General features: G+C 47.4%; 53 protein-coding genes (2 of these 53 cut by a window edge). 34 read left to right on the forward strand and 19 right to left on the reverse strand.

The window, feature by feature from the left end; all coding sequences use genetic code 11:
• The 4 genes from BUB37_RS02990 to BUB37_RS03005 form a co-directional block, all read left to right on the forward strand.
• A protein-coding gene (locus BUB37_RS02990; protein ID WP_072988248.1) for a TerB family tellurite resistance protein crosses the window boundary here: on the forward strand, positions 1-378 show its 3' portion. 360 nt of this gene lie to the left of the window's left edge; only the last 378 of its 738 coding nucleotides appear in the window; its start codon lies off the left edge, out of view; it ends in the stop codon at positions 376-378.
• Positions 379-435: 57 nt separating this feature from the next.
• On the forward strand, positions 436-1,020 hold the full coding sequence (locus BUB37_RS02995; RefSeq protein ID WP_072988251.1) for a HupE/UreJ family protein: 585 nt from the start codon (positions 436-438) through the stop codon (positions 1,018-1,020).
• Between the two features lie 83 nt (positions 1,021-1,103).
• The gene (locus BUB37_RS03000; RefSeq protein WP_072988254.1) at positions 1,104-1,541 is read left to right on the forward strand and encodes a deoxycytidylate deaminase; all 438 of its coding nucleotides are present in this window, start codon (positions 1,104-1,106) and stop codon (positions 1,539-1,541) included.
• A gap of 13 nt (positions 1,542-1,554) precedes the next feature.
• Positions 1,555-3,174 (forward strand): S41 family peptidase, encoded by a 1,620-nt coding sequence (locus BUB37_RS03005; protein ID WP_072988258.1) that lies wholly within the window; start codon positions 1,555-1,557, stop codon positions 3,172-3,174.
• On the opposite strand, the gene BUB37_RS03010 is transcribed toward BUB37_RS03005, so the two are convergent.
• Both BUB37_RS03010 and BUB37_RS03015 read right to left on the reverse strand, forming a co-directional pair.
• On the reverse strand, positions 3,175-3,378 hold the full coding sequence (locus BUB37_RS03010) for a hypothetical protein (RefSeq protein WP_072988262.1): 204 nt from the start codon (positions 3,376-3,378) through the stop codon (positions 3,175-3,177).
• Positions 3,379-3,392: 14 nt separating this feature from the next.
• Positions 3,393-3,971: a MarC family protein gene (locus tag BUB37_RS03015; protein ID WP_072988266.1), complete on the reverse strand. Its 579-nt coding sequence runs from the start codon at positions 3,969-3,971 to the stop codon at positions 3,393-3,395.
• A 119-nt stretch (positions 3,972-4,090) separates the two neighbouring features.
• Here BUB37_RS03015 and BUB37_RS03020 point away from each other — a divergent pair, with 119 nt between their 5' ends.
• Entirely contained in the window at positions 4,091-4,663 is a 573-nt protein-coding gene (locus tag BUB37_RS03020; protein ID WP_072988270.1) for a DUF3109 family protein, read from the forward strand.
• On the opposite strand, the gene BUB37_RS03025 is transcribed toward BUB37_RS03020, so the two are convergent.
• Both BUB37_RS03025 and BUB37_RS03030 read right to left on the reverse strand, forming a co-directional pair.
• Complete coding sequence (locus tag BUB37_RS03025; RefSeq protein WP_244526709.1) at positions 4,653-6,530, reverse strand: tetratricopeptide repeat protein; 1,878 nt, start codon at positions 6,528-6,530, stop codon at positions 4,653-4,655. The genes BUB37_RS03020 and BUB37_RS03025 overlap by 11 nt on opposite strands.
• A 72-nt stretch (positions 6,531-6,602) precedes the next feature.
• Entirely contained in the window at positions 6,603-7,337 is a 735-nt protein-coding gene (locus tag BUB37_RS03030) for a LytR/AlgR family response regulator transcription factor (protein WP_072988274.1), read from the reverse strand.
• Positions 7,338-7,742: 405 nt separating this feature from the next.
• Between BUB37_RS03030 and BUB37_RS21565 the strand changes: the two genes are divergently transcribed.
• The 7 genes from BUB37_RS21565 to BUB37_RS03070 all read left to right on the forward strand — a co-directional run bounded on the left by BUB37_RS21565 (position 7,743) and on the right by BUB37_RS03070 (position 18,111).
• Entirely contained in the window at positions 7,743-7,904 is a 162-nt protein-coding gene (locus BUB37_RS21565; protein WP_170863104.1) for a hypothetical protein, read from the forward strand.
• A 19-nt stretch (positions 7,905-7,923) separates the two neighbouring features.
• On the forward strand, positions 7,924-8,478 hold the full coding sequence (locus tag BUB37_RS03040) for a hypothetical protein (protein WP_072988281.1): 555 nt from the start codon (positions 7,924-7,926) through the stop codon (positions 8,476-8,478).
• Between the two features lie 714 nt (positions 8,479-9,192).
• The gene (locus tag BUB37_RS03050; RefSeq protein WP_170863105.1) at positions 9,193-13,074 is read left to right on the forward strand and encodes a two-component regulator propeller domain-containing protein; all 3,882 of its coding nucleotides are present in this window, start codon (positions 9,193-9,195) and stop codon (positions 13,072-13,074) included.
• Between the two features lie 572 nt (positions 13,075-13,646).
• Complete coding sequence (locus tag BUB37_RS03055; protein ID WP_072988292.1) at positions 13,647-13,835, forward strand: hypothetical protein; 189 nt, start codon at positions 13,647-13,649, stop codon at positions 13,833-13,835.
• A gap of 24 nt (positions 13,836-13,859) precedes the next feature.
• A complete protein-coding gene (locus BUB37_RS03060; protein ID WP_139278058.1) occupies positions 13,860-14,282 on the forward strand; it encodes a hypothetical protein in 423 nt (140 codons plus the stop codon).
• A gap of 302 nt (positions 14,283-14,584) precedes the next feature.
• A complete protein-coding gene (locus tag BUB37_RS03065; protein ID WP_072988299.1) occupies positions 14,585-15,214 on the forward strand; it encodes a hypothetical protein in 630 nt (209 codons plus the stop codon).
• Between the two features lie 59 nt (positions 15,215-15,273).
• Positions 15,274-18,111 carry a CHAT domain-containing protein gene (locus BUB37_RS03070; protein ID WP_072988301.1) on the forward strand — a complete coding sequence of 946 codons (2,838 nt, stop codon included), beginning with the start codon at positions 15,274-15,276 and terminating at the stop codon, positions 18,109-18,111.
• 4 nt (positions 18,112-18,115) lie between these two features.
• Here the strand turns inward: BUB37_RS03070 and BUB37_RS03075 are convergent, their stop codons facing one another.
• Complete coding sequence (locus BUB37_RS03075) at positions 18,116-18,844, reverse strand: tetratricopeptide repeat protein (RefSeq protein ID WP_072988303.1); 729 nt, start codon at positions 18,842-18,844, stop codon at positions 18,116-18,118.
• Positions 18,837-19,391: an RNA polymerase sigma factor gene (locus BUB37_RS03080; RefSeq protein ID WP_072988308.1), complete on the reverse strand. Its 555-nt coding sequence runs from the start codon at positions 19,389-19,391 to the stop codon at positions 18,837-18,839. The genes BUB37_RS03075 and BUB37_RS03080 overlap by 8 nt, the downstream gene beginning before the upstream one ends.
• 281 nt (positions 19,392-19,672) lie before the next feature.
• On the opposite strand from BUB37_RS03080, the gene BUB37_RS03085 reads away from it, so the two are divergent.
• The 8 genes from BUB37_RS03085 to BUB37_RS03120 all read left to right on the forward strand — a co-directional run bounded on the left by BUB37_RS03085 (position 19,673) and on the right by BUB37_RS03120 (position 29,706).
• Entirely contained in the window at positions 19,673-20,026 is a 354-nt protein-coding gene (locus tag BUB37_RS03085) for a hypothetical protein (protein WP_139278059.1), read from the forward strand.
• A gap of 49 nt (positions 20,027-20,075) precedes the next feature.
• Positions 20,076-20,696 carry a hypothetical protein gene (locus BUB37_RS03090; RefSeq protein WP_072988316.1) on the forward strand — a complete coding sequence of 207 codons (621 nt, stop codon included), beginning with the start codon at positions 20,076-20,078 and terminating at the stop codon, positions 20,694-20,696.
• Between the two features lie 33 nt (positions 20,697-20,729).
• The gene (locus BUB37_RS03095) at positions 20,730-21,092 is read left to right on the forward strand and encodes a DUF4870 domain-containing protein (protein ID WP_072988319.1); all 363 of its coding nucleotides are present in this window, start codon (positions 20,730-20,732) and stop codon (positions 21,090-21,092) included.
• Positions 21,093-21,289: 197 nt separating this feature from the next.
• Entirely contained in the window at positions 21,290-21,769 is a 480-nt protein-coding gene (locus BUB37_RS03100) for a T9SS type A sorting domain-containing protein (RefSeq protein ID WP_072988322.1), read from the forward strand.
• 5 nt (positions 21,770-21,774) lie between these two features.
• Positions 21,775-23,727: a C1q-like domain-containing protein gene (locus BUB37_RS03105; RefSeq protein WP_072988325.1), complete on the forward strand. Its 1,953-nt coding sequence runs from the start codon at positions 21,775-21,777 to the stop codon at positions 23,725-23,727.
• A 290-nt stretch (positions 23,728-24,017) separates the two neighbouring features.
• Positions 24,018-25,004, forward strand: coding sequence for a ribonucleotide-diphosphate reductase subunit beta (locus BUB37_RS03110; RefSeq protein ID WP_072988328.1), 987 nt, complete (start codon positions 24,018-24,020; stop codon positions 25,002-25,004).
• 125 nt (positions 25,005-25,129) lie between these two features.
• Positions 25,130-27,622, forward strand: a complete 2,493-nt coding sequence (locus tag BUB37_RS03115) for a ribonucleoside-diphosphate reductase subunit alpha (protein WP_072988332.1) — start codon at positions 25,130-25,132, stop codon at positions 27,620-27,622.
• Between the two features lie 716 nt (positions 27,623-28,338).
• Positions 28,339-29,706 carry a TrpB-like pyridoxal phosphate-dependent enzyme gene (locus BUB37_RS03120; protein WP_072988335.1) on the forward strand — a complete coding sequence of 456 codons (1,368 nt, stop codon included), beginning with the start codon at positions 28,339-28,341 and terminating at the stop codon, positions 29,704-29,706.
• Positions 29,707-29,774: 68 nt separating this feature from the next.
• Here BUB37_RS03120 and BUB37_RS03125 read toward each other — a convergent pair whose 3' ends face one another.
• From BUB37_RS03125 to BUB37_RS03135, 3 genes are all read right to left on the reverse strand, one after another.
• On the reverse strand, positions 29,775-30,692 hold the full coding sequence (locus BUB37_RS03125; RefSeq protein ID WP_072989729.1) for a hydroxypyruvate isomerase family protein: 918 nt from the start codon (positions 30,690-30,692) through the stop codon (positions 29,775-29,777).
• 109 nt (positions 30,693-30,801) lie between these two features.
• Positions 30,802-31,449: a gluconate 2-dehydrogenase subunit 3 family protein gene (locus BUB37_RS03130; protein ID WP_072988338.1), complete on the reverse strand. Its 648-nt coding sequence runs from the start codon at positions 31,447-31,449 to the stop codon at positions 30,802-30,804.
• A complete protein-coding gene (locus tag BUB37_RS03135) occupies positions 31,449-33,161 on the reverse strand; it encodes a GMC oxidoreductase (RefSeq protein ID WP_072988341.1) in 1,713 nt (570 codons plus the stop codon). Before BUB37_RS03135 ends, BUB37_RS03130 begins: the two co-directional genes overlap by 1 nt.
• A 140-nt stretch (positions 33,162-33,301) precedes the next feature.
• On the opposite strand from BUB37_RS03135, the gene BUB37_RS03140 reads away from it, so the two are divergent.
• From BUB37_RS03140 to BUB37_RS03155, 4 genes are all read left to right on the forward strand, one after another.
• Entirely contained in the window at positions 33,302-34,297 is a 996-nt protein-coding gene (locus BUB37_RS03140) for a sugar phosphate isomerase/epimerase family protein (protein ID WP_072988344.1), read from the forward strand.
• A gap of 36 nt (positions 34,298-34,333) precedes the next feature.
• A complete protein-coding gene (locus BUB37_RS03145; protein ID WP_072988348.1) occupies positions 34,334-34,777 on the forward strand; it encodes a DinB family protein in 444 nt (147 codons plus the stop codon).
• 5 nt (positions 34,778-34,782) lie between these two features.
• A complete protein-coding gene (locus tag BUB37_RS03150) occupies positions 34,783-36,009 on the forward strand; it encodes an MFS transporter (RefSeq protein WP_072988351.1) in 1,227 nt (408 codons plus the stop codon).
• A gap of 68 nt (positions 36,010-36,077) precedes the next feature.
• Complete coding sequence (locus BUB37_RS03155; protein WP_072988354.1) at positions 36,078-37,217, forward strand: Gfo/Idh/MocA family protein; 1,140 nt, start codon at positions 36,078-36,080, stop codon at positions 37,215-37,217.
• A gap of 99 nt (positions 37,218-37,316) precedes the next feature.
• Here BUB37_RS03155 and BUB37_RS03160 read toward each other — a convergent pair whose 3' ends face one another.
• Positions 37,317-37,781, reverse strand: coding sequence for an ASCH domain-containing protein (locus tag BUB37_RS03160; protein ID WP_072988357.1), 465 nt, complete (start codon positions 37,779-37,781; stop codon positions 37,317-37,319).
• An 80-nt stretch (positions 37,782-37,861) separates the two neighbouring features.
• Positions 37,862-39,565, reverse strand: coding sequence for a GMC oxidoreductase (locus BUB37_RS03165; RefSeq protein WP_072988360.1), 1,704 nt, complete (start codon positions 39,563-39,565; stop codon positions 37,862-37,864).
• A 170-nt stretch (positions 39,566-39,735) separates the two neighbouring features.
• On the opposite strand from BUB37_RS03165, the gene BUB37_RS03170 reads away from it, so the two are divergent.
• The 5 genes from BUB37_RS03170 (at position 39,736) to nadD (ending at position 43,883) form a co-directional block, all read left to right on the forward strand.
• Entirely contained in the window at positions 39,736-40,788 is a 1,053-nt protein-coding gene (locus tag BUB37_RS03170; RefSeq protein WP_072988364.1) for a sugar phosphate isomerase/epimerase family protein, read from the forward strand.
• 68 nt (positions 40,789-40,856) lie between these two features.
• A complete protein-coding gene (locus tag BUB37_RS03175) occupies positions 40,857-41,612 on the forward strand; it encodes a 3-keto-disaccharide hydrolase (protein ID WP_072988367.1) in 756 nt (251 codons plus the stop codon).
• Positions 41,613-41,778: 166 nt separating this feature from the next.
• On the forward strand, positions 41,779-42,636 hold the full coding sequence (locus tag BUB37_RS03180; RefSeq protein WP_072988371.1) for a YicC/YloC family endoribonuclease: 858 nt from the start codon (positions 41,779-41,781) through the stop codon (positions 42,634-42,636).
• A 67-nt stretch (positions 42,637-42,703) separates the two neighbouring features.
• A complete protein-coding gene (gene gmk / locus BUB37_RS03185; RefSeq protein WP_072988374.1) occupies positions 42,704-43,297 on the forward strand; it encodes a guanylate kinase in 594 nt (197 codons plus the stop codon).
• A complete protein-coding gene (gene nadD / locus BUB37_RS03190) occupies positions 43,284-43,883 on the forward strand; it encodes a nicotinate (nicotinamide) nucleotide adenylyltransferase (protein ID WP_072988377.1) in 600 nt (199 codons plus the stop codon). Before gmk ends, nadD begins: the two co-directional genes overlap by 14 nt.
• A gap of 23 nt (positions 43,884-43,906) precedes the next feature.
• Here the strand turns inward: nadD and BUB37_RS03195 are convergent, their stop codons facing one another.
• Entirely contained in the window at positions 43,907-44,863 is a 957-nt protein-coding gene (locus BUB37_RS03195; protein ID WP_094766507.1) for a CAP domain-containing protein, read from the reverse strand.
• A 119-nt stretch (positions 44,864-44,982) separates the two neighbouring features.
• The gene (locus BUB37_RS03200; protein ID WP_072988385.1) at positions 44,983-47,232 is read right to left on the reverse strand and encodes an inorganic phosphate transporter; all 2,250 of its coding nucleotides are present in this window, start codon (positions 47,230-47,232) and stop codon (positions 44,983-44,985) included.
• Between the two features lie 371 nt (positions 47,233-47,603).
• On the opposite strand from BUB37_RS03200, the gene BUB37_RS03205 reads away from it, so the two are divergent.
• The gene (locus BUB37_RS03205; RefSeq protein ID WP_072988389.1) at positions 47,604-47,963 is read left to right on the forward strand and encodes a toxin-antitoxin system YwqK family antitoxin; all 360 of its coding nucleotides are present in this window, start codon (positions 47,604-47,606) and stop codon (positions 47,961-47,963) included.
• A 67-nt stretch (positions 47,964-48,030) separates the two neighbouring features.
• Here the strand turns inward: BUB37_RS03205 and BUB37_RS03210 are convergent, their stop codons facing one another.
• On the reverse strand, positions 48,031-48,420 hold the full coding sequence (locus tag BUB37_RS03210; RefSeq protein WP_072988392.1) for a carboxypeptidase-like regulatory domain-containing protein: 390 nt from the start codon (positions 48,418-48,420) through the stop codon (positions 48,031-48,033).
• Positions 48,421-48,579: 159 nt separating this feature from the next.
• Here BUB37_RS03210 and dgt point away from each other — a divergent pair, with 159 nt between their 5' ends.
• The gene (gene dgt / locus BUB37_RS03215) at positions 48,580-49,923 is read left to right on the forward strand and encodes a dGTP triphosphohydrolase (protein WP_072989732.1); all 1,344 of its coding nucleotides are present in this window, start codon (positions 48,580-48,582) and stop codon (positions 49,921-49,923) included.
• Between the two features lie 27 nt (positions 49,924-49,950).
• Here the strand turns inward: dgt and BUB37_RS03220 are convergent, their stop codons facing one another.
• Together BUB37_RS03220 and BUB37_RS03225 are read right to left on the reverse strand one after the other, a co-directional pair.
• The gene (locus BUB37_RS03220; protein WP_094766508.1) at positions 49,951-51,117 is read right to left on the reverse strand and encodes a DUF3078 domain-containing protein; all 1,167 of its coding nucleotides are present in this window, start codon (positions 51,115-51,117) and stop codon (positions 49,951-49,953) included.
• Positions 51,098-52,879 (reverse strand): 1-deoxy-D-xylulose-5-phosphate synthase, encoded by a 1,782-nt coding sequence (locus BUB37_RS03225; protein WP_072988396.1) that lies wholly within the window; start codon positions 52,877-52,879, stop codon positions 51,098-51,100. The genes BUB37_RS03220 and BUB37_RS03225 overlap by 20 nt, the downstream gene beginning before the upstream one ends.
• 48 nt (positions 52,880-52,927) lie before the next feature.
• Here BUB37_RS03225 and BUB37_RS03230 point away from each other — a divergent pair, with 48 nt between their 5' ends.
• Positions 52,928-54,160, forward strand: coding sequence for a P-loop NTPase family protein (locus BUB37_RS03230; RefSeq protein ID WP_094766509.1), 1,233 nt, complete (start codon positions 52,928-52,930; stop codon positions 54,158-54,160).
• Positions 54,161-54,170: 10 nt separating this feature from the next.
• Here the strand turns inward: BUB37_RS03230 and BUB37_RS03235 are convergent, their stop codons facing one another.
• Entirely contained in the window at positions 54,171-54,902 is a 732-nt protein-coding gene (locus tag BUB37_RS03235; protein ID WP_072988398.1) for a LuxR C-terminal-related transcriptional regulator, read from the reverse strand.
• Between the two features lie 409 nt (positions 54,903-55,311).
• Here BUB37_RS03235 and BUB37_RS03240 point away from each other — a divergent pair, with 409 nt between their 5' ends.
• On the forward strand, positions 55,312-56,508 hold the full coding sequence (locus tag BUB37_RS03240; RefSeq protein ID WP_139278060.1) for a hypothetical protein: 1,197 nt from the start codon (positions 55,312-55,314) through the stop codon (positions 56,506-56,508).
• A 204-nt stretch (positions 56,509-56,712) separates the two neighbouring features.
• On the forward strand, positions 56,713-57,162 hold the full coding sequence (locus BUB37_RS03245) for a nucleoside deaminase (RefSeq protein ID WP_072988405.1): 450 nt from the start codon (positions 56,713-56,715) through the stop codon (positions 57,160-57,162).
• A 49-nt stretch (positions 57,163-57,211) separates the two neighbouring features.
• Here BUB37_RS03245 and BUB37_RS03250 read toward each other — a convergent pair whose 3' ends face one another.
• Together BUB37_RS03250 and BUB37_RS03255 are read right to left on the reverse strand one after the other, a co-directional pair.
• Positions 57,212-57,406, reverse strand: coding sequence for a cold-shock protein (locus tag BUB37_RS03250; RefSeq protein ID WP_072988408.1), 195 nt, complete (start codon positions 57,404-57,406; stop codon positions 57,212-57,214).
• 92 nt (positions 57,407-57,498) lie between these two features.
• On the reverse strand, positions 57,499-57,671 hold the 3' portion of the coding sequence (locus tag BUB37_RS03255; RefSeq protein ID WP_072988411.1) for a hypothetical protein. It continues 85 nt past the right edge of the window; only the last 173 of its 258 coding nucleotides appear in the window; its start codon lies off the right edge, out of view — the gene reads right to left on this strand; its stop codon occupies positions 57,499-57,501.

The raw sequence follows: 57,671 nt of genomic DNA on the forward strand, positions 1-57,671 counted from the left end.
AACCAGCGTACCCGGTACGAATTGCGTTTGCAGTTGTTGCATTTTCTTTTTGGCATTGCACAGGCCGACGGCTCGGTTAGCGCCCCCGAGGAGAACAAGTTAAGCGATATAGCAGGTTATCTGGGTGTAGGCCGGCAAGATTTTGAGAGTATCAAGGCCATGTTCATCAAATCGGTCGACAATGCTTACAAAATTCTCGAAATCGAAAAGACGGCTACCGACGGAGAGGTTAAAAAGGCCTATCGTGCCATGGCCAAAAAGTACCATCCGGATCGGGTGAATACGCAAGACGAGGCCATTAAAAAAGGAGCCGAGGAAAAATTCAAACAGGTGCAAAAGGCCTACGAGGAAATCCAAAAGGAGCGCGGTATCGGGTAGGCCGGTGGTATGTCCCACTTTTGGTATCTTTGATAAGTAATCCTTATTTCAAACACGATGCAAGACTTTTGGTTCTATTTAAATTTGGGAGTGGGGCACGTGCTCGACATCAATGCCTACGACCACATCCTCTTTTTGGCGGCCCTGGCCCTGCCCTTCACGTTCAAAAGCTGGAAAAGCGTAGTGTTGCTCGCAACGGTGTTTACCGTTACGCACTGCCTTTCATTGGCCTTGAGCACGTACGGCGTGGTCGAAATGGATGTGGAGCTTATAGAATTTTTGATTCCGGTGACCATTGCATTGACCGCTATTTTCAACTTGGTGTTTGTCAATAGGCCATCGGCAACCAAAAGCCTGTGGCTTCACACCTTGGCCACGGCATTTTTCGGACTTATACACGGTTTTGGCTTCAGCAATTACTTTAAAATGCTGATGGCCGAGATCGACAACAAGGTGGTGCCCTTGCTGGGCTTTGCCTCGGGCATCGAGGTATCGCAGGTGGTAATCGTGCTCTCGGTTTTGACGATTTCCTACTTTGTGATATCGGGGACCAAGCTTTCACAAAAATGGTTCGTCGTCATTTTTTCAAGTTTAATTCTGCTTCTTACAATACCTATGTTGGTTCGTACGTTTCCCGTATAGGCCTTTTTTGCTTTCACTTAAAATTAACCCCAAATAATTGCCGAACTTTTTGAAAGCAGGTATCTTAGTGGTTTTCCAAGGTGATGAAAGACAGTAAACAAGAGAAATACGATAAGGCCTATCTAAGGATGGCCCAAGAATGGGGCAAACTTTCGTATTGCGAACGAAAACAGGTGGGGGCCATTATCGTTAAGGACAGAATGATCATTTCCGATGGGTACAACGGTACACCAACCGGTTTTGAGAATATTTGTGAGGACGAAGAAGGATATACCAAATGGTATGTGCTGCATGCCGAGGCCAACGCCATCAGTAAGGTGGCCTCGTCGACCCAATCTTGCGAAGGGGCAACGCTGTACATTACGCTATCGCCTTGTAGGGAATGTAGCAAGCTGATCCACCAGTCCGGCATTAAACGTGTAGTGTACCAAACGGCGTATAAAGACGATTCGGGCCTGCGGTTTTTGGAGCGGGCCGGCGTTGAACTGGTCCACATGCCCGAAATAGAAACCTTGGTCTAGCGGCCGTTGATTTATGAAAGAAAAACTCAGTTACATATGGCCGACTATCGTTGCCGCCGCTCTGGCCGTGGGTATTTTTGTCGGGGGCAAATTACATTTTAGCGATACGCCCGAAAAACTTTTCACCACCAACTCAAAGAAAGACAAGCTGAACAGGCTTATCGATTATATCGATTACGAATATGTCGATGACATCAATACCGACAGCATCGTCGACATGACGGTAAACCAAATCCTGGAAAAACTCGACCCGCATTCGGTGTACATCCCCAAACAGGATATGAAACGGGTTTCGGAAAACATGAAGGGCGATTTCGTTGGGATCGGAATTAATTTTTATACCTATAAGGATACCATAGCCGTAATACGGACGGTGCCTAATGGCCCCAGTGAGGTAAAGGGCATTAAAGGGGGCGACCGGATATTGATGGCCGATTCGGATACCCTTTATGGAAAAAACCTCCAAAGCGATGACATTGTAAAAAAGCTAAAGGGAGAGAAAGGCAGTACGGTTACCTTAAAAATATACCGCAAAGAAGAGGATCGGATTTTTGATGTAAAGGTCAAGCGGGGCATCGTTCCGATAAAGAGCGTAGAATCGTATTACATGCTCACCGACGACATAGGCTACATCAAGGTCAACCGCTTTGCGGAGTCTACCTATAAGGAGTTTAAGGAAGCCCTTGCCAAACTAAGAAAAAAGGGGGCCAACAAGTTGGCCTTGGATCTTCGCGATAACCCCGGGGGGTATTTGGGCGTGGCCGAACAAATGGCCGATGAGTTTTTACAAAAGGGAAAACTGATTCTTTTTACCAAGAATAAAAAGGGGAAAATTGATAAAATTTACGCCACCGATAAGGGCGGTTTTGAAGACAGGCCCGTATACGTATTGATAAACGAAAGGTCGGCGTCGGCAAGCGAGATCATCGCGGGTGCACTGCAAGACAACGACATCGGTACGATCGTCGGGCGTCGCTCCTTCGGCAAGGGACTGGTGCAACGCGAGATGGAATTGGGGGACGGCTCGGCCGTTCGCCTAACGGTTTCGCGATACTATACCCCAACCGGAAGAAGTATTCAGAAGACCTATAAGAACGGCACCAAGGACTATTATAAAAAATTTACCGAACGCTACCACAACGGTGAATTGGTTTCGGTCGACAGCATCAAGGTCGCCGATTCCCTGAAGTTTACCACGCCCAAGGGAAAAGTGGTCTATGGCGGGGGAGGCATAATCCCCGATGTATTCGTGCCCATAGGAACCAACGAGGAAGAGGCCGTACAGAGCATGGACAGCTACGGCTGGCTGTCTTACTTTATTTTCGAACATTTGGACGGCGACCGTCAAAAATATGCCGATTATAGCGAGCAGGAGTTTATAGACAACTTTAAGGTCGACGACATTCTTTTTCAAGAGTTTGTCGATTACTTGCTCTCGAGAAACCTTAAAATGGATTTCTATACCTACGAAAAGAGCATTAAGGTATATCTTAAGGCCGCCTTGGCCGAACAGCTCTTCGGGCCTAATGTCTATGCCAAGATAAAGAGTAGCGAAGATGCCATGTTACAGCAGGTAATTAAGCTCGACAGCCCTTCTTACGCAGCCCGTACCACACCAGGGGCGGAACAGTGATCAGTGTCGCTCTACCTTGTCCTGTATTTTTTTACTTGTCCTATAGATCAGCACCAAGAGAATGGCGCAAAGGGGGGCCAATATACCGATAACGGCAACACTGCTGTCTCCCTTGAGCGGGGCGTCAAAATCTATCATGGTGGCGTTATAGGCCATCAATGCAATGGCGATGGCAAGTAAGACGATGGTGAGTACCTTGTTCATGAATGGTCCTGTTTTTAAAAGAGTTCGTTGATGTTGGCGGCGAAAAGTTTTACGGCGATGGCCAATAAAATCACCCCGAAAACCTTTCTGATGATGTTAAGTCCGTTTTTGCCCAGCACTCTTTCTATCCGTTTGGACGATTTAAGAACGATATAAACAAAAATGGTGTTTACAAAGATAGCGATTATGATGTTTTCCACGTGGTATTCAGCCCTCAACGACAATAATGCGGTAAGTGTCCCGGCACCGGCGATTAGCGGAAAGGCAATGGGTACTATCGAGGCGCTTTCGGGTTCGTCTTCCTTGTACAGGGTAACGCCCAAGATCATTTCTATGGCCAAAAAGAAAATAATAAAGGCGCCCGCTACCGCAAATGAATAGACATCTATGCCTATAAGGTTCAGGATTTCGTCGCCGACAAACAGAAAGGAGACCATGATTATCGACGAAACAATGGAAGCCTTCTCCGATTGGATGTGTCCGACTTTTTTACGCAGGCCGATAATGATAGGGACGCTTCCCAGAATGTCGATGACGGCAAAAAGAACCATAGTGGCGGTTGCTACTTCGCGAAGGTCAAAATGAAGTTCCATGGCTTATAATTTTCGGCAAAAGTACATTTATTCGAAAAGGTTTTGGGCATAGATCTTACGATAAATTACTGTTAAATAATCGGGTTTTAAAAGTATCTTTGCCTCTGTAAAACACGATCATGTTCCAGTTAGGAAAAACCATAGTATCTGAAGAAATCATCGAAAACGATTTTGTCTGTAACCTGAATGCCTGCAAGGGCGCCTGCTGTGTTGACGGCAATGCCGGGGCCCCGGTCGAAGACGACGAAACCACCATTTTGGCCGATATTTACGAAACGGTGAAGCCCTTTCTTAGGCCCGAGGGCATAGCGGCCATCGAGGAACAGGGAACATACATTAAAGGGGAGGACGGCGAGTGGGAAACCCCTTTGGTCAACGGCAGTGAGTGTGCCTACGTGACCTTCTCCAAAAACGGGACCGCCAAGTGCGCCATAGAGGAGGCCTATAACCAAGGGGCCATTAATTGGAAAAAACCGGTCTCTTGCCACCTGTATCCGGTCAGGGTACGCGAGTATACGCAACTTACGGCCGTAAACTACCATAGGTGGGAAATTTGCGATGCAGCCTGTTCGCTGGGGCAAGAATTGCAGGTGCCTATCTACAAATTTGTAAAGGAGGCCCTGATCCGAAAATTTGGATTGGACTGGTACGAACAGCTGGAACAGGTGGCGAAGGAGCACCTTAGGCAGTAGGGATGTGCAAAATTACCTGGGTGCCCGCAGGCCGGTTTGCGGCATCGTATAGATCGACGATCTCGACGTCAAAGGAGTTTAAGTAATCCTTTGAGAAGTTGGCCAAGCGTTCCTTGGTAATCTCTATACCGACCGATTTGCGTTTTAAAACCTTGTTCTGCTTTATCTTTTCGGCGGCCTTTCGACCAATACCGTTATCGGTGATGGAAATGTCGATAAAGTCTTTGACCTTCTTCGTTATGTGAACCTCTATTTTTTTATCCCCGATTTTTGACGAGAGTCCGTGCCACAGGGCATTTTCGAGAAACGGTTGCAGGATCAACGACGGTATCCTGACGGTATGGGGGTCGATGTTCTTGTCGACATGTACCTTAAATTCTATTTCGTTGGAAAACCGGATGTTCTCGATATTCATGTAAAGTTCCACGGTTTCCAGTTCTTCGGCCAAGGGAATTTCGCGTATGGACGAGGATTCGAGTATTTTTCGGACCAATTTTGAAAATTTGTTCAGGTAGTGTACCGCGTTCTTTTGTTCGTTGTTGATGATATACAGCTTGATGGAGTTTAAGGAATTGAACAGAAAGTGCGGGTTCATCTGGCTGCGCAGCATGCTTTGTTCAAGGGTCAGCAACTTCTTGTCGTTCTTCAATTGGTATTGGCGGTAGAGAATGTAAAAAATACCGGCCAATAGGGCTATGGCAATACCGGAAACCAGCAGCCGGGTATTGTTCTTTCGCAGTTGCTGGTTGATGCTCGATACCCTGGCCTCGTTATCCTTTTCGATAATCGAATTATAGACATAGCGCACGTTTTGGTCGTTCTTGATCTGTGATTCAACGTCGAGGGAGGTTTTGTGGTATTTTAGGGCCTGTTCGTAATTTCCTTCGGCGGCCGCAAGGTCCGATAAGAAGGAATAGGCTTCTGCCCTGGTTCGCATCAGGCCGTATTTGCGGGCCAATTCAAGTCCGCTCAACAGGCTCTCTTCGGCTTCGTCGTACCTTTTCAGGTCGGTCAGGGCCCATCCCAAGGTCAGATGCACCGAGGCGATAAGGGCGTGTTCCCCCAATTTCTTGGCCCGGGCCAATGCATCGCCCAACATAAAGACGGCCATCTTGGCTTTTCCGAGGTGCACATAAACATGGGCAATACCGTTTTGACAGAGAATTTCGCCCCGCTCGTTCTTGAGTTCTTGGTTGTAGCGCAGGGCACAATTGTAACTCTCAAGGGCTTCTTCCAATCTTCCTTGGGCCTCCAGGCACTCGCCAATGTACTGGTTGTTCTCGGCCAAACCCAGTTTGTTGTTCAGGACCTCTTCCAATTTTATGGCCTTGTTGAACTGCTCGATGGCCAGGTCGTATTGCCCCAAGACCCTATAGATGTGCCCGATGTTGCTTACCGATGCGTTGATGGCCCTTTTGATGCCCATGTCGGGATGGCTCACGGTTTGGGCCCGTTCAAGGGCCTCATAGGTATGGTCGAGCGCCGCTGTTATGGCATTTATCCTTCTGTAAAGTATGCCGAGCATGTTAAGGGTATAGATTTCGAGCTCGATATTGTCGGTGTTCCTGGCTATTGCCAAGGCTTCCTTGTGCTTTTCCAACGATTCGTTGAACTGCGATAAAAAGCGAAAACGCCTGCCCAGTTCGTTCAAGGCGTATATTTGGCCGCTGTGGTAATTGTTCAGTTGGGCTATTTTGGCAAAATAGGCCATTTTGATGGTGTCTGAACTGTGTTTGGCCAGGGCCGTATGTATTTGGTCGTACGATTTAGGCGCCGACTCGATAAGGCTGTCGACCGATTTTCGGAACTGTTCTTGTTCCCCTTGGGCGAAGGAAAGCTGAAGGAGCAGGAAAAAAAAAATGGGCACAAGGTATACGTGGCGTGATATACGCGTAGGGAAACAAGGGAAAGGATATGTAATTTGGGACTGCATTAACTGTTAGAGCATATCCAAAAAATCGGATTTCTTTTGACGGGATACGGGTATTTTGTGGTTCGACTCCAAAATTACGTATCCGTCCGTTTTTAAAAATTCCTTTATTTTGTTCAAATTGATAATATACGAATTGTGAATTCTGAAGAACGAACTATCGGGCAAGAGTTCGTTGACTTCCTTTAGTTTTTTGGTAAGAACGATTTTGTGTCCGTCGCTTAAGAACACCGTACTGTAATTGCCATCGGATTCGGCATAGAGGATATCGTCACTATTGAGAAAGACCAATTTTCCGTCGGTGTTCAAGGTGATTTTTTTGTGCTTGGGGTTGGCATTAAAGCTCAGCAAAATTTTCTCCAGACGTTCGGCGGTATAGTTTCGGGCGTTGAATTTCCTGATTTTTACAATGGTTTCCCGCAAGTCGTCAGTGTCTATCGGCTTGAGCAGGTAATCGATGGCCTCGTTCTTTAAAGCCTTGATGGCGTACTGGTTATAGGCCGTGGTGATTACCACGGGAAAGTTTTTGTTCGTCAATTTCTGGATGAACTGAAACCCGTCCATGGTCGGCATCTCGATATCCAAAAAAAGACAATCGGGCGTGTTCTTCTCCAAATAGTCGAGCGCTTCGAACGGGTCCGTAAAGGAGGCGTTTACATTTATCTCATCGCTGAAGTTAGTCAGCTCCCAAGTAAGGCTCTGCAAGGCCTTGATTTCGTCGTCTACGATTACTGCATCTAACATAACATTAAGCTTTACGGTAAATTAATCAAATTTAATCGTATACCCCACAAAAGAAAAAAAATATGTACCGATGGTGATATTTACCGTATGAATGGTAATAAATGCCCCAGATTTTGATTTTGGAAGGCAATTCTTTATTAATTACTAAGAATAAACCTACAAATAAAAAGCATGTATATGGGCTGTCTCCCGCTTTGAATTTTGATGGGGCCGATTATACAAAAAAAGATACCATTTATACAAAACGGCCTGATGTTTAAGGCTCCCGACACTACTTTAGACGTGTTGTTTGGCATAGGCCTGACAAAATGTTTCCCATAATTGATAGTTGAATTTTGAGTGTATCGAGGTATAACTAAAGATGATGTTGAATTAATAATTATGGCGATGAAAAAATGTGTGATTATGTTCGGGTTACTGGTTTTGACCTTGGTCGTGGCGGCCGTTACGGATCGAAATGATAGGGAGGTGGCAGAAGAGTTGGCAACGAACCAGGAAGAGGAAGCGAACATCGCGTTCGGACAACCGAAGAAGGAATCGGGGAGGGTCGAAAGCCTCAACCCCTAACGTTTGAAATGCTGAAAACATGGATTTTTTGATAAAAACCGGTAAAATGGGCTTTTGGCTGCTCTTGCCCATAGTGCTCATTTCCAATACGCGGACCAGTGACAATAGACTGTTGGACGACCCCTTTGTCGAAGACGGTAGTTATGTCGTAAAGGCCAAGGAAATTTCAGACCTTACAATTTCGGGAAAAGCCGTTTTTAAAAAATCGGCCCTATTGAAGGGGCAAAAGAAAAAATTTTCGAGGATCGAGATCAACTTGGGGCCTTCCAAGAACGGGATCCAGCACACGATGGGCCTGGTCCTTTTTAAACAGGCCGACGGGTCGAATAACCCGGTAGGCCATTACAATGTCAGCCAAAAAACCTTGGGTTTTTCTCCTGTGGGAGAAGGCGTATTTGGTTTTGCCGACGTGGGTACCCTGGGCGAATTGCCCTTTTATACGGAACACGGAACGGTGTATGTGTCCAAAGAGGAAAACGGTTTGTTGTCCGGGACATTGAACCTGGTCATGAGAAACTTTAGGGGGAAGGCCATAAAAATAACCGGGAGTTTTCGGGCTAGAAATGAGAATTGACGTCGGTTTGCCATGTGTTTTTAGCGCATAACTGACCATAAATACGCTAACCTTCTAAAATGTATTGGGTTAAGTTGTATTATTATGGGTTTAGATGGTGGGGTTTTCAGGAAAATATTTACTTTTACATTCCCCCGATTGGTCTAACCGAGATCAAAACAGAACAGATTACTGAAATTTTTGTCAAGATAAACGTAATACAAATACGAAAGTCACAGATGGGGAATAAGCAAATAATTTAATGAAACTGCCAAACCATAAGGTACGGCTCTACGGCAAGCAAGCTATGAAAATAGCTGTTTTGTTCACTTGATGCAACCTTGAGGACACCAGCCCAAATCATCGGAATTGGTGACATGCTCGATTATAGGTTTCGGGGGAACTACCTGAATCAGCACCCTTGGTAAAATCGATTTTGATAATCAACGGAGGCGTACGGTTTGGCGGTATCATAAATAAAATAACCTTGTTTGCCGCAAATTTTTACTTGCGGCTTTTTTTTTGCATTTATTCGAGCTTCTATGGTCATGTGCAAGTGGATATGGTTGAACCTAAATAGGTTTTGAGGTGATTCGAGCTTTTATACCCCTACGAATAGAACAGATGATCAGGGCGATATGCTTGACAATTCCTTGTTTTCTATATTCCCAATCACAAATAACCTTTAGGCAATTGTCGGGCCACCAAGGCCTTTCTCAAAACAGTGCTGTTTCTGTGACGCAAGACAGCATAGGCTATCTGTGGATTGCCACACAGGACGGGCTCAACAAATATGACGGTCGGCAGTTCACGGTATTTCCCTTCACATTTGAAGACAACACCAAACCCAATTATAGCAAGTTGGGCAAGGTTTATAAAGACAGGGAAGGGGGGTTGTGGATAATACCTTCCGACAGAATACTTCGCAAGTTCGACTATGCCGAACAAACCTTCGGGCCCGTCGGGGAATTGAAGGATGCCAGTGTCGTATTTCAAGACCGTTCCCTGGATATATGGGCCGGAACTTTTTCGCATGGCCTGTTCAAATTGGAGCCTCGGACCGGAAAATTTGTTCAAGTGGCCCCATTCGATGGGGGCCAGACCCCGATCTACAGTATTTCACAGCAAGACCCGGAACATATTCTACTGGCTACGAACGGCCGTTTGATAGCCTTCGATAAAAGGAGCGGCCGTTCCGAAGCGCTGGTTTTCAAAGACCGCTACGGCAAGGAAATTCGTGCCAATTTCAGCGATATTGAAACGGACCCGTCGGGCCGCCAATGGATAGGTAGTTTTGGCGATGGCCTTTTTTTTAGGAAAAAAAACGACCCGACCTTGCACCGTATATCGGAGCTGCCCTTCACAGACCCCCTTCCGGTCAATTTGAACATCGAAGACCTCTATCTCGACAGTAGCGATAGATTGTGGGTCGCTACCTATGGTCGCGGTCTGTTCTTGATCGATTTTAGGTCATCGACCATCGATCGTTTTGTTGCCGAAAAACACAACCCCAAGGCCCTTCACTACAACGATATTTTATGCATCTATGAAGACGATTCGGGTATCATTTGGTTCGGTACCGATGGGGCGGGCCTGAGCTATTACGACGAATACCTGGAAAAATTCAACTCCTTCACCAACTATCAGACCCCCGAAAAAATAAGTATAGATGTGGTCCGTTCGATAGCGGTCGATTCCAATGCCACCGTATGGGTGGGTACATCGGGCAAGGGGCTCACCCAATACGAACCGGCATCCAACAGCTGGAGAACCCATACGGTCGACTATTCAAGCGAAAACACACTCAGTTCCAATAGGATCATGAGCCTTTTTGTCGATCGGGAAAACGAACTCTGGATCGGCACCCAAGGCGGAGGCCTCGATATAAGGGAGGGGCAGGGCGGCTTTGTTTCCTACAACAACTTGTCAAAGCCTTCGTTATCGGCAAATACGGTCTGGTGTATATATCAGGATGAACAAGGGCGCATTTGGTTGGGAACCCGGGAAGAAGGACTTATTCAATTCGACAAACAAAAAGGGGAAATAAAAAAATACAAGCACAACCCGTTGGACGAAAACAGCATTTCCAGTAATAATATCCGGGTAATAACTTCCGATGGAAAGGGCAATCTGTGGATCGGTACGGAGACCGATGGCCTTGTTTTTTTCGATACTTCCCAAGAACGCTTCAAATCCTTTAAATCGAGCGGTAGGGAAGGTTTTTTGACGAGCAACCGTATTAAGTCGCTCTACTACGATGGATCGGAAACCTTATGGGTGGGTACCAATGGGGGCGGACTTAATTCCCTTGATATTGAAAAAAACCAATTTAAGTCCTTTACGGTTGAAAACGGTCTTGCGAACAATGTAATTTATGCCATACTGCCAGACAAAAGCGGTAACCTATGGTTGAGCTCCAATAAAGGGATTACCAAATTCGGCCTACCGAAATCCGATTCGTTACCACCACATATTACCAACTATACGAACTACGATGGTCTGGCAACCGAATTTAATACCGGAGCGTATTATCGGGGAATCGACGGCACATTATATTTTGGGGGGCTCGATGGCTTCTATTGGTTCCGGCCCGAAAATTTGGAAGAAAACACCACCCTGCCCAAAACGACGATTACAGGTTTTGAGGTTTATGGCAAGGCCAAGTCGACCGTCGGAACCCTCGACCTGCCCCATGACCAGAATACGGTATCGGTTACTTTTTCAAGCCTTCAATATTCATTGCCCGAAAAAAATGAATACCGATATCGCTTATTGAATTATGACGAGGCTTGGGTCGATGCGGGCAACAAAAATTTTGCACGGTACACGCGCTTGCCCCCCGGCACCTATGAGTTTCAGGTAAAGTCTAGCAACTATGACGGTGTTTGGAACGATGTACCGGCCTCCCTTTCCTTTACCATCAAACCTCCTTGGTACCTGACAACATTTGCCAAATTCGGTTATTTCGTCACCTTTGTTTTCGTGGTCCTGGCTTTGTACAAATACCTCAAATGGAGATGGCGAATTAAAATGAGCCTACAAGTGAAGGAAGAGGAAACGCTGCGTTTAAAAAAACTGAACCAACTCAAATCAAAACTGTACACCGATATATCCCATGAATTCAGAACACCCTTGACCTTGATCGCCGGACCGATCGATGCCAAGTTGGGCGAAGGGCGACTGTCGGATGAGGAGTATTCCAATTTTTCGATGATCAAACGAAACACCAACCGCATGATAGCCTTGGTCGACCAACTCTTGCATTTGGCCAAGCTTGAAAAAGGGGGCTTCGAACTGAAAATGAACAAGGGCAATATCGAACTCTTCTTAAAAATGCTGACCGCTTCCTTCGAATATCACGCCCAGCGGAAACAGATAAAATATGAAGTCGACATTAAGGACATCGGTGAGGCGTTTTACGACGAGGACGCCCTTGACAAAATAGTGGGAAACCTTTTGTCAAATGCCTTCAAACACGGAATTCAGGGGGGGCTTTGTCGTTTTGAGGCTAGCAAGGAGGGCGATCATTTAAAGATCCATGTAAAAAACGAAATAGCCCCCGGCAGCGATATCGATGTAGAAAAACTGTTTACCCGGTTTTATCAAAAGGATGAATTCATGGAGGGTGCAGGGGTCGGACTCTCCCTGGTCCGTGAGACGGTAAAGCTCTATAAGGGGAAACTCGAAGGCGTTCGGGAAGGGGATAATTTCATTTCGTTTAGGGTCTTATTGCCGGTATTCAAGACTACGGACAAACCGGATAAGGCCCGCGGCCTATCGACGGACGAACCGGAAACGGATGAGGTCGGCTATCGGCAAACAAAGGATGGGGCTGATACCAACAACGAAGGAACGGACGACAGGCCTATTCTTTTGATCGTTGAAGACCACCCCGAAATACGGGAGTTTCTTAAATCGGTATGGAAGGAAAAATATGAGGTTTATGAGGCGGCCGATGGGCAGGAAGGCATCGATATGGCCCTGAGGATCGTTCCCGACCTTATTGTCTCTGATGTCCGGATGCCCAAAATTAACGGTATAGAATTGTGCAAACGGCTAAAGGCCGATGAGCGGACCAGCCATATACCCATCATCGTTTTGACCGCGGGCACGGGTGAGGATTACGAGATGAGGGGCTTGCAGTCCGGTGCAGACGACTTCGTGGAGAAGCCCTTTAAGATCCGTGTCCTTAGCAAAAGGGTCGATAACCTTATTGAAGGGAGAAGGGCGTTGCGCACCAAGTACAGCCAAGAACTAAAACTACAGGCCAGCGATATGGCCATTACCTCTACCGACGAACTGTTTCTCAACAAGGTACAGCAGCTTCTCGACGATAAGTTGGGCGACCCGCAATTCAACGCCAAGGTCTTTAGTGCCCATCTGGGCATGAGCCGCATGCAGTTGCACCGCAAACTTCAAGCCTATACGGGACTCAGTACAACGGAGTTTATACGCTCCCAGCGCTTAAAATTGGCGACACATATTTTAAGGACATCGGACATCACCGTTAATGAGGTGGCCTATGCGGTGGGCTTTAACACCCCTTCCTATTTTATCAAGTGTTTTAAGGAAACGTACAAAACGACCCCTGCGGAGTATCTAAAGGCACATTCTTAGCCAAGGGCACAGGACCTTGTAGGGTGCGGCCCCCGGTAAGGGCTTGGCTGCCCTTCTTCCCAAGACAATCCAAAACCACCTTTACCTCTTCCTTCTAAGACCATCAATAAGGCAGCTGCACCGTAAACTTCATGCGACCCAAACCCTTACCACCTCCGATGCGACGAGTAACGAGGTAGCTTATGCTGTAGGCTTCAACGCCTTCCTGGTTCAATTTCCAAAAAAAACATCGACCGATGTTTACCATTTGGTGTAGCGGGTACCAATGTATGTAAACAAAAAGGAAAGTGGTGAAACTAAAGCTTGTGCTCGACAGAATTTCAAATATGTGTTTCGATGCAATCCCGATTTTATTGAAGACCAAAGACGATGTGTTGACAGGACAGGGTTTGATGCCCGCCCTTCAACAAACAACAAGGTCTTGCAAAGTAAAATGAAATCGTTGCTGAATACAGTCTCGAAACCCTATTTATGTTACACCTGTTGTATCTCTTGTTACATATGTGGTATTGTGTTGCGCAGCTAAAAGTTAGTTTTATTCCGCTAAGTATCAACCATTAAAATTTTAAACCATGAAAGTTAAAAGTGTATTGCTCATTGGCGTTTTCGCGACCAGTTTGATGCTAAGCTCATGCTATGAAGACACGACCGAATTAGTGGATTGCCTTTACGGTAATGATTGCGATTACGAGCCCGAAGAGAGTGTAACGGTGCCAACGGCCGATGAAGAGGCCGTTGAAGACCAACAAGACATAAATTGAGGGCCAGGGCCCTAATCCCGGATGGTGTTTCTTGTAAAAACGATAAGCTTTATTCTGCTTCTGGCCGTTCAATGGACAGGGCATGGACAAACCTTGACCACCAAAGAGGTAAAAATACTCTTGGTGGTGGAGTCGACCGGACAAAAGGTGAGCCATTTGCTCATGTTCGAACAGGTAGAGGGGAAAGGGAAGGCCTATTTAGTGGAGAAGTACCGGAACAGCTCGTTCTATGTCGGGCTTCTGAAGGGAACGTATGAAATATATGGCGATGTAGTTACACCTAAAAAGAATACCACGGTAATCATTTATACCGATAGGGAACTCTTTCTGGATAGAAAGACGATGGGGCCGGCATCGCCATGGGCGCCGGGAGATCTTTTCAAATTGGGGAAGGAGACCGGAAAGGTGGTATCGAACAGTAAGGGAGAGTTAATAATCAAAACGTAGAATACGAAATAAAAATCGAGGCTATGGAACTTAGAAAGATAGAAGGAACAACTTGGGTGTTTTTGGCAATAATGACGGTGGCCATAACCTTGGTGCTAACCGCCTTGTCGCAACAAATCGTCTAATGGCCCGATCGACCATAAGCAAAACCCTGCTGTTTATACAGAAATATTTGCCATTCATACATCGGGCAAACAAGAAGGCCTTACTGAATCTTAATTTTTGTTGCCCCAATTGTGCCGAGTAGGGACAAGGGATGTAATTGAGCTAAAATAAACCAATAAGTATAAATTATGAGAACTATGAACAGTATATTGTTGATTACCCTAATAGGGGCCTTTTTGGCCTGCTCAGGGCCTACCGATATGGAGGAACTGGAGCTTGAATCTACGGCTTTAAGTTATCGAATAAGTCAAACGGAACCATATTTAAATGGTGTAGAGTTGTTCAAACAGGCAGCCATGGGCGAGCAGATTAAGCTCAGGAAGCAGATATCCGAATTACAGGTGGCCATCAAGCGCGGTAATCGGAACCTTTTGCCCCAGTTGGAAAGTGCCCAAAAAAAGGACAATATGATCGATTTGTACAAAGAAGACCTGACCATGATCAAAATGCCAAAAGTACCTTATCCACCAAGACCACCGCGTGGTTGTTTTCAAGATCCCAATGCGAATTGTGGTATACCCAAGATCAATTTGGACGGCTACAGTGGTATTCAGGTTACCGAAGACATGGGCGAGGTAAGCATTCAAATATTAGATCAAAAAAACCGGGTTGTGGGTAAATCCGGACATGTCTACCGTACCAAGGGAGGAGTGTCCATAATACCTATTGAATCGGGCTTAAAGGGCAATGGCGTTATGCGCATAAGGCCAAATAGCAGGTTTTTTGATAAAAGTGTATATTTAGATATACCGGTATATAAAGATTGAATATAACCCTCGAAACTTATTTTGAGTCCTGCAGACCGTGGTTTGCAGGACTTTCGTGCATGAAAAAGTTAAAAAATATAGCGCTTGGTTTTCTATTCGTTCAAACGGGTTTTTTCTATGCACAAGACATAGGGAGCTCCTTTGAAAAGGCCATGGACTATCACTATTCCAATAAGGACAGTGCGTATTTTTATTATGAAAAGACCATTGCCCTGGCCAGGGAACGGAACGATATCGAAAGCGAGTTGCTGGCCTTTAGCTACCTGCTCAACGCCAATAGTAATTTTTATGATTTAAGCAACTACGGTCGAAATATAAGTAGGGCCGATAGCCTGGTCAAGCGAACACCGCGGATCGACACCCTGTACATGGGCCAGTATTTTAAAGACAACCTGCTATTTGAAAAAGGGTCTTATTACTACAAATTAAAGGACTATGGCTCCGCCCAAAACTACTTTTTTGAGCATTATAAGAAACTAAGCGCTATTCCTGAAACGGATCTGACCAGTGCCGAAATCGATATGATGTCGGCCATTTTTAGCTTTCTCGGCCTAACCTATAGGCATACGGGCAAGTACGAGCAGGCCGAATTTTACTTTAAAAAGGACATCGACTGGGTAAATAATTACAGGGATAGCATAGTCGACTGGCAATCGGTGGTGTACAATACCAAAAAGCTGTTGTCCCAGGTCTACGAGGCCCAGGATAAACCGGAGCGTGCGAACCAATTGCTCGAAGAGGCCCTCGAATTTTACAGGCTTAGGATCACGAATCCTAGGCAGAAGAACAACTTTCTGTCTACCTATATTCTCCTCGCCAAAAATCGCGTACAGCAGGGCAGGTTCGACGAGGCCCTCGACATATTGGTTAAAAATAAATCCTTTGTTACGGGCAGCAATCCCTTTCTCAAGGAAGTCAATATCATATTCGGTGATGCCTATCTGGGCAAGAAGCAATACAAGAAGGCTTTGTCCTTTTATAATATGGCCTTGGGCGAGTATATGGAGTATCGCCAACACCGGCCCCACCAAGACGTGGCGGACGTGTATGGCAAGATTGCCGAACTGTATCTGAAACAGGGCGATTATACCCAAGGCCTTGAAGCCTTGTCCAAGGCCTTTAACAATGCCGGAAGCGACATCGATATCAAGGGCTACGATACCAACCCGTCGCCGGAACGCGTTTTTTCGAAGACGCAGTTGTTAGGACTTTTAGATATTAAGCTGAGGTTCTTTAATGAAACCTATGAAAGGGACCACGATGGGAGTTCTTTGGATATGGCCCTTCAGACGAGCCGCGATATCCTAAATACTTTCGACTTGTTGAAAACCGAGTTTGACAGCAAGCTCGACAAGCAGTTCTTGGCCGAAAAGGCCTATCCCATATTTGAACGAATACTCCAAATAAGCCACCTTGCCTATGAGAAAGAGGGGTCCCGGACTATTTTGGAACTGGCCTTGAACATCAGCGAAAGGAGCAAGGATTTTATTCTTTTGGAGGCCCTGCGAAGTGTCCAGGCCACAAAATACGGCGACGTACCCGACAAGGTGCTCGAAAGGGAGGCCCGTCTTAGGGCCGAAATAACCCAATTGGAAAAACAAATGTTCGATGCCACCGAAAACGAAGACGTTTTTTCCGATAACTTATTCAAGGCAAAACAAGACTATTACAATTTTCTCGACTCGGTCGGGCATGCCTACCCCAGGTACTACAACCTCAAGTACAAAAACGAGGCCCTTTCGCTGACCGACATACGCCGCACGTTGTGCGAAGAAAATACGGCCCTAATATCCTATACCGTGGCCACCGACGGGCTCTATGCCATAATTTTGGGCGATAAGGGTGAAAATTTTATTAAGATGCCCTTTTCCGAATCGGACAAAAACGAGATCCGTGAGTTTTACCGGCTGATTTCCAAACCTTCGCTCCAGGTAAGTAACGACAAATTGCACCTGCTGGGCGAACGTCTTTACGACAAGGTTTTAAAAATGCCGCTCGAAGGCATAACGGCCGAAAACTTGATCGTTGTCCGCGATGGGGAACTGCACTACCTCCCCTTTGACCTTTTGCGGCACAACGAAAAATATCTTTTGGAAGATCGGAGTATCAGTTATGGCAATTCGTTCGCCTCCTTGATGGAGCTCCATGCGGTAAAAAGGAAAAATGTGAACAAGATCATAGCCTTTGCGCCCGGTTTCGGCGATGACAAGGAGGCAAATGGCAGCCGTCAGTTCGGCAAGCTTTTGTACAACGACGATGAGGTAAGGGGCATCGCTTCGTTCTTTGATGTTGAGCTCCTCTTTGATGGCAGCGCCACCTTGCGGAACTTTAGGTCCAGGGCCTCACAATTCGGTATTGTCCATTTGGCGACCCATGCTTCCGCGAATGATGCCTTTCCCGATTACTCCTACCTGGCCTTCAGTCAGGAAAAAGATAGTGCCCAGGGCAATGTCCTGTATATCAAAGACCTTTATAACACTTCGTTAACGGCCAATATGGTGACCTTGAGCGCCTGTCAGACCGGTATAGGGAAACTTCAAAAAGGACAGGGCATGTTAAGCCTCTCCAAGGGGTTTTATTATGCAGGGGCCAAGTCGTTGGTCAACACCCTTTGGAAAATAAACGATAAGAGCAGCGTAAAACTGATGCGGTATTTTTATGAGGGGCTCAGTGAGGGCAAATCGAAAAGCGCCGCCTTGCGCCAGGCCAAGCTGAAATACCTGGAGACCACCGACGATAGGTTGATGCGCCACCCTTACTATTGGGCGGCCTTTGCCGTTTCGGGCGATGTCTCCCCCGTGACCACCACGGTCAATTGGTGGCGGATAGGCGCGCTGCTTTTGCTTATCGTCGGCTTTTTTACCTATTTTAAGGGAAGCCGTTCGAACCGACCATAGTTCTTTAATCCAGTTCTTCGAGTAATTTTCGGGCCTCCTTGGCCTTGAACCCGTTATGGTCCGCCACGTTTTTAAGCAGGCTTGTGCTTTTGTCCACCTGGTCGAGTCTCAGGTAACTGAGGGCCAGGTACCACTCGGCGCGGTTCTTGAGTTCACCATCGGACCGTATATAGGTTTCCAATAGGGCGACCGCATCGCTATGCTTGTTCAGTTGCATGAGGGCAATGGCTTCGTAGAACTTGATGTAGTCGTCGTTGCTCTTGTCTTGAAGGTCTTTGAACAGCGATAGGGCCAAGGCATAGTCGCCCTCTTCGTAAGCGGTGAAAGCCTTGGTCTTCAGGTCTTCGAGCTGTTCGCCCCGCTCGATGGGATGGACCACGTTTTCATACGGGCTAAAATGGGTGTTGTAGAGGGCCTCGGTGTCGATGCCGGTCGAATTGAAGAAAAGAAGCCAGGCGCTTATACCCACTAAAAATACAATGGAGGCCGCCATCAACCAAGGGCGTAGGCGGACGACCTTTGAGGGCGCTGCCCGCTCGGCATCCCTTTTTTCGCGGAACATCTCCCGGAGTTCCTGACGTTCGTTTGTTTTGAGCGCCCCTTGCAGCTCTTTTTCGAAATCGAGTTCGGCGGCAAAATCGGGGTCGCTTTGGTACAACCGTTCCAACTCCTTCAATCCCGCTTCGTCGAGTGTGTTTTCAAAATAGCGGTTAATAAGTTCTTCTTTATCCATCTTGCCGTTTAATTAAGTCTTTTAAAGATTTGAGGCATCTCGATTTTTGGCTTTTTACGACATTTTTGTTTTCGTAACCTTGTACGGTCATGATCTCTTCGATCTTTAGCCCTTTTAGGTAGAAAAGCTCAAGGATTTCACGACACTTCTCGCCCAGCTTTTTAAAATTGGACACTAGCCGTTTTTGGTACTCGTCGGGCCCAGGGTCGTGGTATACATCCTCGATCACGGCCTTTTCCTTCTGGTCGAAAATATAGGCTTCATCGGTAATTATTTCCTTGGTGTCCCTGAACCTTTTGAAGAGCATGAACTTGCCAATGCTGAACAAGTAGGTTTTTACACTGCTCTTTAAGTGGTCCAGTTTTCCGGCCTGGGCATTTTCATAAAGTGCGATAAGGGCATCTTGAAAGATGTCTTCGAGGTCGACCCCGGTTTTTTGGTACCGATGTGCAAACTTGAAAAATTCCGACCTATAATCGTCATAAACACTTTTTAAGGCGTCCCTGTCCCTGTTCTTCAACTGAGAAATAAGTTGCTCGTCTTTCATTAGTGCCGGAAGGTTAATAAGGTAAACATATATAAATATAAATTTTTTTAGGCCTTGGCTGTTGACCTTTTCATATTTCTGGTATTAATGGATGTACGACCTTTTAAAACATAGGATTATAAAAACAAAAAATGTAATGTATATCCCACTTTTCCCGATAAGGCATACAACCCAAGGTCGCAAGAAACGGAAAAGGCCGTGATGGCAATATTAGCGAATTGAAGAATACTTCCCCCACCGATATAATAAACCTTTATAAACAAACCTTAAATTTTAAAGTTATGCGTACTAGTAGAAAAACACCGATTCTTTCTCTTGCATGTGTGGTTGCAACCGCAGTGCTAATGCTCGCATGTAACAAAGGCGACGACGGTAACCCCTTAGGTTCCGAGGGAGCCTGTTATGGAGACAATTGGGCCGAGTTTTATATGGATGAGCTACAGGCCTTTTCCGATGCTACAGTGGCGTATTCGGCCGATCCGACAGCTGAAAACTGTAGTAGGTACACCGCTGCCGGAAACGATTATTTGGATGCCCTGGAGACAGTGTACCAATGTGTGCCCACGGCAAGTAGGGCGCAAATCGAACAAGCGATCAAGGAGGCAAAGGAAGGCCTCGAAGAAACGTGCCAATAAGTTCCGCTACCTGCGAAAAAAATCGTTTTGTTCACCATAAAAACAGATTATGAAAGACATAAAAAAATTAGTGGCCGGCTTACTCGTGCTAAGTTCCATGTCGGCTTGTATGGGCGAGACAAAGGAAAAACTGAAAAAGGCCAAGGAAGGGGTGTCGAACTCGGCCACCCTGGTCAATCAGGCCAGAAAGTTCGAAGACGATGTCGAAAAACTGAAGAATGCCGAGCCTTTGACCGCTACACAACTGAAAGAATGGCTTCCCGAAAAAATAGACGGACTTAATCGAACGGGTTTTAAGACCGGTCAGGCGGGCATGTACAATGTCAAGTCGATAGAAGGTACCTTTAAGGATGATGGGGGAAAGAAAAAATTGCGGGTCAACGTAGTGGACGGGGCCGGGCCCACGGGCAGTATCATGGCGGCCAGCTACAGCGTGGCTAATAATATGGAGATGGAGGAAGAGGATGAGAACAAACATAAAAAAAACATTGAGGTCGACGGAATCAAGGCCCGGCAGACCTATTGGAAAAAGACCAACAAAACCATGTTGTCGTTTACCTATAACGGACGGTTTTTGGTTACCGTAAACGCGACCGGCTTAGACCCCGAGGAAACTTGGGAACTGGTCGATCGGTTGAATTTAGACGACTTGGCCGATATGGCGGATTGACATACTTGAATAATCATTTTAAACTTTAGAACAATGGAAACATCAAAAGCGAATTTAGAAGCGAACAAAGGCTTGGCAGTCAATGAAGAAGCCAAAAGAATAGCGATTATCGGGTATATAACCGTCATCGGACTGGTCATTGCCTTTGTGATGAACAACGAAAAGAAACTCGATTTTGCCAAATACCACATACGGCAATCCATAGGGCTTTGTGTTACGGGCCTTGTTTTGGGAGTTATCGGTATCGTACCCATTATTGGTTGGTTGATCAATATCGTAGGCATCTTTGTATTGCTCTATATGTGGATCGTGGCCTTAATGAACGCCATCAACGGTAAGGAAAAACCGGCACCTTTTCTGGGTACCAAGTACCAAGAATGGTTCAAGGGGATATAGTCCCTTTATAAAATGGGCCTTCGGGCCCTTTTTTAATCTTTACTGCCCATAGCCCGAGGTACGCCCTTGGGCATTTTTTTTGTATTCCACCCTCCGGACTTGGTCCCTTTCCTGTCCGCACGCCCCTCCCAAACCCTATTGTACCGCAGGTGTTAACCTTTTCCGATAGATCGCATTAAGGGTTAAACCAGTGTGTTATGAAAAGGATCCTGTGTTATTCTCTTTTTGTTATTTCCTATTTCGCCGTGGCCCAGTCCATTGATAGAACCGTCATCGCCAGTGCAGGTGGTTTTTTGGCCGGTCCGGATGCCGGTATCGGTTTTACCATTGGCGAGAGCGCCGTGGGTTATCGGGCGAACGACCTTGCCGTCGATCAGGGCTTTTGGGCCGGGGGGCAGATCGTGGTCGTGCCCATGTTCCCCGAAGAGGAAGAGGTCGACATCGTGGTCTATCCCAATCCCGTGGCTGAACGGTTGACCGTTTTCCCCGGTGACCATAAGGTTTTGGCCATGCAGCTTTTTTCGGTCGATGCCAAACGGGTCTTGATGAAGACCACCGATGGATCGCAAGTAAGGCATGTGATAGATATGGGCTATATGGCGAAGGGGGTTTACATTCTTCAACTCGTTTTAAAGGGAAAGGGTGAATTAAAGGAATATAAGATTATTAAGAACTAGAAATTATGAAAAGAAATTACTACTTACTGGCAATGGTCTTCGCACTTGGTGTCTTGAACACGGTGATGGCCCAATCGCGAAACTATATCAATTACCAAGGCGTTGCCCGAGGCGTCGATAACCAACTGATGGAACAAGAAGCCTTGACCATCGGTGTCGGAATCCGTTTTGGGAGCGCCACGGCCCCGGTGGCCTATGAAGAATCGCACAATGTGACCACCGATGCCAATGGTGTGTTCAGCCTGCAGATCGGCAAGGGTGACGTCGTTTCCGGTAACTATGCCGGCCTAGACTGGCAAGAGGTCCCGTTTTTGACCGTTTATTTGAACGGGGTCGAAGTTGGGACTACGGAGTTAATGGCGGTGCCCTATGCCATCAGTTCCGGAGACAAACAATGGGAGGTCAACGGCGATGCCATTATAAATAAAAATACGGGAACGGTGGCCGTACGGAACGATTTAAAGGTAAACGGCGGTCTAAGGCTCAACAGGGGCGCCCAGGTCGATGAGATTTCCGACAATGCCACCCTATCGGAAAACAGCGGGGCCATCTTGCCTACCCAAAGGGCCGTAAAGACCTATGTGGACAGTCGTCTCCCTGGCGGTGGCGGGGTGGAACAGACCGCCCTTGAAGTGCCCTACGATAATTCCACTTCGGGCCTGGCCGCCACCAATGCACAGGATGCCTTGGACGAACTGGCCGGTGGAGGGGCCGACCTGGATTCCGATCCGGCCAATGAATTACAGAATTTAAGCCTTTCGGGGACCCGCTTGGCTATTTCCGGGGGGACGGGGGTCGACCTGGCCGGCATTCTACCGCCCGGTGGATCCGACGACCAAAATGCCTCGGAGGTAGCCTTCGACAATTCGGGTACCGGCTTGGCGGCGTCCAATACCCAGGAAGCGATCGAGGAACTGGCTGCGGGCGGTCTGGTGGATACCGATGATCAAGGCCTGGTTTTGACCGGTGATGTGCTTTCCATCGAAGACGGTACCGGCTCGGTCGATTTGGGCGATTATGTGGACGTAACCGCGGAAAACGGATTACTGACAGGTAACGGCTCCGCTATAAAAGGCTTGGTCGGAACCAGTGACGGCCAAGTGGCGAAATGGGATGCGGGTTCGGGCCAATGGGTCGCGGGCAACGACGAGGTGGCCGCAGGTGGCGGAGGCACGCTGTGGGAAGAAGACGGGAGCGATGTGTACTACATCGGCGGAGATGTGGGAATAGGGACAGACGCGCCCAGTGCACAGCTGCATGTCGTTGGGGCCACCGCCAACCCCGTAATGTTCGAGACCGACAACCTGCGCAACTGGGTCAGTTACGATACGTCGAACGGTTATATCGGGTATTCAGGTGTTTATTCGGGAGCTAGGGATATGGATTTCGGTACGGGAAGTGGCAATAGCACCGGAAAAGTCCATTTGGTGACCAAGGCCACCCCCAGGTTGACCGTTGAAGCCAATGGCGATGTAAAGGTGCAAAAATTGGAAGGTTCCGGCGAACGAAACGTGGTGGCCGATGCCAATGGAAATTTGAAAGCTAGTGAGCCTGTAGTGTTTAAGTATGAAGGCAATGGTTTTGCGGTTAAGGACTTGGACGGGGGCACCGTAATTGAGGCCGATATATGGGAAAACGTGCTATACGATACCACCGGCAGCCTTAATAGGACCACAAAAAGGTTCGTATGCCCCAAGTCGGGATATTATTTCCTACATGCCAGGGTAGATCAGTCGAATGCCGTAAGCAGTGCATTCTTTGCAATCAAATTCAATATCCAATCGAATTGGCTCAGTGGGTCTACGGTCGATGGAGACACCGTTGATACGGAGATCAGTGGAATTTTTAGGTTGAATGCCGGACAAGAGGTCTATGTTCAATTGCGCAATTACACTGAAGGCCAAGATTCCCGTATCGATGGTTTTGGCAGTTTCTTTGAAGGGTACAGGATAAATTAGGGCAGCGGTTTTGGCCGACAATCGGACTTCTAAAAATTAAACCAAAAAGTATAATGAAAACATACTTTTTGGTTTAATTTTTTATGCCCAGAATCGGGTGTATTGTCCGTTCGCCCGAAAGGCAATGTACATCACTTGCGAGGCTAGATTTCAACATTTTGTGTTAAAAACTTTGTGGCCGAATTCGCCCAACGCCCTTACAAAACCGCGGCTTTTTTGCCATCTTTGTTAGGACGACGCAAGGGAAATCGAGCATCCAACATTACATCAATTTTTTAAAATCAATGAGTATGTCCACAGCTGTAGAGCCTATTTTGGAAGAAAATGAAGACCGTTTTGTGATTTTTCCCATCGAACACCACGATATTTGGGAATGGTACAAAAAATGCGAGGCTTGTTTCTGGACGGCAGAGGAAATTGATCTTCACGAGGACCTGAACGATTGGAACAATAAGCTGAACGACGATGAAAAGTACTTCATCAAGCATATCCTGGCCTTCTTTGCCGCTTCCGACGGAATCGTAAACGAAAATTTGGCCGAGAACTTTGTCAGTGAGGTACAGTATGCCGAAGCCAAGTTTTTCTACGGTTTTCAGATCATGATGGAGAACATCCACTCCGAGACCTATTCCCTATTGATCGATACCTACGTGAAGGACGAAAAGGAAAAGAACATACTTTTTAAGGCCATCGAGAATTTTCCCGCCATTAAAAAGAAAGCCGAATGGGCCTTGAACTGGATCGAGTCGCCCAGCTTTGCGGAGCGCTTGATCGCCTTTGCCGCAGTCGAGGGCATTTTCTTTTCAGGGGCCTTCTGCTCCATATTTTGGCTCAAGAAAAGGGGCTTGATGCCCGGTCTTACCTTTTCAAATGAATTGATTTCGAGGGACGAGGGCATGCATTGCGATTTTGCCGTGCACCTGCACAACAAACACCTGGTCAATAAAGTGCCAAAAAAGCGCATCACCGAAATTCTGACCAATGCACTCGATATCGAAAGGGAATTTATTACCGAATCGCTTCCGGTAAGCCTTATCGGAATGAACGCCAAGCTTATGACCCAATACCTGGAGTTCGTTACCGATCGCCTGTTGGTCGAGTTGGAGTGCGATAAGGTGTACAATGCAACGAACCCCTTTGATTTTATGGATATGATTTCCCTTCAAGGGAAAACGAATTTCTTCGAAAAGCGGGTGTCCGAATACCAAAAGGCAGGAGTGCTCAACAAAGACAAGGACGAAGATGCGCAAAAAATCAGCTTCGACGCCGATTTTTAAGCGATTGCAATAGAAGCCTAACCCCCTTTTTGAAAAGGGGTTTTTGCACCCAAGATTTAATATGTTAATTTTTTTAACATAAGCATACCCACAAATAAGTATCACCTTTTAAAAAAGTAGCCAGAATGTATGTAATTAAAAGAGACGGAAGAAAAGAGATGGTCATGTTCGATAAGATCACGGCCCGAGTTAGAAAATTGTGTTACGGACTCAACAGCTTGGTAGATCCGCTTAAGGTGGCCATGCGTGTCATTGAAGGATTGTACGACGGGGTCACTACCTCAGAGTTGGACAACCTGGCCGCAGAGATCGCCGCCACCATGACCACAACACATCCCGATTACGCCAAGTTGGCTGCGCGGATTTCCGTATCGAACTTGCATAAGAATACCAAAAAATCCTTCTCCGAGGCCATGAAGGATCTCTACGAGTACGTAAATCCGCGGACCAATAAAAAGGCCCCCTTGGTTTCGGATGAGGTGTACAAGGTGATTATGGAGAATAAGGATAGGCTAGACTCTACCATCATTTATAACCGCGATTTTGGCTACGATTATTTCGGTTTTAAGACCCTGGAGCGTTCCTATCTCCTAAAAATCAACGGTAAGATTGCCGAACGTCCGCAACATATGTTGATGAGGGTTTCGGTGGGGATACACCTCGACGATTTGGATTCGGTCATCGAAACCTATGAGTTGATGTCGAAGAAGTATTTTACCCATGCTACACCGACCCTTTTCAATTCAGGTACGCCCAAGCCACAAATGTCGTCGTGCTTCCTTTTGGCCATGCAAGACGATAGTATCGACGGTATTTACGACACCTTGAAACAGACCGCTAAAATTTCGCAGTCTGCCGGGGGTATCGGCCTTTCTATCCATAACATCCGGGCCACCGGCTCTTATATTGCGGGGACCAACGGTACGTCCAACGGAATCGTGCCCATGCTCAAGGTGTTTAACGATACGGCCCGTTATGTCGACCAAGGCGGGGGCAAACGCAAGGGGAGTTTCGCCATTTATATGGAACCATGGCATGCCGATATCTTCGATTTTCTCGACCTTAAGAAAAATCACGGTAAAGAGGAAATGCGGGCAAGGGACCTTTTCTATGCCATGTGGATTCCCGACCTGTTCATGAAGCGAGTTGAAGCCAACGAGGATTGGACCCTTATGTGCCCCAACGAGTGTCCGGGACTCTTTACCACCCACAGCGAGGAGTTCGAGGAACTGTACACCCGGTACGAGGCCGAAGGCAAGGGAAGAAAGACCGTAAAGGCACGTGATCTTTGGGAAAAGATCCTCGAGTCGCAAATAGAGACGGGCACCCCCTACATGCTTTACAAAGATGCGGCCAACCGAAAGAGCAACCAAAAGAATTTAGGTACCATACGTTCTTCGAACCTGTGTACCGAGATTTTGGAGTATACGGCCCCCGATGAGGTAGCGGTGTGCAACCTGGCGTCCATTGCACTTCCCATGTTCGTTAAAAACGGTGCTTTTGACCATAAGGAACTGTTCAAGGTAACCAAAAGGGTGACAAGAAACCTGAACCGTGTCATCGATAGAAACTACTACCCGGTGCCCGAGGCCAAAAACTCGAACATGCGCCATAGGCCCATCGGTCTGGGGGTACAAGGCCTGGCCGATGCCTTTATCATGCTACGCCTGCCCTTTACAAGCGATGAGGCCAAAAAATTGAACCAAGAGATATTCGAGACCCTGTATTTTGCCGCCGTGACGGCATCCATGGAAATGGCCAAGGAAGAAGGACCTTATTCTTCCTTCGAAGGCTCGCCCATTTCGCAAGGCGAATTTCAACATAACCTTTGGGGCGTTAAGGACGAGGAGCTTTCCGGAAGATGGGATTGGGCAAAGCTCCGCAAACAGGTAATGAAGCACGGGGTGCGCAATTCCTTGTTGGTAGCTCCTATGCCAACGGCGTCCACCTCACAGATCTTGGGAAACAACGAATGCTTCGAACCTTATACATCCAACATCTATACAAGAAGGGTATTGTCGGGCGAGTTTATCGTGGTGAACAAGCACCTTTTGGAAGATTTGGTCAACCTGGGCATGTGGAACGAGAACATGAAACAGGAACTGATGCGGGCCAATGGTTCCATTCAACATATAGAGACCATTCCACAAGAGATAAGGGACCTCTACAAGACCGTTTGGGAGCTCAGTATGAAGGATATTATCGATATGAGCCGCCAGAGGGGCTACTTTATCGACCAGAGCCAGTCTTTGAACCTCTTTATGGAAAACGCCAATTACTCAAAACTGACCTCCATGCACTTTTACGCATGGAAGAGCGGCCTAAAGACGGGAATGTACTACCTGCGTACCAAGGCGGCGGTCGATGCGATCAAGTTTACCTTGGACAATAGCAAGAAGAAAGCGGCCCCCGTAAGTGTTGCAGCCGAGGCCGAGGCCGAGGCGACGACACCCCCGTCCGTTGAGGCCGCTGCCGCAATGGAAGTCAAGGCTACTTCGGCGACACCACAACAGGAAGAAATCGATATTCAGCCGATGACCCCGGAAGAGATGAAGGCCATGATCGCACGGGCCAAGGAAGGCCAGGCCGATGACGATTGTTTGATGTGCGGATCTTAGCGAATACCAAAACAGCGTAAAAAGCCCCCTCCTATGGTCGGGGCTTTTTTTTGGGTTGATTAACTAGCGAAAACGGGGAAGTCAACAGTTGTTAATTAAGAATTATCCTACAATATTCCAATTGTACAAGGAATTTCATAGGCTAAATAATTGAAAATTAGTGCTTTTTAAAGTGTAGGGAATTGGGCAACAGCCTTATTTTACGATATAAGGTTTGGCTATGACGGAAAAGAGATACGCCAAGATATAGATGATCAGTATGGTGATATATTTGTCCATTGCCCCTGTAATGTCTTTTATATACGCGTCAAAGTTAACAAAAGGACTTCGGCAAGTGCTTAAAAATGAACATTTTGACAAAAGTTTAGCATATTCGGGTGCCTAGTGGCCCATAAGGGGAGCCGATACCCTTGGGAGCCGGCCGCTCTGAATTGAAATTATTTGACCCTTACCTTGCGATACCTCGAGTACAAACGGAAGGCCACTTTTGAGAAGATCAAAAGGGCCAAGTAGGTGAAAAGTAAGTAGATGTAGGGGGCCATAGCTGCAATAACGTAAAATGTAGTCTAAAACCTACATGTTTTAGGTGATTTTTGTTGAAATACATTAAGATTTTCGATATAAGGTAAAAAATCGGATAAAGTGATGGTGTCCGTTACCTCAAGATGCCGTGTTGTTTTCTTATATTTAGTGGTCCACCAATGAAACTAAACATAATGAAACAAAGAAAGTTCACGCTCGATGAAAATGAAATTCCCGAGAATTGGTACAATATTGTGGCCGATATGCCCAATAAGCCGCTTCCGCCCTTAAATCCCGCTACCTTGGAACCGATTGGTCCCGATGCCTTGGCCCCCTTGTTTCCCATGGCCCTTATAGAGCAGGAGGTAAGCACCGAAAAATGGATCGGTATACCCGATGAGGTTAGGCATATCTATTCAATGTGGCGCCCGACTCCCCTGTATAGGGCCTACGGATTGGAAAAGGCCTTGGATACCCCGGCGAAGATTTATTATAAATATGAGGGGGTGAGCCCCTCGGGCTCCCACAAGCCCAATACGGCCGTTCCACAGGCGTATTACAGCATGAAGGAAGGGGTAAAGCGCATCACCACAGAGACCGGTGCGGGCCAATGGGGCAGTGCGTTAAGCTTCGCCTGTCAGCACTTTAATATCGAGTGCGACGTGTACATGGTAAAGTTGTCGTACCACCACAAACCCTACCGCAAATCGATGATGAACGCTTGGGGCGCCAATGTTTATGCCTCTCCTACGAACTTGACCGAGGCAGGTCGAAAGATATTGGCCGAAAACCCCGATAGTCCGGGTTCATTGGGGATTGCGATTTCGGAGGCAGTCGAAATGGCCGCCCAGCGTGAAGATACCAAATATGCCTTGGGCAGTGTGCTCAACCATGTAAAGTTGCACCAGACCATAATCGGCCAGGAGGCCATTAAACAAATGGAGAAGGCGGGCGATATGCCCGACATTGTGATCGCACCCTTCGGGGGAGGCTCGAATTTTGCGGGACTCGCGTTTCCATTCTTGCGGTTGAACCTCGAAGAGGGCAAGAACATTCGTTGCATTGCCAGTGAGCCGACCTCCTGCCCAAAGCTGACACGGGGGGTATTTCGCTACGATTTTGGCGATACGGGCGGAATGACGCCCTTATTGCCCATGTATACCTTGGGCCACGATTTTGTGCCGGCGCCTATCCATGCCGGTGGATTGCGGTACCATGGTGCGGGCGTAATCGTTAGTCAGCTCTTGAAAGATAAGTTGATCGAGGCCGTGGCCCACGATAATCTGGAAGTTTTCGATGCCGGGGTGCTGTTTGCCAAAACGGAGGGCATCATACCGGCACCCGAGGCCACCCATGGTATAGCCACTGTAGTGGCCGAAGCCAAGAAGTGCAAGGAAGAAGGGGTTTCAAAAACCATCCTGTTCAACCTCTGTGGGCATGGCAACTTCGATATGAAGGCCTATGACGATTATTTTGAGGGCAAGATCGTTCGTCACGAGTTGACCCAGGACGAGATCAACGCATCCATCTCAAGATTGAATACCCCCGAAATACCGGATTAAGAAGGGTGAAAATAAAAAAGCAGCCTTCTAAAAGGCTGCTTTTTACTTTTTAAGTTGAGCGGGTTGTATTATAAAAAGGCATCCTCCTGTTTGTAGGCATCGATAACGGCCTGTTCGCCTTCCTTGCCTTTTTTGGAATTGCCGTGTTCCATACCGAGAACACCGTCAAAGCCCTTTTCATAGATCCATTTAAACACATTCTTATAATTGATCTCACCCGTCGTAGGCTCTTTTCGCCCTGGGTTGTCGCCTATCTGTATGTAGGCGATCTCGTCCCAAGTGAGTTCCATATTGTGTATGAGGTGGCCTTCGGTCTTCTGCATGTGGTAGATGTCGTACAGGATTTTACATGCGGGACTGTCTACCCCTTTACATATCATATAGGTCTGGTCGGAATTCTGTAGGTACAGGTCGGGCGAATCGGAAAGGGGCTCCAATACCATGGTCAGCCCGTGGGGTTCCAAGATTTCCGCGCCCCTTTTCAGGGCTTCGATCACATTGCCGTCTTGCACCCCTATGGGCAGCCTTCTTTCGAAGCCACCGGGTACGACGGTCATCCATTTGGCATTGACGCGTTTGGCGACTTCAACGGCCCGTTTGCAGCCGTCGAGAAAGATGTCGACATGCTCTTTTTTGCCGGCCGCCAAGGTATTGGCCATGTTGCCGCCCTTGTCGATTACGAAAACACCCATCGTCATGCCCCTCTTGGCCAAGGTTTCGCCAATTTTGGTCTGCATGGCCACGTCTCTTTTCATCATTCCATTGTCCTCAAATGCGGTAAATCCTTGATCGGCCATAAAATTGATCTGGTCGATGGGGTCGTCGCCCGCCAGTTCCTTGAACATGCCCAAATGGGGTGCGTACTTTAGATTGAACTTATGTGGCCCGGATTTCTTCTTTGTTTGCTGGGCAAAGCCCAATGCCCCGCCCAAGGATAGGGCCCCGCCCGTTAGCGCCGATTTCTGGATAAAATTTCTTCTTTTCATAAAATTGTTGGATTGGATGTTTTTACTTGTATTTGTCTTCGCACAAAACAAAAGAGCCAAAGGAGGTAGTTACCGGCCTTTAACTCTTTTTGTCCGTCTGTTTTGGTGTCTATAGCGACCAGGCTTTTCCCCCCGTGAATTCCTGAAGGTCTCCACATCCAATGTATTGGCCGGGTACGGGCAAATAGGCCAGTACCTCTTCTCCGACATACTCCGACGATTTATAGCCAAAAATGGTCAGGCCGCGAAGTTTGTCGGCAAAACCGAAACGGGCCACACCATCATCCAATAGGGGTTCCTTGCCTTCGGCAATGGCTTCGTTGTATTGCTTGATGGCCTTGAAGTTGTTGGCCTGGTCATCTTTCGATACCTTTAAGGCCGAGGCGAGAACGGGTTCCAAATCTTCGGCGGTCAGGTCTGCGGCATTTTCCTTGCCACTGTCTTTCAAGGCCTTTTCAATAAAGCGGCCCATGGTCATTTTTAAGAAATTCTGCTGGTCTACCTTCATGACCTGATCGGCAAAACGATCGATAAAGAGATGTACCTGGGTTTCCGATGCCGAAGGCGTATCCGTCTTTGGTAGGATGATATCGACCAATTTGGTCAAGACGATACCCTGGTCCTTGGTAAAGAAATCGGGGGTCCATTCAAATACGGTTTCCTCCTTACAGCTTTGGACGATACTGATCAATGTAGGCGTGGCAACGGTATAACCCAGTGCCAGCCCCATGTTTTTGAGTGCTTTTCTTCTATCCATTATATGTTTCCTTTTTTAAGTTCCTTTACCGCATGATCGGCTGCCCTGGCGGTAAATGCCATATAGGTCAGTGAGGGGTTGACACAACTTGCCGAGGTCATAAAAGAACCGTCGGTAACATATACGTTGGGCACATCGTGCAACTGGTTGTGTCCGTTCAAGACCGAGGTCTTTCTGTCCCGGCCCATGCGTGCGGTTCCCATTTCGTGGATTCCAAGGCCCAGGCCGGTGGGTCCGTCATGGCCTTTTACATCCTTGAACCCGGCTTTCTCCAACATTTCCACGGCGGATTCCTGCATGTCTTTTCGCATCTTGAATTCGTTTTCCTGCAGGTCGGCGTCGAAGGTAACGGTCGGTAGGCCCCATTGGTCAAGTTTGTCATAATCAAGGGTAAACCTATTGTCTTCGTACGGAAGCACCTCGCCGAAGCCGCCGATACCCATTCGCCATCCTCCGGGCTTCAAAATGTTTTCCTTCAGGTCTTTTCCGTAGGCAAGTTCGGCAACCGTTTCTTCCCAGTTGCCCCTACTGGCCCCTCCTTGGTAACCGAAGCCGCGTTTGTAATCCTTCCTGTCGGTCGAACCGCCTAGGTTCCTAAACCTGGGTATATAGACGCCGTTGGGTCTCCTACCTTTGTAATATTTATCTTCAAAACCGTCGAATTTACCGCTGGCGCCCACGCCCAAGTGGTGGTCCATGATATTACGGCCCAATTGGTCGGAATCGTTGCCCATACCATTGGGGAATCTGTCGGACCGGGATTGCATCAAGATCGAGGTTGAGGCGATAGCGGAGGCGCAAAGGAAAATGACCTTGGCCTTGAACTCGTAATTTTCCTTGGTCACCCTGTCGATTACCTTAACGCCCGTGGCCCGTTTGGTGTCGGGGTCGTACATTACCTCGTGGACTATGGAATCGGGTCTGAGGGTCATGTTGCCCGTAGCCTCGGCGGCCGGAAGGGTAGATGAAAGGCTGCTGAAGTATCCTCCAAAAGGACAGCCCCTGATACACCGGTTCCTAAACTGGCATTTTGTCCTTCCGTCAAACTTCCTGTCCCCGGTAATATGGGCTACCCGCCCTACGGTGACCGGACGCCCGTCAAAGGATTCCATCACCTTCTTCTTAAAGTGTTCCTCCACGCAATTCAAATCCATGGGAGGGAGGAATTCGCTATCGGGCAATTGGGGTAAGTTAAGGGCTTCACCGCTAACACCGATAAAATTTTCCACCTTGGCGTACCACGGTGCTATATCCTTGTACCTAACGGGCCAGTCAACGGCAATGCCTTCCCTTAGGTTGGCCGTAAAGTCGATATCGCTCCAGCGATAGCTTTGGCGGCCCCATTGCAACGAGCGCCCCCCGACGTGGTAGCCCCTCATCCAATCGAAACGCCTGATTTCGTTGTAAGGGTGCTCCAGGTCGTTTACGAACCACATATGGCTGGCCTGACTGGTGGTGTAGCCCGTTCTGTGCTGTTTGGGCTGTTTTTCAATAATTTCTTTTGTAGCGACGCCGGCATTGGGAAAATCCCACGGATCTTTATTGGCAGTTTCGTAATCCTCGATGTGTTTTACCATTCTGCCGCGCTCCAATACCAGGGTCTTGAGTCCCTTTTCACAAAGCTCTTTTGCGGCCCATCCTCCACTGATACCCGTACCTACTACGATGGCATCATAAGATTCTTGCTCTTCGTTGTAATAAAATTTACTCATTTACAAAATTGTTTAGTCCCTAAATTTATTAAATATTAAATTAATTTTCTACATTTATTCGCCATAAACCTTGATAGTTTCACGGATTCTGCCGTGAGGCGGTTCCAAATCCTTTATAGACAATTAACTAATTCAAACAAATGAAAAGAAGAAAGTTTATTCAAAATAGTTCAAAGGCTGGTTTTGCATTATCGATAATGGGTGTCTATGCCTGTAAGGAAACTAAAAAGAAAGAAACTGAGGCTGCCGATGATTCGGAACAAGCCGGGAAAGAGGCCGAACCCTTCTTTAAGCTCTCCTTGGCCCAGTGGTCGATGCACAGAATGATACGGGAAGAGGGCGTCGACCCCTATACCTTCGCCGAAAAGGCAAAGAACTGGGGCTTTACCGGATTGGAATACGTAAGCCAACTGTACAATCCCGAACTTGAGGATGCAGGATATTCTGAAGAAGCCATGGCGGCCTTTGTTGAAAAATCGAACGCCGAAGCCAAAAAACATGGCCTTGAAAACGTTTTGATCATGATCGATGGCCAAGGGAATTTGGCCGTAAGCGACGAAAAGGAAAGAAATGAAACGGTAGAAAAGCATAAAAAGTGGGTCGATGCCGCCGCCGCCATGGGCTGCCATGCCATTCGCGTTAACCTGAACGGAAGTGACGACCCCGAGGAATGGATAAAGAACTCCATCGATGGCTTGACCAAATTAAGTACCTATGCCAAGACCAAGAACATTAATGTATTGGTCGAAAACCACGGCGGGTTATCTTCCAACGGGGCCCTGCACGCCCAAGTGATGAAGGCCGTTGGTATGGACAATTGTGGTACCCTGCCCGATTTCGGCAATTTCTGTATCAAGAGAAAGCAAGGTACCTGGGATTGCGAGGAAATGTACGATATCTATAAAGGGGTAGAGGAATTAATGCCCTACGCCAAGGCGGTAAGTGCCAAATCGCACGATTTCGATGCCGAGGGCAACGAAACCCAGATCGATTATGCGAAAATGCTGAAAATCGTCAAAGACCACGGCTATACCGGTTATATCGGTGTAGAATACGAGGGCAGCGAACTCAGCGAGGAGGAAGGCATTATCGCGACCAGGGACCTCTTGCTCAAAGTGGCAAAAGAACTGGGATAGCCTAGCTGATGACCAAACCATAGACCATAACCAAAGGTGAAATTATTCTTCGATCAACTTTTCGACTATAATTATTTTTGTAATAAAAAGCTCATAGACTATTGTTTGGGCCTCGATACGGTGCCCGAAAAAAGTTCACGCCTGTTCAGCCATGTGCTCAACGCCCATCATATTTGGAATGCACGATTGTGCAAGGAGCGGCCCAAGTACGAGGTTTTTCAAATACACGAGGTAGGCAATTGGCACGATATCCATTACGAAAACCAACGTTGCTCGTTCGACATCACATCGAATACCCAAGATTTTGAAAAGCGGATCGATTACGAGAATTCGAAGGGCCGCTTGTTCACGAACACGGTTCAAGACATCCTTTTTCATATAATCAACCACTCGACCCACCATCGGGGCCAGATCGCGATGGACTTTAGGTTGAACGATATCGAACCCCTGGGAATGGATTATATATTCTATAAACGCTAAGTTATATGAATTCAAAGATTCGGATACAGCTTTCCCTAATGATGTTTTTGGAATTTTTTATCTGGGGCGCTTGGTTCGTTACCTTGGGTATTTATCTTCCCAATTCCTTGGAATCTTCGGGCAGTGAAATCGCCTTGGCGTATTCCACACAATCGTGGGGTGCAATTTTGGCTCCCTTTATCATTGGCCTTATTGCCGATAGGTATTTTAATGCGGAGCGTATTTTGGGCGTGCTGCACTTGTCGGGGGCGGCCCTGATGTACGCCATGTACCAAGCGGTCGATTTTTCGGGGTTCTTCCCATACTTGCTGGTTTACATGATCTTGTACATGTCTACCTTGGCCTTGGTAAATTCGGTTTCCTTTAACCAGATGAGCGACCCCGCCAAGGAGTTTTCCTTCGTTCGTGTTTTTGGGACCATTGGCTGGATCACCGCGGGACTGCTGATCAGCTTTTTCAATTGGGATTCCCAAGAAGGGATATCCGAGGGCTTTTTGCGCAATACCTTTTTGATGGCCTCGATATCGTCGGCCGTATTGGGCGTTTTCAGCTTTACTTTGCCCAAGACCCCGCCCACGGCGGATAGGGCGCAAAAAATAAAGTTGGCCGATATTCTGGGCCTCGATGCCCTCGCCTTGTTAAAGAACCGTAATTTTTTGGTCTTCTTTTTGGCCTCGGTGTTCATTTGTATCCCCTTGGCCTTCTATTACCAACATGCAGGGCAGTTTCTGGGAGAGATCGGTGTGGCCAATCCGGCGGGGAAAATGACGATAGGGCAGATTTCCGAAATTTTGTTCCTGTTGCTACTGCCCTTCTTTTTTAAGCGCTTCGGCTTTAAAATGACCATTGTGGCCGCCATGTTGGCCTGGGGGCTTCGGTATTTGATGTTCGCCTACGGCGATACGGGGGAACTCGTTTACTTATTGCTGGTAGGTATCGCCTTGCACGGTATTTGTTACGATTTCTTTTTCGTTTCGGGGCAGATCTATACCGACAGCAAGGCGGGGGCAAGATACAAGAGTGCGGCCCAGGGCCTGATCACCCTGGCCACCTATGGGGTAGGGATGCTTGTGGGCTTTTGGGTGGCCGGTGCCATTACCGATAGCTATCTCGTCGAAGACGGGCAGCACGATTGGAGTACCATTTGGTTATACCCTTCGGCTTTCGCCATACTGGTATTGCTGCTTTTCCTCATTTTGTTCAAAAATGAAAAAATAGCCTATAAATCGTAGCTATTTTATTAAATTGAAGCCCTTAAATCAAAAAACAACGTATTCACTCATTTAAACAGTATTTACAAATGCCAAAGAAAATTAGACTAGGAATTTTAGGAGGTGGGGGAGACTCTCTAATTGGTGTGCTACATCGCGTAGCTTCGCACATAAACGATAATTACCAAATTGTCGGTGCCGTGTTCAATCCCGATTTTGAACAGAACATGGCTTTTGCCAAGGAAATAGATATACCTACCGATCGTATCTATAAGGATTTTGACACCTTGATAGAGGAAGAAATGAAGTTGCCCAAAGATGAGCGTATTCAAGTATGCTCGGTTCTTACTCCCAATTTCCTGCATTTTCCCATGGCCAAAAAATTGCTGGAAAACGGTTTTCACGTCATTTGCGAAAAACCGATGACCACTACCTTGGAAGAGGCCAAGATATTGGAGGAAACCCATAAAAAGGCGGGTACCGTTTTTGCCCTTACCCATACCTATACGGGCTACCCCATGGTGCGTCAGATGAGGGAAATGATCAAGGCGGGCGCTTTGGGCAAGATCCACAAGGTAGATGCCCGGTATTACCAAGGGTGGATCAACCCTATCATTCACGACAAGGAAAAAAGGTCGAGCGTTTGGCGTTTAGACCCCAAAAAGGCGGGTATCAGTTCATGTATGGGCGATATAGGCGTGCATGCCTTCAACTTGGTCGAATATACCACAGGTTTAGAGGTCAAATCGCTGCTGTGCGATTTCAACTACCTGTATGACGATAACCAGATGGACGTAGACGGCACCGTGTTGATCCGTATGGGAGAGCATGTAAAAGGGGTAATCCGCGGAAGCCAGGTCGCTACCGGGGAAGAGAACGGCCTGGCGATAGCCATTTATGGAGAAAAGGCGTCGTTTCGATGGGAACAGGAAAAACCGAATTTCCTGTATATGATGAGCGATACCGAACCGACCAAGGTATATAAGCCCGGCCATGCCTACAACAGCGAATTTTCGCTGGACGGGACCAAGCTTCCGGCAGGCCACCCCGAGGGGATATTCGATTCGATGGCCAACATCTATCTTGGTGCCGCCCGGGCGATCCGCGGGGAAGAACAAAACGACGGTGCCTTCCCAACGATGAGGGACGGCGTGCGCGGAATGAACTTCATCGAGGCTACGGTCGAATCGCACAAAAATGGAAATACGTGGGTAGACTTGGAGGATTGATGCCTTCCGATGGTCGACCCACCTGATAAAAAAGCACCCCGAAGGCCAAAACCTTCGGGGTGCTTTTTTTGTTGGCTTTGCGGCAATCGTGCCCCCTGCTTAGCGCTCGAACACCTTTTCGAATTCTTGACAGACCACGATCATGCTCTCGCTAGGTTTGCGGTTAAAGGGCTTGAGTTCTTCGGTATAGTAGTCCCAGTGCACCCTTTTCCAGTAGGCCAGGCTCTTATCGCCCTCGCCCTCGAGTCGGGCATAGGCTTCGTCGATACTGAAAAACGGCCTAAAGCGTACGTGGGTGGTACGTACCAAACACTGGGCTTCGCCTTCCCAATCGGTAACTACCATAAAATCGCCGATTTTGGGTAGCGCTTCCTTGCGCAACTGCAGCCCGAGCAAAGATGGGGAGGTCGCCCTTTTTATACCTTCTTTTACCAAGGCGGCACATGTATTGGCATCTTGTTCGTTATTGCAAAAGTGGATTACCTTAGGCGCTTCCACGAAAGCGTATTCCAAATGTTGGTCTAAGTAGTCTCCCCAAAGATTTCGTGCTGAAGCATTTTCCATAGGTCAATATACTTTTAGAAATGTTCTTAAACGGCAATTAATTGACATAAAGTCAGGTTTATCGGTTGTTGTACCCTTTGTTATGAAAACTTACCTGCCTTTAACTGTTCGGCCGCATGATTGGCCGCCCTTGCGGTAAAGGCCATATAGGTAAGGGAAGGGTTTACACAGCTCGACGACGACATAAAGGCCCCATCGGTAACATATACGTTGGCGACGGTATGCAACTGGTTGTTTTTGTTCACTACGGAAGTTTTGGGGCTATGCCCCATTCGGGCGCCTCCCATTTCGTGAATGCCCAAACCGGGTCCGCTTGGTTCTTCGTACGGTTCTATGTCGGTAAAGCCGGCCGCCTTGAACATGGCTATGATCTCTTTCTTGATATCCTTGCGCATGTTATATTCGTTTTCCTTGAACTCAACGTCAAAATCCAATTGGGGCAGGCCCCATTTGTCTTTTTCGGTACGGCTAAGGCTTACGCGATTATCGTCGTAGGGCAAGAACTCACCGAAACCGGTAACGCCGATCTGCCAAGATCCCGGTTTGAGTAGGGATTCCTTTAGGTCTTTGCCATAGCCCATTTCGGCAATTGCGGCAGACCAGTCTACCCGGCTTGCACTGCCTTGGTAGCCGAAACCGCGTACATAGCCTTCGCGCTTGGTTTCTTCGTTCAGGTTGACGAATCGGGGAATGTAAAAACCGTTGGGCCTTCGTCCCTGGTAATACTTGTCCAAATATCCGTCTACCTTGGCAAAGGCGCCCAGTTTGTAATGGTGGTCCATGATACCACGGCCCAGGGCATCGGAGTCGTTGCCCAATCCGTTTGGAAAACGGTCGCTTTTCGACTGCAAAAGAATGCCGACCGATGCCATCGCAGAGGCGCATAGGAAGATGACCTTTGCCTTGAATTCCAATTTTTCGTGGGTCTCGGCATCGATTATCTTTACGCCGGTCGCTTGTTTTGTGGTGTCGTCGTATACCACTTCGTAGACGATCGAGTTGGGCCGTAGCGTCATATTTCCGGTTCGTTCGGCCGCAGGTAGGGTAGACGAGTTGCTGCTGAAGTACCCCCCGAAAGGACAGCCACGCCAACACCGGTTCCTGTTCTGGCATGTTCCCCGGCCTTCGAAATCGGCTTCGGGATCCGTAATATGTGCCGTTCGGCCAATGGTTATCAACCGCCCGTCCTCAAATTTTTCGGCTACCGATGCCTTAAATTCCTCCTCGACACAATTGAGGTCCATTTTAGGTTGAAATACGCCGTCAGGAAGTTGTGGGATGCCCAAGGCTTCTCCGCTTACACCGATGTACTTTTCAACCTTGTCGTACCAGGGGGCGATATCCTTATAGCGTACCGGCCAGTCGACACCGATGCCTTCTTTTTTATTGGCTTCAAAATCAATATCGCTCCAGCGGTAGCTTTGTCTTCCCCAGGTCAATGATCGGCCACCGACCTGATAGCCCCTGATCCAATCAAAACGTTTGGTCTCTACATAGGGGTGCTCGAGGTCGTTTACAAAAAAGTGCTTTGAATCTTCGGTCGGGGCCCAGCCCACTCTCGATTGGACGTGGTATTTTTCCCTGTCTTCCTTCGAAAGCTGCCCTTTAAGGGGGTAGTCCCACGGATCGTCGTTCATAGTGGTATAATCTTCGATATGGCGCACCATGGGCCCGCGCTCAAGAACCAAGGTCTTTAATCCGTTCTCGCATAATTCCTTAGCTGCCCAGCCACCGCTAATTCCTGTGCCCACTACAATGGCATCGTATTGTTCCTCTTGATTCATGCTTGTATTTTTGTTTAAATCCTTGCGGATTTCCTATATTTATGACTTCCCAAAAAGCTTGTGGGAATTCGAAGATTTACAAAACTAAATATAGCGTTTATTCTCAAACTGACCACAGCCCGTATATACATATAATATACGGGTGCAAATAAGAACAAATACTAATACAAATGAAGACAATCAAAGGACCGGCCGTGTTTTTGGCCCAATTCGTAGACAGTAAGGCACCATTCAACTCATTGGACGGCATGTGCAAATGGGCCGCCGACCTGGGTTATAAAGGAATTCAAATACCGACGTGGGAAAGCTTTCTTATCGATTTGGACAAGGCTGCGGAAAGTCAGACCTATTGTGATGAACTCAAGGGAAAGGTAAATTCCTATGGTTTGGAGATCACGGAACTTTCGACCCACCTTCAGGGCCAATTGGTGGCGGTGCATCCCGCCTATGACCTGATGTTCGACAATTTTGCGCCCGATGCCGTGAAGAAAAATCCCAAGGCGCGTACCGAGTGGGCGGTAGACGTGGTCAAAAAGGCCGCCACCGCCAGTAGAAGGTTGGGCATTAAGGCCCATGCCACATTTTCAGGGGCCTTGCTTTGGCATACTTGGCACCCTTGGCCACAGCGGCCGGCCGGACTCGTGGAAATGGGCTTCGAGGAATTGGCAAAGCGATGGATGCCGATCTTGAACCATTTCGATGAGGAAGGGGTCGACGTATGCTACGAGATTCACCCCGGGGAAGACCTGCACGACGGCGATACCTTTGAGCGGTTCTTGGAGGCGACCGGAAACCACAAGCGCGTAAACATTTTATATGACCCAAGCCATTTTGTACTCCAACAATTGGATTATATTGCCTATATCGACCACTATCACGAGTTTATCAAATCGTTTCACGTAAAGGATTCGGAGTTCAACCCGACCGGTAAAAAAGGTGCTTTTGGCGGCTATAACGACTGGGGCGATCGTGCGGGAAGATACCGCTCGCTCGGTGACGGCCAAATCGATTTCAAGACCATCTTCTCCAAACTTACCCAATACGGTTGCGATGTTTGGGCCGTGATGGAGTGGGAATGCTGTATCAAAAGTCCTGAACAAGGGGCACGCGAAGGCGCGAAATTCATTCAAGACCATATCATTGAAGCTACCGAAAAAACATTCGACGATTTTGCCGGAGCGGAAATAGATAAGGAAGAGCTAAAAAAGATATTGGGTCTCTAAGCGCCTTGCCGGGCCCTTTTGATCGATACCACAATTAAAAAAACACGAAAATCCAATAAACCCTATACATGAGAAATCTTACCCTATTCGCTTTTTGTGCCTTGCTGGCATTTGCTTGTAAAGACAAAGCCGAAAAAGCGCAAAACGAAAGCGAGGCGGAGCCCATGGCATCCGCAGAGACCGAAATGAAAGCTGAAGAATGGACCGTTCTATTTGACGGGACTTCCTTTGACGGCTGGAAGGAATACCAAAAGGACGGCGTATCCGAAAATTGGAAGATCGAAGACGGGGCCATGGTATTCTACCCACCGGAAAACAGGAAGAAAGGTGAAATTTTTGACCTGGTCACCGAAAACGAATACACTGATTTTGTCCTTTCCTTGGATTGGAAGATCTCGGAAGGTGGCAACAGTGGGGTTTTTTGGGGCGTCAATGAAGAGGCAGGATTGGGAAAACCCTATCATTCGGGCCCTGAGGTGCAGGTTCTCGATAACGAAAGACATCCCGACGCAAAGAACGGAACCACGCACCAGGCCGGTGCCTTATACGATATGGTGGCCCCTTCGGAAGAGGTGGTCAATCCTGCCGGGGAATGGAATACCATGGTCATAACCATCAACCATAAAGAGCACAAGGGCAGCGTTGAGTTGAACGGTAAGAAAATCGTGGATTTCCCCCTTGCCAATGAGGCGTGGAACGCCCTGGTCGCCAAATCGAAATTTGCGGATTGGGAGCATTTCGGAAAATTTACCACGGGTAAACTAGGGCTTCAGGACCACGGCAACCAAGTTGCGTACAGAAACATCAAGATCAAGGAGCTCTAAGGCAGAAGTAAGAAGGCCGCGGTAGCAATACTGCGGCTTTTTTTGTTTCTATACCCCCGCCCTTTGAAGCCGTTGGGGCATAAGCTCCGTTCCCGGTGACCGAAGATGCGGCCAATTACCACACTTTCCGTAATTACGTTACCTTTGCCAAAATTCAAGAAAGCCTATGATTCAATCCATGACAGGGTTTGGCAAGCATGTGATTCAGCTTCCAACAAAGAAAATTACCGTTGAACTGAAATCATTGAACAGCAAAAACCTCGACCTTAATGCCCGAATGCCGTCGGCCTATCGCGAAAAGGAGCTTGAAATAAGAAAGACCATAGCCAGTTCCTTGGTTCGGGGCAAGGTAGATTTTGGATTGTATGTCGAGTTCACTGGCGATGAAACCTCGGCCGAGGTCAACGAGCCCGCCGTAAAGAACTACATGAAACAGTTGAGGAAGATCGCCGATGGCGATGACATCCGTTTGTTGGACATGGCCCTGCGAATGCCGGATGCCCTGCGTACCGAACGGGAAGATATCGACGAGGAGGAGTATGCCCACATTCAAGTTGCCGTAAGCGAGGCCCTAAAGGAAATAAACAAGTTCCGCACCGAGGAAGGCCGTGTCTTGGAAAAGGATTTTAAACAACGCATCGAGAACCTTCAAGGGCTGTTGAAGGACGTGGAGAAGATCGACCCCGATAGGCAGGTCGATGTGCGCGGAAGGTTGAAGAAGGCCGTGGCCGACCTGAACGTTGAGGTAGACGAGAATCGCTTTGAACAAGAGTTGATCTACTACCTCGAAAAGTACGACATTACCGAAGAGAAGGTACGTTTGGCCAACCACTTGGAATATTTTTCTATCACGCTTGATTCAGCTGATTCGAACGGGAAAAAGTTGGGGTTCATCTCACAGGAGATCGGACGCGAGATCAATACCATCGGATCCAAGGCCAACTACGCGCCCATGCAGCAGTTGGTGGTCCAGATGAAGGATGAACTTGAAAAGATAAAGGAGCAGATGCTCAATGTACTCTAAGCGGGCTGACCAAGGGCGACGGTCTGTTTAAGGCTCGGGCAAGGTGTAATTATTCAATTTATTTATAATGAAAGGCGGTAAACTTATTATTTTTTCGGCTCCCTCCGGTAGTGGTAAAACAACCATCGTTCGGCATCTCTTGGAAAAGCCCGAACTGAATTTGGCATTTTCGGTATCGGCCACCTCGAGACCTCGCCGGGGCAAGGAAAAACAGGGCGAGCACTATTATTTTATGTCTATTTCAGAGTTTAAGAACCACATCAAAAACGACGATTTTTTAGAGTGGGAAGAGGTGTACCGCGATAATTTTTACGGCACCCTCAAAAGCGAAATAGAACGCCTTTGGGCCCAGGGAAAAAATGTAATATTCGATATCGATGTGGCCGGTGGCCTGCGTATAAAGCGCAAGTTTCCAGATACCACCCTTGCCGTATTTGTGAAGCCCCCGAGCGTAGACGAGCTTAAGATCCGTCTAAAAAAGCGGAGCACGGAAAGTGACGATAAGATCAATATGCGAATTGCCAAGGCCTCGGTAGAATTGGCCACCGCCCCCCAGTTCGATAAAATTATCAAAAACTACGATTTGGATGTGGCCTTGGACGAAGCCTATCGTTTGGTTGCCGATTTTGTAGGTGTCAACAAGGAAAATGAAGACGAGTAGCACAAAGAAGATCGGACTTTATTTCGGTACGTTCAATCCGATCCATATCGGTCATTTGGTCATTGCCAACCATATGGCCGAGTATTCCGACCTTGACGAGATTTGGTTCGTGGTTACCCCTCGGAGTCCCTTTAAGAAAAAAAAATCCTTGTTGGACAACTACCATCGCTATGAGATGGTCTATGAGGCTACAAAGGATTACCCCAAACTCAAGCCCAGTAACATAGAGTTTGACCTTCCTCAGCCCAACTATACCGTAAACACCTTGGTTCATTTAGGGGAAAAGTACGGCAAAAGCTACACCTTTAGCCTGATTATGGGCGAGGACAACCTCAAGGGTTTCCACAAATGGAAGAATTATGAGGTAATCCTCGAAAACCACGATGTTTATGTTTACCCCCGAATTTCGGAAGGGCGGGTAGAGCATCGGTTTGAGGGGCATCCCAAGATAAAAAGGGTATCGGCCCCGATTATGGAAATCTCCTCGACCTTTATCCGCAAAGCTATCAAGGAGGGCAAGAATGTCAGGCCTTTGCTGCCCGAGGCGGTGTGGGTCTATGCGGATGAAATGAATTTCTACCGTTGAATTTGATCCGATATTGGACTTGGTTAGTTACTTGGGTTTGTAGCGTCGAATAGAATTACTTCGTACTCAAAGTCCGTTGCCTCCCCGTTTATTCCTACCGATTGTATCGAGACGATCAAAGAGGTGTCTTTGGTGATGCCGCTTGGCTCGAAATCGGGCTGCCAAACAATGGTATTGTCGGCATAGGCCTTACTTAGCTCTTCCGTTTCTACGGCAATCGTGCTGCCGTTCGAATATCGCATACTCACCTTCGTATCCTCGAAATCGGCATTGGCGATGGAGAACGACCACCTAGGGTAGACCACCTGTTTGGGAACAAAGCCCTCAGGGGGCCATGCGATAAATTCGGGGGCGTCGGCCGGGGGCGTCCCGGCATCCCCTATGACCCAAAGGGCATTATAGTGATCGGTGTTTCCTATGCCGATTTCCTGTAACCTGGGCCAAAGTAGCCACCTTCTGTGCCCTACGGGGCCATTTTCGGCACCTTGGTCGCGAATATACGAGTCGATGGCGGCAGATCCGGCGGCGGAGGTCAATAACGAGTTGGCCGCAGCTTCCTTGCCGGCTTCCGAAAAGCATTTCCAGGTGTCGGGAGGATAGTGTTCAAGGCTGCCGTTGGCGTGCATCATCAAGGCTGCGGCCTGGGCTTTTTCGCTCTTTGCACTGTTTTCTGCCACGACGTTGTTCAGGCCGACCGCCTTTCTGAAGTAGTGTAAGCGGCCAAGAATCCTGTCTTTGGTGTTTTGGGGTACGCTACCAAGGGTACAGGACGGCTCGTCACCCGTCCACAAAACATCTGAGGCACTAGTTGACGAGGCCATATAATAATCTTCGTAGAGCGCAAGGGCGGCCTCCCTTTCGCTAGTGTCTATGGTGGTCGACAATTCTTCGGTTTCGCTTGTAGGCTTATCGTCTTTACTACAGGCCGACATAAGAAATATGGCGGGAAGCGCGAGTCTTAAAACAGTCGAATAACGCATATTACTAAAGATTTGGGTCTTTAGTACTAACGTTGTCGAGGGTCAAAAAGGTATATTTTTTCGACCAACGGCAACATGGCGAGCTTAGGTAGGCCTGTCGATTTCGGACGATAGTGGCATTAGACCTTTACGTTGGCATGTTCGTCATAGGTCTCCAACAGGTTCATGGTGGCAACCAATAGGTCTTTGGTCTCCAACAATAAACTGAAGTAAAGGGCCGTGTTCTTGGGGCTCGATTCGTCGGTGCGGGTTCTTTCTACCTGCTTCTGAATCTTTAGGTCGAGTTTATGGAAGAGCTCCCTTTTGGTAACGATCAAGTCGGTCAACTTTAAAAAATCCTTGGTCTCGAAAATGGTTTTGATCTCACTGAACAGTTCGTCGATATAGCCATCGGTTTCCTTAAGGTCCTTAATTTGGTTGAACCTTAGTTTTTTGTGGTTGTTGTGTACATGCTTGTACCCGGCTTTGGCAATATACTCCAATGACTGGGTCATGTCTTGCAGGTAACTGAGGATGGTAATGTAAAAATTACTGGTTCCCACACTCGATTCATCGAGGTTTTTGATAAAGTAGAAAATGTTGTCGCGCAGCTCTTCTACCTCCTTATCGAGCTTGGCGATGCCCTTTTTGCTTTTTTTAAGGGTGTCGATGTCGTGTTTGGCCAAACCATCGATACTCTGGGTATAGATTTTATTGGCCCGCTTTATGGCCAATGAAATGTTGGCCGAGCTCTCTTCGATAACACCGATGATGGAGTTGCTTTCGGCTTTTTCCAACCTTTCTTCCAATTTGCTTTCCTTCAATTTTTTAGAGTGGGAAAGGTAGTTTTTGCCTATGAGCATAAAGGCGACTATAAGCAGGATGCTAATAGACCAAATTCCACCTAGGTGAATGATATAGGCAATGATGGCGGCCGCGGTAAAGGCACTCATGGCCGTAAAGAACCAACCGCCGATAACATTCAGCACACCGGCTACCCGGTATACGGCACTTTCGGGCCCCCAGGCCCTATCGGCAAGCGAGGAACCCATGGCGACCATAAAGGTTACGTAAGTCGTCGACAGGGGAAGTTTCATGGAGGTGGCCAATGAAATGAGTACACTGGCGACCATTAGATTGACCGCTGCCCTGACAAAATCGAAGGCGGGCATGTCCTGTACCCGGCTTTTGGGAACATAGATGTACGGTTTTTCAAATTGGCGGTCTATTCGTTTGCTCCATGAGTCGGGTATGAGCTCCGCCAAATTCTCGGAGGCCTTTATCGAAAACCGTACAATTTGGCGCGATAGAAAATTGGGCTGAAACCGCTCATCGCCCTCGTCTTGTCTCGACAGGTCGACGCTGGTCTTGACCACGTTCTTTGCCTTTGATGAGAACCAAAGGGTGATTACCATGACCACACCCGAGAACAACAAGAGGTAGGTCGGGGTCTGTACGGCCGTAGCCAGGCCTTCCATGGTAAATTCGTTGGGGGCAATAGCCGATTGGCTCCATGCCTGGTACGAGGCGAGGGCCGCCAAGGGCACTCCGATAAAGTTAACCAAGTCGTTTCCGGCAAATGCCATGGCCAGGGCAAAGGTGCCCATCACGATGATGATCACATAGATGTTCAACTTGAAAAGGGAAGTGGCCAAAAGGGATAGGCCGCTCCATATGACAAAGTTCAACAAGAGAAAGAGCTCGGGGTTGTCGTTTACGTATTCCATGACGGCGGGACTGAAAAGCGATGCGCTTTTGAGACCTTTGACAATAATGAAATAGATGATCGAGGTAATGGCAAAGCCCCCGAAAATGGCCCCTACCCATTTGGGCTTTTGCTCAAATTTAAAGGAAATGAAGAGCCTGGAAATAAATTGGACCGCGGCGCCGATTGAAAAGGCGACGACCACGGAGAGTAGGATACCGAGTATGATTTCGGTGGCCTTATCGGTGTTGATGTACGAGCCCAGTTGCGATAGGGAGTCGCCGTTGTCGAATATTTTGACGACGGATATGGCTACGGCCGCACCGAGTAATTCGAATACTATGGAAACGGTGGTCGATGTGGGCATTCCGAGCGTATTGAAAAAATCCAACAAGAGGATGTCGGTGATCATTACGGCCATGAAGATGATCATGATCTCGGAAAAGACGAATTCCGAAGGGTTGAAAATACCCTTACGGGCCACTTCCATCATACCGCTGGAAGATATGGCGCCAAAGGCAATCCCGACGCTGGCAACGATCATTATGGTCCGAAAGGATATCGCCTTCGAACCAATGGCCGAATTCAAGAAATTTACCGCGTCGTTGCTGACGCCAACTACTAAGTCCGTTATGGCTAGCACGGCAAGTGCTATAATCATAAATAGATAAATATTCTCACCCATCAAATTATAAATAAGCACAAAAATGCTACTATAATTTATGAATTAGGTTAAAAAAAGGTTATGAAGTCATTATTTGCTGTTTGAACAAGCTTGTCTTTCAACGGGTTCGATGGCTTCGCGTTCGGTTGGGACGCGACCAAAAAGTTTTGTTTCCAAGATGTAAAAAGATGAAAAGAATTGGGTCAAACCCCGTAAATAAAGGAAAAATTTAAGAAGGTCAAGGGGCGATTGCCAACGAAGCACGTGTTTTTTTAGGGATACGGGAAAGGATGGCTTTCCTAGGATGCTGGTTCCAATGTAAATTTAATGTTAAGTGATGGTGATTTTAATGTAAAATTTTTGTAAATTTGATTCAACGAAAAAGAAATACCATGAAAAATATAGCGATATTATTTGCAATGATGTTGACCCTTGCGGCTGGATATGCCCAAAAGGAAAAGGAAGTGAAGCTCAACACGGAAACCAATTTGATAGAAGCCACATATTACCACGATAACGGTAAGGTTAGTCAGAAAGGCACTTTTGACCTTGATGGAAAATTACACGGCGATTGGGTCAATTACGACGAGGACGGGGTCAAAATTTCGGAAGGCACCTATACCAATGGGGTGCGTACGGGAAAATGGATGTTCGTCAATGACGGTGTGGTTAAGGAAGTGGAGTTCGACAACAATGTTATCGCCAGTGTGGTCGACAAAAAGGGAAAATCGCCCTTGGTCTCCAAAGACTGAGCAATACAAAGTATACGATATGGAAGGCGGCATCATTGCTGCCTTTTTTATTTGGATATCGCTTTCCTTACTGTCCGGCGTAGGCCCTCGATACGACGGCCCCTTTCTGCTTAGTGTTGTCGACGGCCGAAACATCTTGAAGGCTGATCGATTTGGCATGAAGAGCCTCTTCGATTCGAAGCGTCTCGTTGGCGCTTATCTCTACGGGTATTCTTACGGTTTCGTATCCCAGTGAACTTATTTCCACAGTATAGGTGCCCGGAGCCAGGTTGTCGAACTCGAAATTACCGTTGAAATTGGTCGCTGTACCCGATTCTAGGCCATCAATGGCGACACTGGCGAACATCAGCGGTTCTCCGCCCATTTCAAAGTCGGTGATCCTTCCCTTAAGGCTGCCGCTTTGTGAATAAATTCCGGAGGATGCCAGTAGGCCCAGTAAAACAAGCAAATGCTTCATCTTTTTCTTTTGGCAAAGAAAAAGATGCGATGTTAAGTTGGGGTTAAGCGGTCATTAAAACTAGGTATTTTTAAGGTTAAGTTTCAGGCATCGAATTGGGGTGGGCAGGGCATGTCAAAACAGCTAAAAAACGTATCTTGCGACTTCCAAATTATTGATATGAACTGGGAAGAACTACTCTCTTTAAAGCGCCACGGAGATACCCTTAAAAGACTTAGAAAAGAACAAGACGAGACCCGATTGGGGTTTGAGGTCGATTACGACCGTATCATCTTTTCGAGCGCATTTAGAAGTTTGCAGGACAAGACCCAGGTCATTCCACTGTCGAATACCGATTTCGTACATACCCGCCTGACCCATAGTCTGGAGGTGTCCGTCGTGGGGCGAAGCCTCGGTAGGATTGCCGGAAAAAAAATTCTTGAAAAGCATCCTTACCTGCAAAAAGTGCACGGCTATCGCTTTAATGATTTCGGGGCCATCGTTGCAGCGGCCGCCTTGGCCCACGATATTGGAAACCCGCCTTTCGGACATAGCGGGGAAAAGGCCATTGGCGAGTATTTTTTGAATGGAAACGGAAGTAAATACCAATCGGTCTTAACGGAAAAGGAGTTTCAGGATTTGGTGGATTATGAAGGCAATGCCAATGGCTTCAGACTCTTAACGAGGTCTCGAGAGGGGGTAGAGGGCGGTCTTCGGTTGAGTTATGCCACCTTGGGCGCCTTTATGAAATATCCGAAGGGATCCTTGCCCAAGAGACCCACGAAACATATTGCCGACAAAAAATTCGGTTTCTTTCAATCCGATAGACAGGCCTTTGTAGACATTGCCTCAGATCTCGGGCTAAGGCAGACCCGAAGCGGGGAAGACATTTCCTTTTCACGGCACCCCTTGACCTTTTTGGTCGAGGCGGCCGATGACATCTGCTATACCATTATCGATTTTGAAGACGGTATCAATCTCGGTCTTATATCGGAGGAATTTGCCTTGGAATATTTGATCAACCTTGTGAAGGATACCATTAATACCAAAAAGTATAATTCTTTGGCCTATAAGGAGGATAGGTTGAGCTACCTACGGGCCTTGGCCATCAATACGCTGATTACCGATGCCGTCGATGTCTTCGTCAAGAACGAAAAGGCGATTTTGAACGGCGATTTCGAGGTGTCGCTGCTCGATAAGAGCAAGTACGGGGCCCAAATACGCGATATCATCTCTTTGAGCGTTGACAAGGTCTACCGTTCGCAAGAAGTGATCGAAAAGGAAATAGCCGGATATAAGATCATTTCAGACATCTTGGATGTCTATACCACGGCATTGATACGCCAAAGTGAAGGTAGGGCCTCGAATTACGACAAGCTCATGATACGAACCCTGCCCGAGGTCTATCGCCATACGGATAGCACAAGCTACGATATTCTGTTGAATACCTGTTGCTATGTGGCGAGCCTATCGGATCGTGCGGCCGTCCATATCCACAACAAAATTATGGGAAAACAACTTTAGGTATAAACCCGGATTTGGCCAAAAGGACTAAAACTCATAAGAGACACCTACACCCAATAACTGTTTGAACTGGATACGGGGGTGCCCTTCGTCAATAACCAAGCCCTCGTCGTTTTTTTGCTCGTCGAACAAAATGTCGTCGTCATAGATAATTTGGGTACCTATGGAGGTTAAAATGTATTTGTTGACGCGAAGGTCAATATTCAATTCCCAATCAACATCTATGTTGCCGAACTTTTGAAGGTAATCGGTATACAGGCTAAGTCGGTGCTTTAAAACCGTGTTTTTCATGACCTCGGCTTGGTACTGGTTGGTGACCAGAAAACCGAATTCGAGAAAGACGTTTTTTCCTTCCTCGATAATGTTTCCGTCGGCGTCGACAACGGCCTTTTCGACCCCAAAGGCTCCCTTGTTGGCCAAGTCTTGGTCGAGAACAAAGGTTACCTTTTGTGTGATCGGGGAGATGTACAGGTTAAATTTTTGGTCTTTTGTAATATAGGAGGTACCGGCACCCAAAAAAGAATATCCGGGAGCCATGAATCGGGAAATGGGGGTCGTTCTATCGGGGTATTTGTAACCGTTTGAAAACTGGGTGTTGAAATTGGCCTTCGCCGAGTAATACCAGTTGCTTATGGTGTCGCGCTGAAAACCAAAGGTAGAGCTTACGCGGAAGGAGTCGTCGGTCTTGCGGAGTTTTTGGTTTTCCTGTACGTTCAGGCCGTAACTCATTTCCATATAGTTGTCCCACTGAATGTACCTGAATTTGTAGTTGCGTTCAAAGCGTGCCTTTCCCAAGGCCGATATCGAATTGTTACCACCCGCATTCCAATTGACAAAGGCCACTTCGCTAAAGTTGACCCCCAACTTGTTTACATTGGTCCAGAAAGAGGGTACTTTAAACTTGTTGGGTTTTTCATCCAGGGCATTGGTACGCTGAAAGGAAATGACAGGGTTCATCAGGTCGACACTGCGGGGTATGTTTCTTATCTTCTCTTGGGTTTTTCTGATTACAACGGTATCTACCACTGTGGTGTCTACGACCATGACCAAGCTATCGATCTCTACGGGAATTGTGGTAAGGGAGTCCGTTTCCACTTTTGGGGGAAGGGAATCGGTAACCTGGGCAGTTAGGTTGAACAGTGCAAAACAGAATGTAAGGCTGGTAAAAAGGGTCTTAATGTGGTGGTTGTACATGGAGCAGTGAATTTATTTGGTTTGTTATGGCTGTTACGTCAATGTTTGCTTGCTGTTGAAGTTCGCCTATCGAGCCGTGTTCAAAAATACGGTCTTCGATACCTAGGACGGTAACTTTGTTACTACTTTCTATTTCATTGGCAAATTCTAGGATGGCCGATCCAAAACCCCCGAGGCGACAACCGTCCTCAATGGTAAGGATATGGCGGTACTTTTTGAAGATTTCCCCCAGTCTGGCCTTGTCCAAAGGTTTTACGAAGCGCATGTTATAGTGTCCTATTTTCGATGTTTGTCCGTATTGGTCAAGGGCATCGCTCACAAGATTGCCTATATGACCGATCGAAAGTACTGCAATTTCCGTGCCTTCTTTTAACGCTACCGAACTTCCGATGGCTATTTTTTCGAAAGGGGTTTTCCAAGTTTTCTGTACGCCCCTTCCCCGGGGGTAGCGAATGGCAATGGGATGTGGCAGGCCCAATTGGGCGGTGTACATCATATTGCGCAGTTCGGTTTCGTTCATCGGTGCAAAAATAATGAGGTTTGGGATGCATCGTAAATAGGCCATATCGTAAATTCCGTGATGGGTGGCCCCGTCCTCGCCTACCAGGCCCGCGCGGTCGAGGCAGAAAACGATCGGCAGGTTTTGAAGGGCTACATCGTGAATGACCTGGTCGTAGGCCCTTTGCAGAAAGGTCGAATAGATATTACAAAAAACGACCAGGCCTTCGGTAGCCATACCGGCCGATAGGGTTACGGCATGTTGCTCGGCGATGCCCACGTCGAAAGCCCTTTCGGGCAACTGCTCCATCATGTACTTTAACGAACTTCCCGTGGGCATGGCCGGGGTGATGCCAATGATTTTGGGGTTGTCCTTGGCCAGCTCTACAAGGGTATGCCCAAAAACATCCTGGTATTTGGCGGGTTGGTCGATGCCCGTCCTTTGATGCCGTTCGCCCGTTAGTTTGTCGAACCTTCCCGGGGCGTGGTAGGTTACTTGGTCTTCCTCGGCTTTTTTTAGCCCCTTTCCCTTGGTCGTGATGACATGCAGCAATTTGGGGCCTTCTACGGTTTTTAAGCGTTCAAATTCTTCGACGAGGGCCTTGATGTCATGGCCGTCAACCGGTCCCGAGTACTTAAAATTCAGGCATTCGAAAATATTTTCGTCCTTGGCCGTGCCTTTTTTTACGTTGGTAAGGTATTTCTTTAAGGCCCCTACGCTTGGGTCTATGCCAATGGCGTTGTCGTTAAGAACGATCAATAGGTTGGCATTCGTTACGCCCGCATGGTTCAAACCCTCGAAGGCCATGCCACTGGCTATCGAAGCATCTCCGATTACGGCTATGTGCTGTCTTTGGGTATTGCCATCCAATTGGGCGGCCAGGGCCATGCCCAAGGCGGCCGAAATGGAAGTTGAGCTATGCCCGGTACCGAATGCGTCGTACTCGCTTTCCTTCCTTCTGGGGAAGCCGCTGATACCGCCCAATTGCCTGTTCGTTTCAAAAACCGATTTTCTGCCGGTCAGTATCTTATGGCCATAAGCTTGGTGGCCTACATCCCAAAGCAACTTATCGTTGGGCGTATCAAAGACATAGTGGAGGGCGATGGTCAGCTCCACCACTCCTAGACTGGCCCCAAGGTGCCCTTCTTTGGTCGAGACGATATCGATTATAAATTCCCTTAGTTCTTGGGCAAGGGCGGGCAGTTCGCCCAATTTTAATCGGCGAAGGTCCTTCGGAACCTCGATATGCTGCAGCTGGCTCATTCGTCTCGGTAAATGTACATTAAAACATTATTCGGCTTGCTTAAACAAATGTCAAAATTAGTTTTTGAACCGGCTTTTACCTATCCTGAAAACCGATATTTCTCCGAAATGATCGAATTGCCGGGTGGTTTTGGCCAACTTTGGGCTTTTTATGGTATTTTAATAAGCGAAACCCTTCGATCCAAAACAATGGACCCATCCTATAAACTGACCAGAAGCGCTGTTTGGCAGCAATTGAAAAACGATTTGATCGGCAAGGATTCGCATCGAGGGGTTTCGCTTACCTATTCTTGGTTGGCCAACCAATTCGGCCATATTTCACTGGGGGTTATACCGACCATGGTCGTATACGTGCTTTTGCGCAATTATTCTTCGTACGAGGCCCCGGCAATATGGGCGGGTATTTTCGTTTCGATGGCATGGTTGCTTTTTGAGCTGTACAATTTTTTGGGCCCTCTGTTGATAAGGAGGCAAACGGGGTCCAAGCTTTTCTATAGGGGCTCCGGCAATAGATTCATCTTTTCCCCGCAGTGGCGGAACATAGCCTTCGACACCTTTACCGATTTGTGCTTTTTTTGGTTCGGGGCCTTGACCACGGCAGGGCTGATAGCATACGACGGGGTATCGCGTCTCTTGTCCGTTTTTGGGTTTACATGGGTGTTCGTAGTGGTTTTTTTCGTATTTGGATTTATGGTCTATGCCTCCCGGTATTGGTATATGGTAAAGATGTATCAAAACTATGCCTATTACCCGTACCAATTCAGGCTAAGCCAGTGGGACTATAATATGGATGGGGCGGACGTGGAAAGGGTCCTTGCCTATACCGACAAATGCAAGGACCAAAATGGCAACCACATGCTAATTTTCGGGGAAAAGGGCAGTGGAAAATCGAGTTTGGGGGTGGGGATCGCCAATGAAGTTTCAATAACCAGAAAGGCGGCCCTATATGTTACCGGGGTTAAATTGTACGGCATGTTTCTTGACCAGATCGGACCAAACAAGTTAAAGCGCTACTGGACATGGAAGCAGGCGGCCATTTTAGTGGTTGACGATATTAATCCGGGCCGGCCCATAAGGGAGGAACTGGTATCTCCCCAAAAGCTTCTTCAATTTATCGATTGCTATGGACAAGATCAAAAGGGAACGAATAGAAGCTTGCTCAAGAACAAAAACGTGGTGTGGATTTTGGGTGACGACCAAATATCATCCCCTGGGGAATGGACGCAATTGTTGCAGGACTTAGGGGTGGAAGCCTCGAAAATCACGTCTATCTTTCTCTGAAACCCGCGGTTTACAAAAGAAAGTTCTCGTGGGCAAAACTTATTAAATGGGGCAGGCTTTTTACGTTGAAGCGCTTGTAAAGGGGCAGAATTCTTTTTTCGATTGCCGATTGCGAAACCTCAAGTTGATGGGCTATTTCCTTAAAGGCGTAGCCGTTGGCCGCCAGGGCCAGGGCCTCTTTTTCCTTTCTCGATATGGCAAAGTGTTTGAACAGTTCCTTGCTCAGTGTTTCCTCGAATTGCGATTTCTCGGGGCCATAGGCGGCATATTGCATTACCCTCCCCTTCTTTAAGGTCTTCAAAACCTGTGAGACGCCTATAATTTCGCTTATCATGCCTTTTTCGGCCTTGTGTACGCCCACCCGGGAAAAAAGCGGAATGTGCCTTCCGTCCTTGTGCACTTTTTCAAGTTCTATGGTAAAGCTGTACGCTTCCAAGTCTTCCGATTTTCCAAGAAGAAACTCAAGGGCCTTGTCGTTAAGCTCATTCGAAAAGTCCAAAAAATGCTCGGTCGTAATGTTGACGATGGTCAACATATTTATCTCGGAATCCTTATAACCCAAGATTTCGTACCAACCTTGGGCATACAACATTCTGTTTTCCTTGAACGAATAAATATAGACCGCTTGATCAGGAAACGAAGGAATGGTCTTCTTGTAGCCAAGGTAAACCTCGCTATCGGGATCGATCGGTACGTCGGTAATCCTTGATTTTGAAAAACTACCGTAATTGTTAGGGGCCATAAGCTTGATACAACCTGCGATAAAACACAGTTGATTTGTTAGTAAGAGAAAACTACTTTCGTTTCAGAACGTTAAGCTAAGAAAAAAATAGCTTAAAAAGATGTTTTGCAAAACGCTATTGGGTTGAAAAGCAGGTTGAACGGTGTGTTTCAATGGTCTAAAATTAAGATTGCAAGAAGGTCATTTGAAATCGAATTGGGCTCCCGTACTTTTTGTCCTTATTGCATATTCCCTTTCCCCCAACCGAAGTTGTACCAACTCCAAGTTGCCCGTAACGGTGTGGCATACGTCGGGCCTGTGGAAGGTGGTCAAAGGTCGGCTTGGGGGGCAATGACCGTGATGGGGCCAAGGCCAAGCCCTTTTCACTTGATTGAAACAAATAATAACCAATTATCAAAAAAGAAAAATTATGAAAACGCTATCTAAATCACTTATATTTTTTGTTGCTCTGATCTTCATGTTGTTTTTGGCCTCCTGCGGTAAGGACGATGGTCCTGAAATAGAAAAGGAGGAAGTGGCCGAACAGCCCAAGGAGAAAGACGACGGGCAGGAGGAGGAATCGGAACAGGAGGAGGAAGAAGAAGTTACGGCCGAGGAGTCGAATATGATCCTAGACAATGTGGTCATCAAGGGGGGTACGAGAATTGAAGGAGGAATGCCCGCCCCCAACGAAACCATAAACTTCGAGGCCCAAACCACGGGAGGAAGTGCCTTTGTTGAAGAGGGGTTCAATGTCGTCTTGACCTCCGATATCGCCTTTGTGGGCGCCTACATCCAATTTAAGGCAGACGGTGCCCTGGTCTCCGATGCTTACTTCGATGTCGATTTGACTGAGAACGGTAGCTTCGAGGCGGCTTCCAAGGCGAAAGACCCCAGGGCAAAGGGCAGGAGCAAAGGAGCCAAAGGCCACTATTACGACCTCAACATCGGCTTTACTTCCCAGATCGCGGCAGAGAGTGAGTTTTGCTACCTCGTTGCCGTATACGATGACCAAGGAAACATTAGTGGGCCCAAGGAGGTATGCTTAAAAGTAAAGGACTGGGGCGGCTACGAAGAGCTGGTGGGCGAATGGCATTTTAGTAAATACGAAACCTATTTCTTGGATGGCCATATCGAAAGCGAATGGGTCGGTGTCGAGCAATGCCATGAAGCTACCTTTACCTGTGAAAACGCCGGCACCTTTGATTATCGGAACTGTTTTTCTGTGACCTACCGCATCTTCGACCTTAGGGCTGACGGCACCTTTACCCATACCTACAAGGATGCCGATATTGCCATGGATTATGAGCCTTCGCAGCAGAATTGCAGTCCAGTTTACAAAGACTGGAGTTTGGAGTATGTGATTGAAGGGAAGTGGAGCTTTAATCCCGAAACAAAGGACATCATCTTTGTGGAATATGAACAACAGTATGTTGACGCCAGTGGAACATATGATTATTCCTTCCCTTTAGGGCAGGGCCAAGTCTATCCTTATGGCCCTATTTCGGTTAATCTTGATCAATTGACCGTTGGTTACGGAGCTGAAAATTTAGGGAAGGACCTTAATGGGGATGGGGTGGTCAACAATGACGACAGTGGCTTTTTAGGGGTCTTTGAGAAGCAATAGGGCCGTCTTTACCGTAGAATCAGGATAAGATCGCTGATTATGTCATTATAAGGATGGCTAAAGGTTTTTAATTGGGGCCTTGACGATTTGGGGGAGTTGTCGGGGTCCCATATTTATGGTATCGAGTGTTATTGGTGTTTTTTTGTTTTCCTTCGTTTTTTAACCCGATGCCAAAGTGCTAATATTGCATATTGATTTTTTGATATGCTACAACCCTTCGACGATACCTATTTTATGAGAAAGGCCTTGCAAGAGGCGGAAGCCGCATTTGAAAAGGGGGAGGTTCCCGTCGGTGCGGTCATTGTGGCGGGGAATAGGATAATTGCAAGGGCCCATAACCTTACCGAACAACTGCACGATGTAACGGCCCATGCCGAAATGCAGGCCATAACGGCGGCGGCCAATTTTATCGGGGGCAAGTACTTGGTCAACTGTACCCTATACGTGACGTTGGAGCCCTGTCAGATGTGCGCAGGGGCCTTGTATTGGAGCCAGATCTCGAAAGTAGTATACGCGGCCAGCGACCCGCAAAGGGGCTTTGGGGCCATGGGGGGCAGGCTGCACCCGAAAACAGAGGTTGAAAAGGGGGTCATGCAAAAGGAGGCGAGCGAGTTGTTGAAGCGCTTTTTTATTGAAAGAAGAAACCTGAACTAAAAAAACCCCGCCAGAGGCAAGGGTTTAAGAATCTTGAAAAGGGTTGTTTTTATCCCACTACTTGTATCTGTGCGGCGACCAGGCCTTTTCTTCCTTCTTCTTCAACATATTCTACCTTGTCGCCTTCGTTAAGTTCGATTCCGTTAAGAGCTGTTGCGTGTACGAAAATGTCCTTTCCCGTCTCGTCATTGGTAATGAACCCGTAACCTTTGGATCCATTAAAAAACTTTACTGTACCAGTCATGCCAATAAAAATTAGTTGATAATAATTGTTTGTTCCTCTAAAATTAGGAAATTTTTAAATAGACCAGTTTAAAAAGTAAAGAATAATTAGGGTCAATTTTGCTGATTTTCAGTGTCTTTTGTCGGATCTTGCCTCATTTTTTTGATGTTTTCCTCGGTTAGCATATAGTCCTTTATTTTTTTTCCCTTACTGTAATGTATCAGAAATAAGGGCATGGCTACCAAGAAAATACCCACCGTGCCAAAGCCTATGCATTTGTTCGCCA

Source organism: Pseudozobellia thermophila, assembly GCF_900141855.1.
GTDB lineage: Bacteria > Bacteroidota > Bacteroidia > Flavobacteriales > Flavobacteriaceae > Pseudozobellia > Pseudozobellia thermophila.

Bases quoted from the DNA above. Each gene is read 5' to 3' on its own strand.
- BUB37_RS02995 (WP_072988251.1), top strand. From the start codon at position 436: ATGCAAGACTTTTGGTTCTATTTAAATTTGGGAGTGGGGCACGTGCTC.
- BUB37_RS03000 (WP_072988254.1), top strand. From the start codon at position 1,104: ATGAAAGACAGTAAACAAGAGAAATACGATAAGGCCTATCTAAGGATG.
- BUB37_RS03005 (WP_072988258.1), top strand. From the start codon at position 1,555: ATGAAAGAAAAACTCAGTTACATATGGCCGACTATCGTTGCCGCCGCT.
- BUB37_RS03010 (WP_072988262.1), bottom strand. From the start codon at position 3,378: ATGAACAAGGTACTCACCATCGTCTTACTTGCCATCGCCATTGCATTG.
- BUB37_RS03015 (WP_072988266.1), bottom strand. From the start codon at position 3,971: ATGGAACTTCATTTTGACCTTCGCGAAGTAGCAACCGCCACTATGGTT.
- BUB37_RS03020 (WP_072988270.1), top strand. From the start codon at position 4,091: ATGTTCCAGTTAGGAAAAACCATAGTATCTGAAGAAATCATCGAAAAC.
- BUB37_RS03030 (WP_072988274.1), bottom strand. From the start codon at position 7,337: ATGTTAGATGCAGTAATCGTAGACGACGAAATCAAGGCCTTGCAGAGC.
- BUB37_RS21565 (WP_170863104.1), top strand. From the start codon at position 7,743: ATGTTCGGGTTACTGGTTTTGACCTTGGTCGTGGCGGCCGTTACGGAT.
- BUB37_RS03040 (WP_072988281.1), top strand. From the start codon at position 7,924: ATGGATTTTTTGATAAAAACCGGTAAAATGGGCTTTTGGCTGCTCTTG.
- BUB37_RS03055 (WP_072988292.1), top strand. From the start codon at position 13,647: ATGAAAGTTAAAAGTGTATTGCTCATTGGCGTTTTCGCGACCAGTTTG.
- BUB37_RS03065 (WP_072988299.1), top strand. From the start codon at position 14,585: ATGAACAGTATATTGTTGATTACCCTAATAGGGGCCTTTTTGGCCTGC.
- BUB37_RS03070 (WP_072988301.1), top strand. From the start codon at position 15,274: ATGAAAAAGTTAAAAAATATAGCGCTTGGTTTTCTATTCGTTCAAACG.
- BUB37_RS03075 (WP_072988303.1), bottom strand. From the start codon at position 18,844: ATGGATAAAGAAGAACTTATTAACCGCTATTTTGAAAACACACTCGAC.
- BUB37_RS03080 (WP_072988308.1), bottom strand. From the start codon at position 19,391: ATGAAAGACGAGCAACTTATTTCTCAGTTGAAGAACAGGGACAGGGAC.
- BUB37_RS03085 (WP_139278059.1), top strand. From the start codon at position 19,673: ATGCGTACTAGTAGAAAAACACCGATTCTTTCTCTTGCATGTGTGGTT.
- BUB37_RS03090 (WP_072988316.1), top strand. From the start codon at position 20,076: ATGAAAGACATAAAAAAATTAGTGGCCGGCTTACTCGTGCTAAGTTCC.
- BUB37_RS03095 (WP_072988319.1), top strand. From the start codon at position 20,730: ATGGAAACATCAAAAGCGAATTTAGAAGCGAACAAAGGCTTGGCAGTC.
- BUB37_RS03100 (WP_072988322.1), top strand. From the start codon at position 21,290: ATGAAAAGGATCCTGTGTTATTCTCTTTTTGTTATTTCCTATTTCGCC.
- BUB37_RS03105 (WP_072988325.1), top strand. From the start codon at position 21,775: ATGAAAAGAAATTACTACTTACTGGCAATGGTCTTCGCACTTGGTGTC.
- BUB37_RS03110 (WP_072988328.1), top strand. From the start codon at position 24,018: ATGTCCACAGCTGTAGAGCCTATTTTGGAAGAAAATGAAGACCGTTTT.
- BUB37_RS03115 (WP_072988332.1), top strand. From the start codon at position 25,130: ATGTATGTAATTAAAAGAGACGGAAGAAAAGAGATGGTCATGTTCGAT.
- BUB37_RS03120 (WP_072988335.1), top strand. From the start codon at position 28,339: ATGAAACAAAGAAAGTTCACGCTCGATGAAAATGAAATTCCCGAGAAT.
- BUB37_RS03125 (WP_072989729.1), bottom strand. From the start codon at position 30,692: ATGAAAAGAAGAAATTTTATCCAGAAATCGGCGCTAACGGGCGGGGCC.
- BUB37_RS03130 (WP_072988338.1), bottom strand. From the start codon at position 31,449: ATGGATAGAAGAAAAGCACTCAAAAACATGGGGCTGGCACTGGGTTAT.
- BUB37_RS03135 (WP_072988341.1), bottom strand. From the start codon at position 33,161: ATGAGTAAATTTTATTACAACGAAGAGCAAGAATCTTATGATGCCATC.
- BUB37_RS03140 (WP_072988344.1), top strand. From the start codon at position 33,302: ATGAAAAGAAGAAAGTTTATTCAAAATAGTTCAAAGGCTGGTTTTGCA.
- BUB37_RS03150 (WP_072988351.1), top strand. From the start codon at position 34,783: ATGAATTCAAAGATTCGGATACAGCTTTCCCTAATGATGTTTTTGGAA.
- BUB37_RS03155 (WP_072988354.1), top strand. From the start codon at position 36,078: ATGCCAAAGAAAATTAGACTAGGAATTTTAGGAGGTGGGGGAGACTCT.
- BUB37_RS03160 (WP_072988357.1), bottom strand. From the start codon at position 37,781: ATGGAAAATGCTTCAGCACGAAATCTTTGGGGAGACTACTTAGACCAA.
- BUB37_RS03165 (WP_072988360.1), bottom strand. From the start codon at position 39,565: ATGAATCAAGAGGAACAATACGATGCCATTGTAGTGGGCACAGGAATT.
- BUB37_RS03170 (WP_072988364.1), top strand. From the start codon at position 39,736: ATGAAGACAATCAAAGGACCGGCCGTGTTTTTGGCCCAATTCGTAGAC.
- BUB37_RS03175 (WP_072988367.1), top strand. From the start codon at position 40,857: ATGAGAAATCTTACCCTATTCGCTTTTTGTGCCTTGCTGGCATTTGCT.
- BUB37_RS03180 (WP_072988371.1), top strand. From the start codon at position 41,779: ATGATTCAATCCATGACAGGGTTTGGCAAGCATGTGATTCAGCTTCCA.
- gmk (WP_072988374.1), top strand. From the start codon at position 42,704: ATGAAAGGCGGTAAACTTATTATTTTTTCGGCTCCCTCCGGTAGTGGT.
- nadD (WP_072988377.1), top strand. From the start codon at position 43,284: ATGAAGACGAGTAGCACAAAGAAGATCGGACTTTATTTCGGTACGTTC.
- BUB37_RS03195 (WP_094766507.1), bottom strand. From the start codon at position 44,863: ATGCGTTATTCGACTGTTTTAAGACTCGCGCTTCCCGCCATATTTCTT.
- BUB37_RS03200 (WP_072988385.1), bottom strand. From the start codon at position 47,232: ATGGGTGAGAATATTTATCTATTTATGATTATAGCACTTGCCGTGCTA.
- BUB37_RS03205 (WP_072988389.1), top strand. From the start codon at position 47,604: ATGAAAAATATAGCGATATTATTTGCAATGATGTTGACCCTTGCGGCT.
- BUB37_RS03210 (WP_072988392.1), bottom strand. From the start codon at position 48,420: ATGAAGCATTTGCTTGTTTTACTGGGCCTACTGGCATCCTCCGGAATT.
- dgt (WP_072989732.1), top strand. From the start codon at position 48,580: ATGAACTGGGAAGAACTACTCTCTTTAAAGCGCCACGGAGATACCCTT.
- BUB37_RS03220 (WP_094766508.1), bottom strand. From the start codon at position 51,117: ATGTACAACCACCACATTAAGACCCTTTTTACCAGCCTTACATTCTGT.
- BUB37_RS03225 (WP_072988396.1), bottom strand. From the start codon at position 52,879: ATGAGCCAGCTGCAGCATATCGAGGTTCCGAAGGACCTTCGCCGATTA.
- BUB37_RS03230 (WP_094766509.1), top strand. From the start codon at position 52,928: ATGTCAAAATTAGTTTTTGAACCGGCTTTTACCTATCCTGAAAACCGA.
- BUB37_RS03235 (WP_072988398.1), bottom strand. From the start codon at position 54,902: ATGGCCCCTAACAATTACGGTAGTTTTTCAAAATCAAGGATTACCGAC.
- BUB37_RS03240 (WP_139278060.1), top strand. From the start codon at position 55,312: ATGAAAACGCTATCTAAATCACTTATATTTTTTGTTGCTCTGATCTTC.
- BUB37_RS03245 (WP_072988405.1), top strand. From the start codon at position 56,713: ATGCTACAACCCTTCGACGATACCTATTTTATGAGAAAGGCCTTGCAA.
- BUB37_RS03250 (WP_072988408.1), bottom strand. From the start codon at position 57,406: ATGACTGGTACAGTAAAGTTTTTTAATGGATCCAAAGGTTACGGGTTC.